This is a genomic window from Acinetobacter pittii ANC 4050 (genome assembly GCF_000399685.1).
In the GTDB taxonomy this organism is placed as follows: Bacteria; Pseudomonadota; Gammaproteobacteria; order Pseudomonadales; family Moraxellaceae; genus Acinetobacter; species Acinetobacter pittii_E.
Map to the genome: position 1 here is coordinate 115,343 of NZ_KB976987.1, position 56,175 is coordinate 171,517.

Below are 56,175 nucleotides of genomic sequence, written 5' to 3' on the forward strand. Positions count from 1 at the left end.
TGGCGAAATTGCCAAATTTAATATTGCCGATGTGGTAAGTGATGGAGAATTAGTTTCTCCACAAACATGCGAAAAAATGTTTGGAAAAAGAACAGATGGTCAAGCTTGGCAGTCAGGCTGTATGAAGATTATTCAAACAAGTACCCCATCTAAAGGAACTTTGTCTATCGATGCTCAGGGAAATTTAACTTATGTTCCAAATGGAAACTGGCATGGAGCAGATGTATTTAACCTTTTAGTCGTTACTACTACCACACGTTTCAATAATGCTGCTGACGTTTACTTAACAATTCCAGTTCAAATTGTACAAGATCCACCCTCAGGTATTGAGGATAAGTCTGTAAGTGCGGGTGGTGGCGGAAGTGTAGGTGGTGGTTTAGTTTTTGGTCTATTTGGCTTAATTGCTCTAAGACGTTTAAAGTCATAATCAAGGATGATAAAGGCTATGAAAAATTATAAAAAAGCTTTTTTAGCATTAGCTGTGATTGCTGCAATGCCGTTATTTGCAGATACCACGACTGGAAGAATTGATGTTACAACTTTTGACGATGAAGATGGTGAAAATACGAATGCCTGCTCGTTGCGTGAAGCAATAAAGACAGCTGAGCTACGTAAGTCATATGGTGGGTGTACCGTTATTGATACACGTGAAACTACACAAAAATCGATTCAACTTAAAGCAGGAATTTATAATTTAACTAAAGAATTGGTTCCAAATGCCAATATTGCTATTTTTGGTGCTGATCCTGTAGATTGGCAGAAAAAAAGTGTATTAACCAATGATTATCCTGCACAACTTGAATTACAAACACGTATTAATGCTCAAGGTAAGTCACGCATTTTTAATACGACTACTTATAAACAGCCGTTAAGCATAAATAATGTAATTCTTGAAAATGGTGTCACAACTGGTCAGGGTGGGGCAATTTATGCAGGTGCTGACATTGCTTTACAAAATAGCCAAATTTTATCATCTCGGGCAACAAGCGGAGGGGCAATTTATTTAGCTTCACCGAATATTACTTTATCAGTGAATCATTCATTACTGAAAGGCAATAACGCAACACAAGAAGGTAGTGTTTTATCAATGGGGTGTTTTAGTGACACCGTCTATGCGCCACGTACTATTACTCTTACATCAAATAGTATTGTGAATAATGGTAATACAGCTACAACTAGTGTATTTGAATTTTGCGGTAAACCTACTGCGACATTATCGGTTAATACTATTGCACAAAATATAGCCAATAGTACTAACGGCAGTATTATCAAGTTTACTGGTGATACCAATAATCCAGCCAATACATCAAGTATTTTAAGTTCAAGCAGTAGTTTAGTTCTCTTAAATAATACAATTGTTGAAAACAACGCGAATAGCACTTTCCTCTACGACAAACTGGGTACAAAAAAACTAAGTTTTAATGTATTGGCTTATAATAGCGGAAGTTATGCGTGTAAATATCTTCTAGGGGCGGCGGCAGAGCAAAAGAGTGTAGGTTTAACGCTGAGTTTTAATGCGCTTGACTGGACATCTACGACAGCAAAATGTGATGTGCCAAAAGAATCTTTACCTGATGGTCAGACGAATATTAATATTAGTGGACAACCATTTAGTAGTGTACTAAGTCCACAGACTGTATCGGCCTATACAGGTTGGTTACCTATTTATTATCCAAAAGAGATTATTGATACTAAACAAGTAGATTTGGTTAATGTTGATCAAGATAGTAAAGGAAGTTGTGCCACAATTGACCAACGTGGTTTAAATCGTTTGGCAGACATTATCTCATATTATCAGCCAGAAAGTCGTAATAGTTGCGATATTGGTTCTGTCGAGTTAATGAAGCTGACTTCAGGTGATTTAGAGGATGTTAGTAATATTTCATTAACGACTTTAATTGATACTTATCAACAAAATTATGATTTATTTGATAATTATATTAAAGACCCTAAGACACCTTCTAACTTTATTACTTACTATAAAGTACGTTTAGCGGAGTTTAAGAATCTAATTGATGCTACTAAGGCAAATCTTAAATATCGCGCAATTTATCTTGATTTAAAGAACTATGATTTACCATTGCCGACAGAAGATGCTAATCATGTGCTGAAGTTCTTCAACCCAACTGATTATCGTATTACAACCGAGCCATTAGGTATTGGGCAGATTGATAAAGGTGTTTATAACGTTACTAAAGAACCAAATTTGATGTGTGAATGGAATGCGACCTTACAACAAATTATTTTCTATCGTAAGGATGATTCAGTAACTCAAGCTGGTAGTTATGTATATTGTAAATATACAATTACTACAGCCGATAATAAACTAAGCTCAAGCGGTTTGATTAAGGCTCGTTTTAATAATATTGAACCAGTTTCTGGCGATGGAACAATTACATTTAAATATCTTGCAAATGAAACTATTCCATTGAATTTACTTAAATATGCTAACGATGATGGTGATGGGCCTGTAAATACGCTTTTAAAGCCTAAACCTCAATTTTGGGTAAATGAAAAGGGTGTAGAGTTACCAATTTATTTACCAAGCAAAACATCGAAAGATGGTATTTTTAAAGTAGTTAAAGCTGATCGAGAAGGGCCTTGTCCGGGTGATGATAAGGATAACACTTGTTATGGTGGAAATATCTATATTCAAGCAAATAACGTATTTAACACTTTTAATGACTCGTTAAGTTATAACGTTTATGATGCTGATGGGAAAATTTCACCTAAAGCTGGCGTAATAAACCTTGTAAGCACTGCCACCACTACAGACGATACACGGGGTGGGGGCGGAGGTGGTAGCCTTGGAATTTTATCTTTGGCGTCCTTACTCGGTTTAGTAGCTTATAGACGCTATCGTAAATAAACCCAAAGAATAAAAAGGCCTCCAATCGGAGGCTTTTTTATAAGAAATGAAATCAAAATAATTGAGTGATTAGATTTCACTTTTTTAATAACTCAACAATATTTAGTGTTCTAAATACTTGTTCATATATTCTTCACGAATCGCCGTTCTTTCTTCACCATTTGCTTTGAGCATACGTTCACGTAAATCTTTACGTTCTTGAGTACTCATTTTTTGCCATGCTTCACGCATTTTTTGTTTTTCAGCTTCAGGAAGTTGAGTAAACCAGTCCATGCGTTGCTGTAAGTTGTTGCTCTGATTTGCTGGTAACTCTTTTAAACTCTGGTAACGTTTAATGACTGCACGTTGCTCTTCTTCAGAAAGAGCATCCCATGTGTCATCGACTTGTGCATTGGCATCTTTAGAAAAAATCCAAAAGCGTTCAAAACCTGCAAAACTTGTCTGCAAGAAACTTAATGAACACAGGATAAGTGCTAATTTTTTAGCTGCCATGTTGTACTTTATCCTCACCCAATACCATTAACATCTCTAAATCTTCTACCATTTGTGGAGATAATTTAGGATTTACGATGACTTGATTTTGTGGCTTATCTACAATTTCGACTGAGTTTGGCAGGATTACAAAACCTGTAATTGCTGCAGCAAGTGCAAAACCAGTCATTTTCCAGACACTATAATAAGAGGCTGGTTTTTGTTGAATATGGTCAAGCACATGATTCATGACCACTGTTTTGTTTTTGTGGTGATCTGCCAAACTATCAAGTTTGGAGGTCACCTTTTTAGTGAAATCATCATGATTCATCAGAACCTCCCAAGGGATTTAAATGTGCCAAGTATTCTCTAAGTCCCTGAATTGCTCGGTGATAATGGGTTTTCACACTACCTTCGGTACAGTTCATGATCTGAGCTGTTGTATGGGTGTCAAACCCTTCCCACGCACGTAACATAAATGCCTGCTGTTGACGAACAGGTAGTTTTTCAATCGCTTCCCGAATTTCCTCTATCGTTACCGCTTGATCGAGAAAATCTGCAGGATTAATAGCTTTTTCATCAACTACATCGATAATTTCGTCGTCGTCATTATCCAAACTAACTTTTTTGAAGAATGAAAATGGGTTCGCTCTACGTGCTTCTTTGCGTCGCCAATCCTGAAGTTTGTTATTCAAAATAGTGTAAAACAGGGGATACCATTCTTCAGTACTTTTATCGGCGTAAGATTTGTGTAAAGCAATAAATGCTTCTTGAACCAAATCCATTGCAATACCTTGTTGACCTTGGGTAGCACTCTCCATCATCACCAAAGCACGACCAGTGACATCTTGCATGAAAAATTTCAGGCGTTGCTCAGCCGTGCTGGCATGAGCACTAGATGTTTCCGATCGAGACTTTTTCGGTGCTAAATCCATGGAGATGGAAAATCCTGTCATTGGACATACCCACCTTATCTTCAATATATCTCTTATATAACGTTGAAAAGAGGTGGGAGGTTGACAACAATCGGTTATTTTTTACTAGTGTAATTGATTTTTTTCACAAATATGTGCGATGTAAAATAAATTAACGTTTTATTGGCGTTGGCGGACCATCTCAAAAAAGCAAATAGATCCTGCAATTGCCACGTTTAATGACTCTTGTCCACCTGGTTGGGGAATAGTTACTGATTGTGCGTGATCTAATGCGTAATCACTAGCGCCTTGACCTTCATTTCCTAATATCCAGACACACGGTTTTGAAAGATCTTTTGAATAAAGACTCGTTGAGCGATGAGAGCTTGTAACAAAAACTGGAATTTGGAACTTTGGAAGAATATCTGTCAACTGAAAGTTTTCAAAACAATGTAAGCTAAAATGAGCACCCATACCCGCTCTTAAAACTCGTGGTGACCAAAGTGATGCAGAGCCTTGTGTGCAAATGATTTGTTTAATATTTGCTGCTGCTGCTGAACGTAGTAAAGTACCTACGTTACCTGGATCCTGAATATTTTCAAGAATTAAGGTATCTACCTTATAATCGATGGTTGATGCAGTTTTAGGTAGGTCAATAATAGCTAAACAAGGTAAGCTCGTACCTAATGTACTTAAATCTCTATATAAAACTTCGCTAATAACAAAGATATGACCTTGATGCAGTTCAATTATTTTTTTTAAATCTTCGTGTTCTAAGGCCTGTTCTGTCGTAAATAAAGAAAAAATCTTTTTTTGCTGTTGTAACCAAGCTAAACAAAGATGAGTGCCTTCAAGAACAGTTTGTTGGTGCTTTTTTCGGGCGTTACTGAGTTCGATTAATCCACGCAAATGTTTAATTTTTGCATTGTCTTTTGATTCTAAAAAAATAACCGCCATAAGAAAATATCCAACAAAAGGGCACCATCATACTATGATGCCCTAAGTAATTAAAATTATTAGTGGTAGCTTGTTACGCGTTCAACTTCATTTTTAGAACCAATGATTACAGGAACACGTTGGTGAAGCTCGGTTGGTTCAATATCTAAAATACGAACACGGCCTGTAGTTGATGCACCACCAGCTTGTTCAATGAGCATACTCATTGGATTTGCTTCATACATTAAACGTAAGCGCCCCGCTTTTGTTGGATCCTTTAAGTCATATGGATAAAGGAAAATACCACTACGACATAAGATACGGTGAATATCGCCAACCATACATGCGACCCAGCGCATATTAAAATCTTTTTCGCGAACAGAAGTTTTACCTGCAAGTAATTCATCAATGTATTGTTTTACAGGATTTTCCCAATGACGTTGGTTAGAGGCATTAATTGCAAACTCTTGAGTATCTGCTGCAACCTGAACATTGTCAGTTGTGAGTAAGAAAGTTTGAGTTTCTGGGTCTAAAGTAAAGAATGCTACGCCATTTCCAACTGTTAAAGCCATCATGGTTGATGGGCCATAAAGTACATAACCCGCTGCAACTTGTTGTGTACCAGCTTGCATGAAATCTTCTGCTTGTGTTACTGCATTTTTTGCAGGAAGAATAGAGAAAATTGTGCCTACACACATATTGATATCAATATTGCTTGAGCCGTCTAATGGATCAAATAAAACAAGATATTCACCATTTTCTTGTGCAGGGGTGAAATCATCAAGCTCTTCAGAAGCGAGACCACCTACATGTGGATGCACTTTTAAAGCATCAATTAAGTAGTCATTAGAAATCACATCAAGTTTTTTCTGTGTTTCACCTTGAACATTTTCATTACCAGCACTACCTAAAATACCAGCGAGAGCACCTTTTTGTAGTGCTTGGTCGATCGTTTTACAGGTCGTGGCAATAGTATCGATGACTTGAGCCAACTCAGGTGTTAGATTCCCTTTTTGTTGTTGTAAAAATTGGGACAAAGTGAGGTTGGACATATAAAATAGCTCCTGTGCTTCAAGCATCAAAATGAGTCAGATAAATACGTGGCATATTCTAGATGAGAATGTCACAAAATAAAAATTATCTTACTTTATTTGTGTTGGATTTATGCTTACAAGCCCCCAATTAAAATGGTATGTTGATTGCATCACAAAGGACTGTATATTTTTAGGAGAATCGAAATGACAACAAAGAAGTTTGATGCGACCCCCACGGCAGGTGAACCAATCAATCTAGATGAAATTTCGAAAGAAAATGTTCAGGAAGCTTGGAAAGACTACGAGGCAAAACCTGAATATAAAGATTTTAATAAGCATGATTTGATTGAGTCTATGCAACATGCTGAAGAAGAAAAGAAATCTTCTTAAGTAATAAAAAAACGCTCATATTTTTATGAGCGTTTTTTTATGCAGATCTCTTATTTTAATAAAGGAGGTACTGCTTCATAATTAATTTCAACACGGCGGTTTTCTTTCCACGCTGATTCATCATGTCCTGCATTAACAGGAGCTTCTTTACCATAACTTACAGCTTCAAGTTGCTGTGGGTTTACACCATTAGTAATTAAGTAGCTTTGTACAGCTTTAGCACGACGTTCGCCTAAAGCCATATTATATTCACGTGTACCACGTTCATCTGTATGACCAGTTAATGCAACTTTTGAATTAGCATTTGCTATAAGGAACTGAGCATGAGCTTGAAGCGTTTGGTAGTCTTCAGTAGATAAATCGCTGCTGTCATAATCAAAGTGAACAACACGTTTAGCTAAAGCCGCTTTATTTGCTTCAGTTACGCCTTTAGATGAAGCACCTGCCAAATTTTGAGCATTTAATGCAGCATCTTCACTTAAACCAGAAGTGTTTACTGTACTTGGGTTTGTGCCTGTCGTGGTCGTCGCTGCCGGTTTACGGCTAGCACAGCCTGTCATCACGAGTGCTACGCTAAGAAAGGGTAGAGCTAAATATTTGATTGATTTCATGATCATCTCCGTCAATGGAATTAAAAGTTATTTTGGTGCCCAGGCTGGTTCACGTACTTCACCTTGTTCGCTTGGTAAATTCATACGGAAACGTCCATCAGTAGACATAATAGACAACAAGCCACGGTTGCCTTCACGAGTTGCGTAAACCACCATTTGCCCATTTGGTGAGAAACTTGGTGATTCATCTAAACTAGTTGGGGTAAGAATATTGGTGATGCCAGTATTAATGTCTTGAATTGCAACTTTATAACTGCTGCCACTTGGGCGATGAACAAGTGCAATCTTTTTGCCATCTGCACTTAGAGTTCCGCGTGCATTAAATGAGCCTTTAAATGTCAAACGCTTTACTGAGCCATCAGCAAAGGTATAACGATAAATTTGGGCAGAGCCACCACGGTCAGAAGTGAAAATAAAGGATTTTCCATCTGGTGTATAACGTGCTTCGGTATCAATTGCCGAATCATTTGTCATGCGTTTGACTTGGCGAGTTGATAAATCCATTTGGTAGATTTCAGGGTTACCATTCATCGATGCTGTAAATAGCATTGATTGGCCATCCGGTGAAAAACTTGGCGCGCCGTTTAGGCCTCTAAAACTGGTAAGCACTTCACGTGTTCCAGTTGATAAATCTTGTAAATAAATTGCTGGACGTTTAGTTTCAAAAGAAACATAAGCAATTTTTTTAGCATCCGGTGTCCATGCCGGAGAAAGAATTGGATCACGGGATGATAAAACGGTCTTTGGTTGTTCACCATCCGTATCTGCAATTTGTAGGGTATAACGCTCGGCAGGTGTTGCAGGGTTTCTTAATACATAAGCAATACGGCCGCTAAAGTCACCTGGAATACCAGTAAGCGCTTGATAAATAGCATCACTTACCATATGACCAGCTTGACGTATGCGTGAAGCAGGTACATTTAAAAGTTCATTTAAAATGTATTGTTGCTTTTGTACATCATAAAGTTGGTAGTGAACTTCAAAACCTGTCGCTGTTTGTTTAATTTGTCCAGTAACTACATATGGAATACCAGCAGTTTGCCAGTCAGAAGCTTGAATCTGATTGATTGCAGCATTGGCAGGCAAATTTTTAGATGAGCTTGTAAAGCGCCCAGAACGGTTTAAGTCTGTTTCAACAATAGGATAGAGCCCATTGTCATTGGTAAACGGGACAATAGCAATTTTGGGTGCCTGATCTGGAGCTTTGGCAATTTCCAGATATAACTGGGCAAAAGCAGTTGTAGAAGCAATAGGGCTTAAGGCTGTGATCAGTGCTAAAGATAGCAGGTGTTTGCGGCTCGTATTCATAAGTTTAAAGTCATAGCAGGTATTTTTGTGACTGTTGATTTTGTAGCATAGTTACATGCCTTAAACTATTTAAAGCATGTAACTCTTTCAAAATTATTGCGCTCTAAATGTAGAGCTAACACTTCTTGCTTCACGTCTTGCATCTGGATCTGATGGCATAGGATATGGCGCTGCGGCTTGAATTGCAGCTTTAATACTTGCGTCTAAGGCATCATCACCACTTGAACGCGTGATCACAATAGAGTTAACGCTTCCCGAATCGGAAAGGGTAAAACGAACACCAACTGTTTTACCGCTACTACCAGTTGGAACATCCCAAGAGCGTCGAATTTTTTGTTCAAAATCGCGTCTAGCTGAAGAAGCAACTTTTTTAGCTTCAGCTTTCTTTTGAGCTGCTTCTTCTTGTGCTTTTTGAGCTGATGCAGCTTTGGCCTCGGCCTCCGCTTCAGCTTTACGCTTAGCATCGTCAGCAGCTTTTTGCTTGGCTTTAGCATCAGCCTCAGCTTTGCGTTTAGCATCGTCAGCAGCTTTTTGCTGTTTGGCTTTCGCATCGGCCTCAGCTTTACGTTTAGCATCATCAGCTTTTTGCTGTTTGGCTTTCGCATCGGCCTCAGCTTTGCGTTTAACGTCTTCAGTTGCTTTTTGCTTGGCTTTCGCATCAGCCTCAGCTTTGCGTTTAGCATCGTCAGCAGCTTTTTGCTGTTTGGCTTTCGCATCGGCCTCAGCTTTACGTTTAGCATCGTCAGCAGATTTTTGCTGCTTAGCTCTAGCATCGGCCTCAGCTTTACGTTTAGCGTCTTCAGTTGCTTTTTGCTGTTTCGCTTTTGCATCTGCTTCAGCTTTACGTTTAGCGTCGTCAGCAGCTTTTTGTTGCTTAGCCTTAGCATCAGCTTCGGCCTTTCGCTTAGCTTCTTGTTGTGCTTGAAGTTTAGCGTTTTCAGCCTTTTGAGCTTCACGTTTTAATTTTGCATCAGCCTCAGCTTTACGTTTAGCGTCTTCAGCAGCTTTTTGGCTGGCCTTAGCTTCAGCATCAGCTTTTGCACTTTGTTCAGCCTTACGTTTTTGTTCTGCTTCTAATTTTGCTTTAGCCTCAGCTTGGCGTTTAGCTTCAGCCTGCTGTTTTTGAGCTTCCTCTATGCGTTGCTGTTCTGCTGCTTGTTTCGCTTTCGCAGCTTCTTCAGCTTTACGCTTTTGCTCAGCTAACTTGGCTTGCTGGGCCTGTTCGGCCTTTTGCTTTTGAGCAGCAAGTTGTTGAGCCGTTGGAGGAGGAGGTACAACTGGAAGATTTTGAGGTAGCGTTTCATCCACAATAGGGGCTAATACCTCTTTTGCTTCATTCGTAGCTGTAGTCTCTTGTTCAATTTCTTTGGCTAAAGGAGGGGTTAAATCTTCTGGCTTAACTAAAATAGTCGTTAGCTTTTTTGGCTGTTCAGGTGGTTTACTCAAGCCTAAAAAAAGCAAGCCAACAATGGCAATTGCATGAACTCCGAGTGTAAAGCTCAATGCAATCGCATTTTGTTTAAAGGGCGGCTTTTGATCTTTGTTCATAGCTTATTTTAAAGGCTCTGTCAGAAGGCCAACTTGAGTTAAACCTGCTTCTTGTAAACTCGCCATTAATGATACGACTTCTCCATAAGGACGAGACTTATCACCATTGATTAAAACTGTAAGTTGTTTGTTTTCTTGTTCAGCTTGTTTTTGAGCATCGCTTAAAACTGCTTCGAGCTTTTCACGAGATAATGGTTCATTATCTTTGTAATCTTCATATTGAAGATAAATATTGCCATCTTTGCCAATTGTTACCATGGCAGGCATATCTTTTGATTCGATTGGGTGGTTGTTTGCTTGAGGTAAATCGACCTTGATACCACTGGTAATCATAGGAGCAGTTACCATAAAAATAACCAAAAGCACGAGCATAACGTCAATATAAGGTACGACGTTCATATCACTTTTTAATGGTTTTTTTATGCGCTCAAAGCGCCCTGAACGCTGAATTGCCATTATGCATCTTCCTGTGATGAACCCACAGATTGACGTTGCAATAAAGCAATCATCTCTTCAGCAAATAAAGCACGATCAGAGTAAACACTTTCACTTTTAGCAGTAAAGTGGTTAAAAGCTAATACAGCAGGAATAGCAGCAAATAGACCAATTGCAGTTGCAATAAGTGCTTCAGCAATACCCGGTGCAACAGTTGCCAGAGTTACTTGATCAACGGCAGCTAAACCGATAAAGGCATTCATAATACCCCATACGGTACCAAATAGACCGATGTAAGGCGCTACAGAACCGATACTTGCTAAAGTCCCTAAACCATATTCTAAATGGCTCTGATCACGACTCAAACCTACACGCAAAATACGCTCAGTGCCTTCAATCGTTTGAGAAACAGGAGCTTGACGTTTTTTGAGTTTAAAAAATTCGCTCAACCCTTGATAAAAAATATCTTCAAGACCTGAGCGTTTTGAGTTGAGCTGAGCATTGTTATAAAGCGTATTGAGTTCAGCACCAGACCAGAACATTTTTTGAAAATGTTCATCGTCTTGATGTGCTTTTTTATAACTCATATGTAACTTGGCAATCAGATACCAACTAAAGATCGATGCTAACAATAGAATTAGCATGACCAACTGAACGACTGGACTTGCTTGTAAAATAAGGTCAGAAATATGCAGGGTTGATTCAATGTTTGTTGCCATAGGTTACATATGCCGGTTGTTTTTTTAGTCTTGTTCCAATTCTTTACGAATAAGATCACGTATTTCTTCTGGAAGACGACGAGGCATTAAGTCTTTACTTAAACATGCCAACTCAACCTCACCAGAAGCAAGCAAGATTTCACCACGATAAATATTTTGTTGCAACACAAATGACGCAGCTTTACATGAAACTACACGTGCTGTAACAGTAATTAAATCATCCATTAAAATAGGACGCATATATTTTACGTCAATTTTATATACGACAAAGTTGTAGTCTTTTTGGTGCCAGTAATGATCAACGCCAGCAGCGCGGAGCCATTCGGTACGGGTACGTTCCATATAGCGAATATGGTTGGCATGGTAAACAATACCACCTGCGTCCGTATCTTCAATATAAACACGAATGTTGAATTCAAAATGATTCGCCATGAGAGTATTCCGTTTTTAGTTCACTATAGAGCTTTGCATTTCAATTATGGCTACTGAATAAAATATTCATTTTATTTGAAGCCACGCATATGCTTTAAATACGGGGCAGTTTAGCAGATTGCATACTAAGTCCTATGGCACAACCTTTCAATTGCGATTGCTGTACTTCTAGTCTAAAAACGGTGAACTCTATGACCAGCTTACTTTTAAGTTAAGAAGGTTTCCATTCAGTTTGAACTTGTTTTGATATGTTCGGGTAATCTAATACGAACCTTACATGTAGTTCAGTTCCTGTTTTTAAGGCTTTATTATCTACAATAAAGTAAGGACTATGATTGGGTGCAGCTTGGCTTAAGTCTTGATTTTCTGGTGTTGCACCTAAGAAAACAAAGAATGAGGGCATTAATTTTCCATAATAAGCAAAATCTTCACTTGCACTCTCATTGTGATCCAAAACATGTAGTTTTGAAGCTTCAACAACTTTGGCTAATGTTGGCTGAATAAATTGAGTAAGCGCTTTGTCATTCATAGTTACTGGTGCATAAGGCGCAATTTCAACTTTAGCAGTCACGTCATTGGCTTGAGCATTATGCTCTATCATGGTCGGTAAACTTTTTAAAATATTCGCCCGTATTTGTTCGTTATTAGAACGAATAGTCCCGATCATATTGACCTGTTCAGGAATCACATTACCTGCCGTGCCGCCTTGAATATTGCCAATACTGACTACACCCATACCTTTGGTTAGATCAGTTCTTCGGCTAATAAGACTCTGTAAATTATTAATCATTTGTGCCGATGCATAAATTGGATCTCTGCCTAGCCACGGCGTCGAACCATGCACCTGCTTGCCGTTGACCTGAATACGTAAGTGGTCTGCACTATTTAAAATAGCTCCATCCTTGTAATAAAGATGTCCACTTTTCATGCCAGCTATGACATGTATTCCAAAAATAGCTTCGGGTTTATAGTCTTTAAAGGCACCATCCGCGATCATTTTCCGTGAGCCGATTTGATCACCCTGTGTGAAGTTATCTATATCTGCTCCACCTTCTTCAGCAGGTTGAAAAACAAAGACGACTGTGCCCGATATTTTATCCTTATTGGCTGCGAGAATTTTTGCTGCCCCTAATAGCATCGCAGTGTGTGCATCATGTCCACAAGCATGCATCACATAAGTTTCTTTACCTTGATAAATTGCTTTTTGTTTACTCGCAAAGGGAACACCACTTTTTTCTTCCATCGGTAGTGCATCCATATCGGCTCTAAGCGCAATGATAGGGCCAGGTTTATTGCCTTTTAAAATACCTATTACGCCTGTTTTTGCATAACCTGTTTTGACTTGAATGCCATAAGACGTCAATTCTTTTTGAACCAGTGCAGATGTTTTAAATTCCATATTGCCTAGTTCAGGGTGTTCATGAATATGTTGTCTTAATTGAATGACCTGATTTTCATTTTGTTGTGCAGCATCTTTTACCCAATCTGCTAGGCTTAGCTGGCTCATTAGAACGAGTGGCAAAAATAAAGCGGTTTTTTTATACATATCCTTATCCTAAAAATATTATTGTTCATAAGATTTACTATCTAGATTTCTTATAATTCAGTTTTGAAAAATATTAAAAAATCAATAAGGTATAAAGAAAGACTTAAAAGGTATAGAGTCGCTAATTTATTGATAAGATAATTGTTATTTTTAATTAGATAGCTTGATTGCATTAAAAAAGGAAGAGAAAATTCTCTTCCTTTGGTTAGTTTTTAGGCTCAGGTGGCGTCATTCCAAACTGTAAATAAGATTGGTTGGTTGCGATGCGACCTCGTGCAGTACGCATGACATAACCTTGTTGAATTAAATAAGGTTCAATCACATCTTCAAGCGTACCGCTGTCTTCAGCCATAGCTGCTGCAAGAGCTTCAACTCCGGCAGGGCCACCATCAAAACGCTCTAGTAACATACTCAAATAACGTCGGTCTAGGGTATCTAAGCCAGCTTTATCAACATTGAGCATATCAAGCGCACGCTGTGCCATTTCATGAGTCACTTCGCCTGTACCTTTTACTTGTGCATAGTCACGTACACGGCGTAATAAACGGTTGGCGATACGAGGTGTTCCGCGTGATCGGCGTGCTACTTCTTCTGCGCCTTCAACTGTAATGGGTACATCCATGAGGTTTGCAGAGCGTGACACAATGTGAGTTAAGTCTTCTACAGAGTAAAACTCAAGGCGTTGCACAATACCGAAGCGGTCACGTAGTGGTGAGGTCAACAAGCCCGCACGTGTGGTCGCAGCAACGAGTGTAAAAGGGGGTAAATCTAGTTTAATTGAACGAGCAGCAGGGCCTTCACCAATCATGATATCGAGTTGGTAATCTTCCATTGCTGGATAGAGGATTTCTTCAATCACTGGTGAAAGACGATGAATTTCATCGATAAATAAAACATCGCCTTCTTCAAGGTTGGTGAGCATTGCCGCTAAATCACCTGCACGCTCTAATACTGGTCCTGAAGTCGATTTAAGATTGCCACCCATTTCACGTGCAATAATATTGGCAAGTGTGGTTTTACCTAAGCCGGGCGGACCAAAAATCAGTGTGTGGTCTAGAGCTTCACCACGACCACGAGCAGCACCAATGAAAATTTCCATTTGCTCGCGTACGACTGGTTGCCCAATATAGTCGGCAAGAGAAGTTGGTCGAATAGCCCGATCAAAATGATCTTCAGGTTTTTCTGTTCCACTGATTAGACGGTCTTGCATAAGTGTTTTACTTCATCATGGATTTAAGAGCAGCACGAATAATATCGGCTGATTCTGTGTAATCGGCTTTAACCGCCGCAACAGCTTTTTGTGCTTCAAGTGGTTTATAACCTAAAGATTGCAACGCAGCTTCTGCTTCTGCGACAGGAGAGTTTGCAGCAAATTGAATTTGAGGCATGGTTGCCGTAGTTGAAGTGCCTTGAGCTAATGTTTTGAAACGGTCACGAAGTTCGATCATTAAACGTTCAGCTGTTTTTTTACCAACACCAGGAACTTTGACCAAAGTATTGATATCGTCATGTTCAATCGTGTGAACCAATAGCTCAACGCTTAGTGTCGATAAAATGCCTAATGCCATTTTTGGACCGACACCATTTACTTTTAATAAGGTGCGGAAAATTGTTTTCTCTTGGGCATCACTAAAACCGTAGAGCTGCTGCGCATCTTCACGGACAACCAAATGCGTCCATAGCGTAACTTTTTGGCCTTTTTGTAATTGGCAAAATGTTGAAAGTGGCGTATCAATTTCATAACCCACACCATTTACATTCAGTAAGACAGTAGGGGCTTCTAGGGCAAACACTTCGCCAATTAAACATCCGATCATAGCGTAATTTCACTTATTCATAACTGTAAATCTGGTCGTTCTAAAATGAATTGAAAACGACAATGGTTTTATTTCTTTCTATATCAAGCCAGCTTAAAACAAGCCAATTTTATTACCTTGCAACTCTTGCGCCAAGCTATAAGCCTGATGATCTGAGAACTTACTAATAATATCGAGTACTTGCATAATGTTGCTGTAGTGATTATTGCTAAAGTTAGCACCATATAGGCTAAGGATAGACATTAAACGTTGTTCTTTAAAGCTTAAAGATTTATGTGGTGTTGTGAGTGGTACAAATGCATCCAAAATCGTTTGTAAACTTTGATGCGCAATAATTTCTAAACCAGATTTTTGTGGGTGCTCAAAAATTTTGTCACGTGCCAGATTCTTGGCAGTTTCGATACCTTTTGCAATATCGGGTGAACAATACTGCAAAAGGTTGCCTTTAAGCTGACCTGTAATAATCTCATAATGATTTTTGGCAAATGCTGTGGTCACTTCATCAACAAGACGTTTCATGACTCGTCCACGTAATGCTGAGATCTTTTGTTGCCATGTACTGTTTGGATGAGATAACTCTTCAGGTTGGCCATAGTCAGCAATAAGATTTAAGAAAATGGGTTCAACTTCTTGGTAACTCAGCATATTTAAGACAATACCATCTTCTAAATCAATGAGGGCATAACAAATGTCATCAGCGGCTTCTAACAAATAGGTGAGTGGATGGCGGCAATAATGATATTCACCGAGTTGAATCAGCCCAAGCTGTTCAGCGATCTGTTTTAAAATTTCTTTTTCAGATTGATAACAACCAAACTTTGCTCGTTGATGTGAAGGTCGATCACCTTGTGAAGCAATTGTTTTTGAAAGCCACGGATACTTTAAATAAGCGCCTAAGGTTGCATACGTTAAACGCATACCTCCATCATCTGGATGATAATCAATGCGGCTTAATAAACGTAAGCCTTGAGCGTTACCTTCAAATTGGCGAACATCGGCTTCTTCTTCTGGGCTTAGTTTTTTTAAAAAATCGTCATGTGATGCATCATCGAACCATTCACGAATCGCATATTCGCCTGCATGGCCAAAAGGCGGGTTACCAATGTCGTGGGCAAGGCAAGCTGCTTGAATAATTGCACCGACATCGGCAGGGGAAATCCAGACAGGCAATTCATTTTTAATTTTTTCTGCGGCAAGCATACCCATTGAGCGGCCAATGCAGGAAACTTCAAGGGAGTGAGTTAAACGAGTGTGAATGCCATCATGTTGTGCTAGAGGGTGAACTTGGGTCTTACGGTTTAACTGACGAAAACTTTGAGAAAATATAATGCGGTCATAATCTTTATGGAATGGGCTACGAGCCAGTTCTGTACTACTTTTTTTGCTACCTAAGCGAACTGCGGAAAGCAGCTCTAACCAACGCATTTGTTCCATTTATCATTATTCAAAACTATAAAGCTTGATCATGCCAAAAAAAAGTTAAAAGCACTAGCTTGGTGCGACATAGTTTGTCTTAGTTCAGGTTTTATTATGTTATTGAATAAACATGAAACAATTTATTTTTAACGAGAATGACTAAAAAAATGATTTTGAACAAAAAAGAAATCACTTCTTGCAGAATTAGGTTACAGAATACTGATTCTACATCTAGCTGATTTTAGCAAGACGCAGTAGAATATGCGCTCTCTCTAAAGTCACATTGCGGTAAGGTTCACAAGACCTGCCCGTGGAGCCAAAATCAACATGTTTATCGTGGCCGGTGCAGCAGCACATTCTTCTTTTAAGAAAGCTCAACTATTAACACGTTTATCGTCAATTAGTTCTGTTCAATCTTTTGACAGCCAATGGGTCTATTTGTTTGATCAAGCGCTCAACGAGCAGCAACATCAATCTGCTTTGCAATTATTAAATGACGGTGAGTCTTTTGAACTTCGTCAACCTGCAAGTGATGAGATTCAGATTTTAGTAACACCACGTGTGGGTACTATTTCACCTTGGTCTTCTAAAGCAACTGATATTTTCAAAAACTGTAATACACCAGTTCACCGCTTAGAACGCGGTCTTTTATTTACATTAAAAGGTGTTTCAGAAATTACTAATGAAGTTAAACAAGTACTTCATGACCGTATGACAGAAACAGTTTTTGCTCAAATTGATGATGCAAAAGCATTATTTTCAGAAACAGCTCCAAAACCATTAAATTCTATTGATATCTTAGGGCAAGGCAAAGAAGCTTTGGTTAAAGCGAACAATGAGTTCGGTTTTGCGTTATCTGAACAAGAAATTGATTACTTAACTGAAGCATTCGGTAAGCTTGGTCGTAATCCAAATGACATCGAATTGATGATGTTTGCGCAGGCCAACTCTGAGCACTGTCGTCATAAAATCTTTGGTTCTGAATGGACAATTGATGGTGAAAAACAACCATTATCATTGTTCCAGATGATTAAAAATACTTATAAAGAATCACCAACTGATGTTTTATCTGCATATAAAGATAACGCATCTGTAATCGTTGGTTATGACACGATGCGTTTTTATCCAAAAGCAGATGAAAACGGTCACTTTGTTTATAAATATAAGAGTCAAGCTGCTCATATTTTAATGAAGGTTGAAACTCACAACCATCCAACAGCAATTTCTCCATTTGCTGGTGCTGCAACTGGTTCAGGCGGTGAAATCCGTGATGAAGGTGCTACTGGTCGTGGTGGTAAACCAAAAGCTGGCTTAACAGGCTTTACAGTTTCTAACTTAAACATTCCTGGTTTTGAACAACCTTGGGAAGAGAACTACGGCAAACCTTCACGTATGGCATCGCCATTACAAATCATGATTGAAGGTCCATTAGGTGGCGCGGCATTTAATAATGAATTTGGTCGCCCAGCGTTAAATGGTTATTTCCGTTCTTTTGAACAGAATGTAAATGGTGAAGTGAAGGGCTTCCATAAGCCAATCATGATCGCTGGTGGTTACGGTAACATTCGTCCTGACCATGTAGAAAAAGATGCGATCCAACCGGGTGATTTACTCATTGTATTGGGTGGCCCTGCAATGTTAATCGGTCTTGGTGGCGGTGCAGCATCTTCTGTAGACAGCGGTACAATGGGTGAAAGCCTTGATTTCGCTTCTGTACAACGTGAAAACCCAGAAATGGAACGCCGTTGCCAAGAAGTAATTGATACATGCTGGCGCTTAGAAGACTTTAACCCAATCGTTTCTGTACACGACGTTGGTGCTGGTGGTCTATCAAATGCTATGCCTGAACTTGTGAATGATCATGAGTTAGGTGCAGTTCTTAACCTTCGTAAGATTCCTTCATTAGAACCGGGCATGAGCCCAATGGAAATCTGGTCAAATGAAGCACAAGAGCGTTATGTTCTTGCAATTCGTCCAGAGTCTTTAGAACAGTTCGAATCAATCTGTGCTCGTGAACGTTGTCCATTTGCCGTGTTGGGTGAAGCAACTGAAGCACGTCATCTAACAGTTGAAGATCCATTGTTCCAAAACAACGCAGTTGATATCCCAATGCAAGTGATGCTTGGTGGTACACCGCGTATGCAACGTTCTTATGAAACAATTGAGCGTAAAGGTAACGAATTTGACGCTTCAAAAGTTGATTTGAAAGATGCGATTTTCCGCGTATTGAAAAATCCAACAGTTGCATCTAAGTCATTCTTAATCACCATTGGTGACCGTTCAATTACTGGTATGGTTGCGCGTGACCAAATGGTTGGTCGTTGGCAGATTCCTGTTGCAGATGCAGCAGTGACAACTACAAGCTTACAAGGCTTCACTGGTGAAGCAATGGCGATGGGTGAACGTCCACCAGTTGCATTGTTAAATCCAGCAGCATCTGCTCGTTTGGCAGTTGCGGAAGCAATTACCAATATTGCATGTGCAAACATTGAACAAATTAGCGATATCAAACTTTCTGCAAACTGGATGGCTGCTGCTGGTCAAAAAGGTGAAGACCAAGCGCTGTTTGAAGGTGTAAAAGCGATTGGTATGGAAATGTGTCCAGCTTTAGGAATTGCGATTCCTGTAGGTAAAGACTCACTTTCAATGCGTACCACTTGGAATGAAAACGGTGAAGATAAAGCTGTAACGTCTCCAATGACTGGTGTAATTACCGCATTTGCTCCAGTAATGGATGTTCGTAAAACTTTAACACCTGAACTTAAGAATTTAGAAGATTCAGTACTTGTACGCATTGATTTATCTAAAGGTCAGTTCCGTTTAGGTGGTTCGATTCTTGCGCAAGTATATAAAGCGATCGGTTCAATCACTCCTGATGTTGATAGTTTTGATGATTTCAAAGCGTTCTTTGCTTTAATTCAAGACTGGAATAACCGTGGCTTGATTCAAGCTTACCATGACATCGGTGATGGCGGTTTACTCGCAACTGTTGCTGAAATGATGTTTGCTGCACGTTTAGGTGTTGCATTAGAAGACCAAACTCCAGCAAGTTTATTTGCTGAAGAAATTGGTGCAGTTCTTCAAATCAAAGCAGCTGATTGGGACGCTTTACAAGCAGAAGTTGCTGCATCTAGTTTGAAAGATGCAATTGCTGTAGTTGGTCGTGTAAATAACACAGATCAGTTATCTGTAAACGGTTTGACTTTAGATCGTGCTGAATTACAACAAGCTTGGTCTGAGGTATCTCATCAGATCCAACGTCTACGTGATAACGTAGAAACTGCTGACCAAGAATTCGCTTTAATCACGGATAAATCACATCAAGGTTTAATTGCTAAACCAACATTTGATTTGAATGAACCTATCGAAGCACCGTTCATTAACACACGCCGTCCTAATATGGCGATCTTGCGTGAGCAAGGTGTAAATGGTCATATTGAAATGGCAGCAGCCTTTGATAAGGTTGGTTTTAATACTGTTGACGTGCACATGAGTGATTTACTTGCTGGTCGCGTTAGCCTAAGTGATTTTGAAGGTCTAGTGACTTGTGGTGGTTTCTCTTACGGTGACGTAATGGGTGCTGGCGGTGGCTGGGCAAAATCAGTATTGTTCAATGCGAAATTACGTGATCAGTTTGAACAGTTCTTCCACCGTGAAGACACGTTCAGCTTAGGTATCTGTAATGGTTGCCAAATGTTGTCACAATTAGCACCGCTTATTCCGGGTGCTGACCACTGGCCACGTTTCCACCGCAATATGTCAGAAGTTTTTGAAGCTCGTAGCGTAAACGTTCGTGTTGAAAAATCTGTTTCTGTATTGCTTAATGGAATGGAAGGTTCGATTTTACCGATTGCTGTAGCACACGGTGAAGGTCGTGCGGTTGCAAGTGAAGCTGACATTGCAAGCTTAAATGCAGCGAATCAAGTTGCATTGCGTTATGTTGATAGCCACGGTAACCCGACTCAACATTATCCATTGAACCCGAACGGTTCGCCGGAAGCGATTACAGGTGTAACGTCTAAAGATGGTCGTGCAACGATTATGATGCCGCACCCAGAGCGTACTTTCCGTGCAATTCAGCACTCTTGGAGTCCAGAAGAGTGGACTGAAGATGGTGCATGGTTACGTATGTTCCGTAACGCTCGTAAGTTTATTGGTTAATATAAACACTGAAATAAGCCACCGACAGGTGGCTTATTTGTATGTAGTACAATCTAAATAGAATAAATAGTAGAGAAGAAAAATGAAATCAAAAATCCACTTCCGTGAGTTTGCACTACTGATGGCATTACTCATGTCTATTGTATCTTTTTCAATAGATGCAGTTTTACCAGCTTTAGGTGAGATTGGACGAGTTTTTGACTTAAAGAATAATAATCAGACGCAATGGGTCATCATTGGTATTTTTTCTGGCATGACGATAGGGCAACTCATTGCAGGGCCTCTATCTGATGCGATCGGACGTAAACGCATTTTATTTGCAGGAATTATTATTTATTTTTTGGGAAGTTTATTGTGCTTTACCACACAAAGTTTTGAATGGTTTTTAGTTGGCCGCTTTATTCAAGGAATTGGAGTATCTGGTCCTTACGTAGCTTCTATTTCAATTGTGCGCGATAAATACAGTGGCGCACAAATGGCACGTATTATGTCCTTAATTATGATGGTGTTTATGGTTGCTCCAGCAATTGCACCAAGTTTGGGGCAGCTCATTATTCATTTCTTTGGCTGGCGTGAAATTTTTGTTTTATACATGGTCTATGCCACAGTCGTTGGAGCATGGGTAGCATTACGACTAGAAGAGACGCTACTTCCTGAAAATCGTTTACCTATGCGCTTGCAAGCTTTTCAAGAGGGATTTAAAGAGGTCGTAAGTAATAAAACCACCATGAGTTATTTGCTATGTGCAGGTTTTTGTTTTGGTGGATTTATTGGTTATTTGGGAACTTCTCAACAAATTTTTATGCAGCAGTTTGGTAAAACGGGGCAAGAGTTTAGTGCTTATTTTGCTGTGCTTGCAGGTGTAATGGGAGTCGCTTCATTTACCAACTCTAAAATTGTGATGAAGTTCGGTATGCGTCCAATCTGTATTTATGGCTTTTTGGGTTTATGCTTAATTTCTTTGGTTTTCTTAGGAATTCAACTTTTAGGCGTGGCTGTTTCATTCTGGATGTTTATGCTTTATGCCTGTATTTTGTTCTTATTATTTGGAACTCTATTTGGTAATTTAAACGCGATTGCAATGGAACCTATGGGACATGTTGCTGGTATGGCTTCGGCTATTATTGGTGCAGCTTCTTCTGTTTTGTCACTTATTCTAGCCTCTATTATTGGACAATTATATAACGGTACATTAATTCCAATGACTGCTGGCTTCGTTATTTTATGTGGTTTGGCTTTTGCTATGACCATATATGAGAATAGATATTTAAAGAAATCGAATGCTTAAAATTCTAAAGATGCACCTAGCACACTGAATTTTAAAATTTTGTTGAAAATAAAAGCTATCTATAAATGAGGATAGCTCTTTTAAGCATTTTAGAAAAATTATAAGCCTATAGACATTCGACTATTTAACACTTTATAGTTTGTTTAAAATTGGATCAGTTTTTGCTTTCTCTGTAACAACGATAAAAATCGGAGATCAAAATGATGAAAAATAAGTATCACATAAGAACAATGTATACCAAAGATAAGGGCTGGCGTTTATTTGGCTTGGCACTTGCCATTCAAATCCTTTTTATTGGAGCAAATTATCTAGTAATGATGAGCTGACTTTGATTCTAAAGCTTTTTTAAAGGTATGATTTAAGCTAGTTCAATAGTCAGGAGTCATTCTACTCATGTTAAAGCTGATTTATTACGTGCCTGATTCACATCTTGAGTCGACTAAACAAGCCATCTTTTCTGCTGGTGCGGGTGGAATCGGTAATTATGAACACTGTGCATGGCAAGTAAAAGGAATCGGGCAGTTTAAACCAGTCAACGGTGCAGATCCTTACATCGGAGAAGTGGGTGAGCTTGAACAAGTGGATGAGTGGCGGGTTGAAACTATTGTAATTGAAGAAAATGCAAAGGCTGTAGCGAAAGCATTAAAAGCAAGCCATCCTTACGAAGAGCCTGCCTTTGAGTTTATTCAAATCATAGAAATTGATTTTAATTAAACTGTGAGAAATCTGGTTTACGTTTTTGCATAAATGCCTGTACAGCCTCTAGCATTTCTGGGGACTGAACTCGCTGCATAAAGATTTCAGCTTCATGATCAATACATTCGATAATTTGGTCTAGATTATGCTTCATCAATGCTTTTGTTTGCTTTAACGATGCAAGCGGTAAAGCTGCTAAATGTTGAGCAGTTGCCTGAGTGGTCGCATAAACATCTTCAACGACTTCATTCACTAAACCTGCTTGTACTGCGGTTTCTGCATTAAATTTTTTCGCAGTAAATAGAAGTTCAGCTGCTTTATGATAGCCAGCTTGTTGAATAAGTAATTGACTAGCACCACCTTCTGGAGAAAGGCCAAGGCTAACAAATGGAATTTGGAAAAGGGCAGTGTTGTCAGCAAAGACTAAATCTGCATGTAATAAAATCGTAACACCAATACCAATAGCCACACCTTTTACTGCGATAATGAGCGGCTTCGATAATCTGGCAGCAGATTTAAGAAGTACAAACGGAGGAACTTGACCTGCTGGGCCTGCATTAGGATTTTGTACAAAACCCATAAAATCTTTCATGTCATTACCAGCGGTAAAGTCATGTTCGGCACCACGTAGAACAACTACTCGTACATCTTTGTCTTGGTCAGCTTCATCAAGTGCTTGAGCAATCCATAAGTAAAGTTCGCCATATAATGCATTTTTTGCTTCTGGACGATTTATGGCTAAGGTGAGTACGCCACCTTCTAAATTTGCGTGTAAATGTTGATGAGGTTGTTGAATACAGCTAAGTGTCATCGTACTATCCTTGCTTTAAACCAAGTTGTTAATTTTTAGGTTCTCATTATGGCGCATATTTTCTGTAATGCGGGTAACTGGTGAGTTCATAAAAAGTGAAAATCTAATTATGTATAAATTTGACTATCTCGTTTTTATAGGGCGTTTTCAACCATTTCATTTGGCTCATATGCAGACAATTGAAATTGCCTTACAACAAAGTCGTTATGTGATTTTGGCATTAGGTTCTGCTCAAATGGAACGTAATATTAAAAATCCGTTTCTTGCAGTTGAACGAGAGCAAATGATTTTATCTAATTTTTCACCAGATGAGCAAAAACGTATTCGATTTGTGCATGTGGTCGATGTCTATAATGATGAAAAGTGGGTAAAACAGGTCAAATCTTTAGTCAATGGCGTGATTGAACCAAACTCAAAAATTGGTCTAATAGGGCACTTTAAGGATGAGTCATCTTATTATTTAAGATTATTTCCAGAATGGACGATGGTCGAACTCGATAGCCTAAAAGACTCAATTTCAGCGACGCCAATGCGTGAAGCTTATTATCGTGGTGAAATCCAAACGGAATTTTTCCCTATAGGTACTATTCAATTTTTAGATGAGTTTAAAAAAACACGTATTTATCAACAACTGCAACAACGATTTAAAGAAGATGATCGCTCTAATTTAGATGATTTTGAGTAAGTGAATAGTGAATATAGATTAAGCATCTGCCCAAAAAATAATTCGGTTTGAAAAAGGATCGGCGATGCTGAGTTCGAGAGTCTCCCAATCTGTTTTTTCAACCTGAGGCTTAGAGAATTTATAATCTTTTTGGCTTAGTTCACTGTGTAACTCATAGATATGTTCCCAATAAATACGGATTGCACTATGGGGACTCGCATCACCAAAATGCTCAGATAGATGGATGACGCAATCGTCTTTAGAAATCTGTAAATATAGGGGGAAATTTTCTTCAAATTGGTGTTGCCAATCAAGCTGAAAGCCTAAGAAATCAAGATAGAATGATTGAGCTAATTCAACATCAAAAATTCTTAAAATAGGTGTGATCGAACCTGATTGCATCTTTTTTCCTTTTAACGTGTACCAAATTGTTGCGTCCAATAGCTCTTTTGTTTTGCTGATTGATCAGAAGCACAAGCAATTGCGTAAGTTGTAAATTTAGGATTCATGAGGTTACTACAATGTAAGGGACTCGATAGCCATCTAGACATCACTTCATCTAATGTTTTCTGTCCACTAGCGACATTTTCACCATTGGCTTTACCGAGTGTATTGTAAAGTTTTAAGCGTGATTTTAAGTCTAGGCCAGTGGAGCCAACATGGCCAAGAAAATTATGTGTAGCCATATCTTCACTATGAGAAAGTGCACCTTTATATAAATTATTGCTCCAACTTAGTGGTCTGGTTGCAGAAAAATATTGTCGACCACATTGGCGTGATTGCTGACGGATTTGATTAATTTTTTTGAGTACAGCTTGTTGGTAGGCTGGGTTTTGTAAATCTTGGCAGCTTATTTCTTTTGAATTTTTCTGAATTTGAGCAAGTGATGTGCTGGTGTCAGTTGGTATGGCTAATGTATTTGCACTACATGCACCAATAAAGAGAATGGCAGGCAGTAAAGAGCAAGTTTTGAGTGAACTCATATCAATGCCTTAAACTAATTATTCTAATATCTTTATCATACGCCAAACTAAAATTATTCGGTAATGCTTTGCACTAAAAAAGCGAGTATTAAACTCGCTTTTTGTTGGTTGAATTTATTAAGCTGTTTGCAGAGATTTTAGGTCTTCTAAAACTTGTTCTGCGTGTCCAGCAGCCTTAACTTTACGGTAGCTTTTAACCAATTCTTTGTTATGGAAAATAAAAGTAGAACGTTCAATACCCATTACTTTTTTTCCATACATATTCTTTTCTTTAATCACATCAAAATGATGACAAAGAACTTCTTCCTTATCACTAATCAGATCAATAGTAAGTGCTTGCTTATCTGTAAAATTTTGATGGGCTTTCACTGAATCACGTGAAACACCGATAATGCGGGCACCTAAAGCTTCAAATTGATCTTTCAAACAAGAAAAACCAACTGCTTGTGTTGTACACCCTGGTGTTGAGTCTTTAGGATAGAAGTAGATGATTAACCATTCATTTTCGACTTCGGTCAAGTTCACTTCACCGTGTGTGGTAGGGAACACCTGATTTGGCAGTTGAATATTCTCAGACATTTCTTATCCTTTAAAAGTTAAATTTGAGCTAATTCAAGTGGTAAAAAAGCATATTCCTCATGATAAACAATATTGAGTTTTCTTACAGGAATTGCTTTGTTAAAAATTGGCCCATCAACTACAGTCGTATGAAATTCACCGCCCTCACCACATGCATCAATGCCACGGTTTTCAAGTTCTTGAATATATTCTAAAGTTAAGATTTTACCTAAATCCTCGACCTTCATCCCTAGTTTTAGATTCACAGTAACAATGACACTTTTGAATCCAAGTGTAATGAATTCTTCAACAACTTCACGATGTGGGCGTAGCCAAAGAGGCATACCTAATTGAAGCCCCACTTGTTGCGTTACTCGATCATGCCAACAGCCATGTTCAGGCATATCAAGATCACCTGTAACCAGTACTTCAGCTTCTTGTTGCTTTGCCTGAATGAGTAATTCAATAAACTTCACTTCATAATCATTCCAACTTGATGAAGCCATAAACACTGGCAAGCCGATTGCTTGAGCTTGTGCTTGAATAATATCAAGTGGCATAGCATGAGAACGAGAACGTTGACCTTGTTCTTCTAGCATTACAATCAATCCCAGCACTTCGCCAGTCTGCATGGCATGGTAGAGCGCTAGCGAACTGTCTTTGCCCCCACTAAATGAAACAATAGACCTTTTATGGTTAGCATTCGTTTTCCACTGTTCTTGCATGGCTTACTTCAAAAGAATTGTTCAAAAGTGGTGTCATTTTAACAGAGCTACAAAAAAGCCTGCATAAATGCAGGCTTAATTTGGAACATTAAACTCTTATTTTTTAGGAGCTTGTTGTTGAGCTGCTTTCATAGCTTCTTCAGTTAATTTTTCAAGTTTAGTTGTTAACTGAGGACCGAAACATGCTTTAAGATCACGGTTTTGTTGTTGTACAAATCCTAGAGAACTTGGGCTCTTCTTCGCATTGATTGCACTTTGGATTTCCCATTTTTGTGCTTCAGTCACTTTACCTTGTGCTTCAACTTGGCAGCTACAGAATTTGCTAACTTCAGATGAACTTAACTTGCCGCCTTTAGCTGTTTGTTCTTTACAAACATTAACTAATGCGCCTTTAACGTTAGTACTTTTATATGCTGCTTGAACTGGGTTTTCAGCAGCGTGAGCTGCACCAGCCATAAGAGCTACAGTTGAGAACAAAGATGAAAGAATAAGATTTGATTTTAACAACTTCATAAATTTTACCTACTTATTACGGTATATAGCGTGTTGGGTCGGCAACACCAGCCTCTTTAAAGCCTTCTTTACGCAAACGGCAACTGTCACATTTGCCACACGCACGTCCTTGAGCATCTGCTTGGTAGCAAGATACCGTTTGACTATAGTCTACGCCATGTTCAATACCTAAACGTATGATATTCGCTTTGGATAAATGTAACAGGGGTGTTTCAAACTTAAGTGGTTTTCCTTCTACGCCAGCTTTAGTTGCTAAACGAGCCATATTGGCAAAAGCATCAATAAATTCAGGACGACAGTCAGGATATCCTGAATAATCAACAGCATTGATGCCAATAACAATTGCTTCAGCATTAAATACTTCGGCCGCTGCTAAAGCATATGAGAGGAAAATAGTGTTACGCGCTGGTACATAAGTTACAGGAATACCTTCTTGTAACTGTTCTGGTACGGCAATGTTGTGATCTGTAAGTGCAGATCCACCTAAATTAGCCAGATCAATATTAATTACACGATGTTCAACACCCGAATGCTGAGCTAAAGCTTTTGCAGCATCAAGTTCCGTGGTTGAGCGTTGACCATACATAAAACTAATAGCAATACATTCATAGCGCGCTTGTGCCCAAGCTAGGCAAGTGGTTGAGTCTAAGCCGCCTGAAAGTAAAACAATGGCACGAGAGCGCATATTTTTCTCCATATTCGGAATAATTTATTTTATTGAGTGATTAACGACCTGATTCATCATTCCAAAGCAGTTTATGTAACTGAAGTTGGAAACGAACCGATAATTTATCATCAAGTATCCACTGTGCCAGATCACGTGCTAAACGTGGCAGGCCTACAGCACCTTTTTCAACTGCAAAGGCAGGGGAGAACCAAACGGTACTGACTTTTTTATGCAGTTGATATTTTTCAACTTGTTGCTTTGACCATTCATAGTCTTCACGGTTGCAAATGACGAATTTAATTTGGTCATGCAACGTTAAATGATCAAGATTGCTGATGAGATTACGATGTTCCTCACCAGAAGTTGGAGTTTTTAAATCAAGAACTTTAGAAACACGAGAGTCTACTTTCGATACATCAAGTGCACCACTGGTTTCTAAGGAAACGTCAAAACCTGCTTCACATAAACGTTGTAATAAAATCAAACAGTTTGGCTGTGCGAGAGGTTCACCACCCGTCACACAAATATAAGGTGTTTGATACTGCTTGGCTGTTTCAATGATATGTTCAAGTGAAAAACGTTCGCCACCTTCAAAAGAATAAGTGGTATCGCAATAGCTACAACGTAATGGACAGCCCGTTAGACGAATGAATACAGTCGGTAGGCCAGAGGCGTTTGCTTCACCCTGCAACGAGTAAAAAATCTCGGTAATGCGTAAACCGGACGCAGGGTCTGAGACAGGAATTGCAGAGGAACGTAAGGAAGCCATTCTAGAAATACCACACTATATAAAAAATAAAATCTCTACGATCAGTGGGATCGTAGAGATGGGGAGCGATTAAAGCTCCGCAAGAGAGTTATAACAAATTAGTCAGCACGTAACAAATCGTTTAAGCTTGTTTTGGCACGCGTTTGCGCATCAACTTTTTTCACGATGATCGCAGCATATAGGCTGTAAGTACCACATTTAGATGGCAAGCTGCCTGAAACTACAACTGAACCTGCTGGTACACGACCATAATGGATTTCACCAGTTTCGCGGTCATAAATTTTAGTTGATTGACCAATGAAAACGCCCATTGAAATGACTGAGCCTTCTTCAACAATAACACCTTCAACGATTTCTGAACGTGCACCGATAAAGCAGTTGTCTTCAATAATAGTTGGGTTTGCTTGTAATGGCTCTAAAACACCGCCAATACCTACACCACCAGATAAGTGAACATTTTTACCGATTTGAGCACATGAACCTACAGTTGCCCATGTATCAACCATTGTGCCTTCATCTACATAAGCACCAATGTTTACATAAGATGGCATTAACACCACGTTTTTAGCTTGGAAGCTACCACGGCGTGCTACAGCTGGAGGAACAACACGAACGCCTGCTGCTTTAAATTGCTCTTCAGTCCAACCAGAGAATTTAGTTTCAACTTTGTCGTAGAAACGAAGATCACATGACTCGATTGGTTTATTGTCATTTAGTTTAAATGATAATAAAACAGCTTTTTTTAACCATTGATGAACAACCCATTCACCATTGATTTTTTCAGCAACTCGAAGTGTACCGTTATCTAAACCAGCAATTGCTTCTTCAACAGCTTGGCGAATTTCGCTTGAACAATCTGCTGCAGTAAAATTTGCGCGGTCTTCAAATGCTTGCTCAATGATCGTAGAAAGCTGAGACATGATCTTCCTTCCATAAAAAATTTTAAAGATTTTACACTAATTTGTGACAAGAATCTTTCAAAAAACGTGTTAGGTTTAATTGGTGATATAAATGAGGTAAATCGGAATAAGCTTATTAGATAATCAAGTGTTTTTTACACAAAAATGATTTGAAAATAAAAATTTAACTCAATTTGTATCAAAAAATAACAGAAATCTAGCATTTTTTGTATAAAAAAGAATCTAAGCTGTCTTTATTATGATTTCAGTCACAAGATGAATAAATTAAAAACAGAGCCTTTTTAAGGAGAAAACTATGAAAGCATTACGTGTTTTAGTAACAACAACAGCTTTATTTGCTGCCGGCGCTGCAATGGCAGATGAAGCCGTTGTTCATGACAGCTACGCATTTGATCAAAAACAATTACTTCCTGTGGGGGTGCGTGCTGAGGTAGGTACAACTGGTTACGGTGGTGCTTTATTATGGCAAGCAAATCCATATGTGGGCTTAGCTTTAGGTTATAACGGTGGTGACATTTCGTGGACAGATGATGTTTCTGTAAATGGTACTAAATATGACCTAGATATGGACAACAACAATATCTATTTAAATGCTGAGATTCGTCCATGGGGTGCTAGCTCTAATCCATGGGCTCAAGGCTTATATGTTGCTGCAGGTGCTGCTTATCTAGATAATGATTATGACTTAGCTAAACGCATTGGTAACGGTGAAACATTATCAATTGATGGTAAAAACTATCAACAAGCAGTTGCAGGTCAAGAGGGTGGCGTAAAGGGTAAGATGAATTATGAAAATAATATTGCTCCTTACGTAGGCTTTGGTTTTGCTCCAAAATTTAACAAGAATTGGGGCGTATTTGGTGAGGTAGGTGCCTACTACACTGGTAATCCAAAAGTTCAGTTAACTCAATATAACCTTGCTCCTGTAAATGGGAATCCAACGTCTGCTCAGGATGCAGTAGATAAGGAAGAAAATGAAATCCGTAATGATGATAAATACAAGTGGTTACCAGTTGGTAAAGTTGGTGTGAACTTCTACTGGTAAGATCACAAAAGAAAAAACGAGCTACGGCTCGTTTTTTTGTACTTAATAAAACAAACAAAAGAGCTAAAAAGCTCTTTTGTTTGTTTTTAATTTTTATTCGTCTGGGTAAGCAATTTTCTTAAGCGCTTTAATATCCGCATCAGGTGAGCATAAAGAAATAAATTCGTAACCATAACCGCGTAATAAGTGGCCTTTGCGAACCGCAATCCATGTCGTATTGACACCAAAAATATCAGTCTTGGTTTGCTTTAAGCGATAATCACGTTCTGTATCATAAGCCACATCATTGACAATACCCACACCCATGCCAAGTTCCACATAGGTTTTAATAACATCGGCATCAAGAGCTGACATTACGATATCGGCATCGAGTTGGGCTTCTTCAAAGGCTTTATCGATTTTAGATCGACCTGTAAAACCACCATGATAAGTAATGAGTGGGTATTCAGCTAAAAGTTCTAAAGTGATCTTGTCTGCCTGCACTAAAGGATGATTTTGCGGCGTAATAATACTGTGTTGCCATTGGTAGTAAGGAATGCTAGCCAGATTTTCTTCAGTCGTTAAAGACTCGGTTGCAATTCCAATATCCGCTTCGCCTTGTAAAAGCATTTCTGAAATTTCGACGGGGCTAGCTTGTTGTAAAATCAAATGAACTTTTGGAAATAATTTTTTAAATTGATTGACGATCGGAGGCAAGACATAACGCGCTTGAGTATGCGTAGTTGCGATCGTTAATGTTCCTTCGTCAACCTTATTAAAATCTTCAGCAAGTCGTTTAATATTTTCAGCATCCACTAACATGCGTTCAACAATGCTAAGAAGTGATTGTCCTGGTTCAGTTAAACCTAAAAGGCGTTTACCTTTACGAACGAAAAGTTGAACACCTAATTCATCTTCTAAGTCTTTGATGTGTTTACTTACACCTGATTGAGATGTGTAGAGTGCAGCCGATGCTTCCGTCAAGTTAAAGTTTTGGCGTACTGTTTCTCGGATAATTCTTAATTGTTGAAAGTTCATTTACACTTTTCCTCAAAAGAGGTGAGGAGCGTCTAAAAATCCGCAAGATATTTCCTCACCAAATATATTTCTTAAGCAACTTGGTCTGCAAATAAGTGCAATTGAGATGCACTCACCCAAACAGTTTGATTAGGTTTAAATGCATGTAATTTTGCAGCTTCACTGCTCAGAGCAATTTCAATTAAACGTCCATTACGGTCTTGTAATTCGGCCACTACTTTTCCAGCAATCCAGATTTCACGCACAAACGTCGCTTCAATGGTATTCGCTTGCGGTTGCGAGTGAATATGTAACTCATCTGGACGGGCAAAAGCAATTACTTTTCCTTGAGGTGCCTCAACTGTTGTCGGTAATTGAATACGGTCATTGCCGATACGGATAATACCTTCCGTATGTTCACCTTCAAATCGATTTGCCTGACCCAAGAAATCAAATACAAACGGCGTTGCAGGTTTTTCGTAGACTTCACGAGGTGAGCCGATCTGTTCGACATTGCCTTTATTCATGACAATAATCTGGTCTGCCACCTCAAGCGCTTCTTCCTGATCATGAGTTACGAAAATTGAAGTGATATGCAATTCATCATGTAAGTTACGTAACCAGCGGCGTAATTCCTTACGAACTTTGGCATCTAAAGCACCAAATGGTTCATCAAGCAATAATACGCGTGGCTCTACCGCCAAAGCACGGGCTAAAGCAATACGCTGACGTTGTCCGCCAGAAAGCTGGGCAGGGTAGCGGTCTGCTAAAAAGCCCAGTTGAACTAGATCAAGTAAACGAGTAACACGTTTTTTAATTTCAGCTTCCGAAGGGCGTGTTGCACGAGGGCGAACACGTAAACCAAAGGCAATATTGTCAAATACGGTCATGTGACGGAATAGAGCATAGTGCTGAAATACAAAGCCAACCTGACGCTCACGCACATGTACATTAGTCGCGTCTTCGCCTTCAAGTAGCACTTGACCACCATCGGCTGACTCTAGACCGGCAATAATACGAAGTAGCGTTGTTTTACCGCATCCAGATGGACCAAGTAATGCGACTAGTTCACCTTCCGGAAAGTCTAGGGAAATATTTTTAAGCGCATGGAATGCACCAAAGTGTTTTTCAATATTTTTAACTTGAATACTCATGATCTCATTCCTTACGAATCAGTTGAATGCGGTTGTGGTTTGTCTTGATGTAGTTCTAACCACGTTTTCAATACCAGCGTTAATATGGCTAAAAAAGCAAGTAATGAGGACACGGCAAAGGCTGCGCTAAAGGTGTACTCGTTATATAAAATTTCGACATGAAGTGGCAGGGTATTAGTTTCACCACGGATGTGGCCAGAAACCACAGATACTGCGCCAAACTCACCCATTGCGCGGGCATTACACAGAATCACGCCGTAAATTAGCCCCCATTTAATGTTAGGGAGTGTGACCTTCCAAAAGGTTTGCCATCCAGATGCACCAAGTACAATCGCTGCTTCTTCCTCTTCAGTTCCTTGAGCTTCCATGAGTGGAATTAACTCACGTGCTACAAATGGAACGGTAATAAAGATAGTCGCTAAAACAATTGCAGGTACGGCATATAGAATTTTGATGTCATTATCCATTAACCAGCCGCCGAACCAGCCTTGAGCACCAAAAATCAGTACAATCATTAAACCTGCAATAACAGGTGAAACCGAAAAAGGCATATCAATAATGGTCGTTAAAATAGCTTTGCCTCTAAACTGGAATTTAGAAACGGCCCAAGCTGCGGCAACGCCAAATATCACGTTAATTGGCACAGCAATCGCTGCGGTTAATAATGTTAGTTTCACTGCTGATAATGTATCTGGATCAATCAAAGCCTGAACATAGACTTCAAGTCCCTGTTTAAATGCTTCCACGAAAACCAAAATAAGTGGCAACATCAGGCAGCTGAGAAAGAAAATCAGTGCAATGGTAATTAAGGTATAACGTACCCAAGTCGGCTCACGTGTCGCGTCACGAGATTGCAACTTCAAGGCAAGCGCATTGCTGTCAGTATGTAGATTCATGTGATATTTCTCCCCGTACGACGGTTTGCCCAGACTTGAAGTAAATTAATGGCAAATAAAATAATGAAAGAGAGAACTAACATCACCGCAGCAATTGTGGTTGCACCTGCATAGTCATATTCCTCAAGACGAGAAATAATCATGAGTGGTGCAATCTCTGTTTTAAAAGGTTGATTGCCAGCAATAAAAATAACAGAACCATATTCACCCACGCCGCGAGCAAATGCTAAAGCAAAGCCTGTAAATAGGGCAGGTAGTAAGATCGGTAAAGTAATTTTAGTGATGGTTTGCCAACGATTTGCGCCGAGTGCGGAAGCCGCTTCCTCAAGTTCAGTTTCGATATCACTGAGTACTGGCTGAACTGTTCTTACAATAAATGGGATACCAATAAACACCAATGCCAGCGTAATCCCGATAGGTGTATAGGCAACCTGAATACCAAGTGGTTCCAGATATTGACCTATCCAGCCAGTAGGTGCATAGAGTGAGGTCAGCGCAATACCTGCAACCGCTGTTGGAAGTGCAAAAGGTAAATCGACCAAAGCATCAACCAGACGTTTTCCAGGAAAGTTATAACGAACAAGGCACCAAGCTAAAAGCAAACCAAACACAACATTAATAAATGCTGCGATTAAAGCTGAGCTAAAGCTGAGTTGAAGCGATTTTAAAATACGCTCAGACGTTAAAATTTCCCATAATCCGTCCCATCCAATTCCAAATGATTTGATGAAGACCGCGGCTAATGGAATAAGCACAATAAAAGACACATAGGCGAGGGTGAAGCCCAAAGATAGACCAAACCCTGGCAGCACTCGGGATCGCTGCGACATGATATTTCCTCAAAGAGAAAAGCCTGCTGAAACCAGTAAGCGAATAAATAAAGATAAACGGTGTGGTATAAGGATTGGTATTAAGCAAATTTCAAAGAGAAATGTGTTTTTACCGGGTCGATAGATGAGTGACTACACATCGAATCTTCTGGAATCAAATAATTCAGTAAATCTGGAAATGGCCCAAAACCTGAGGCAACATTAATATGACCAACTTCACCAAGATTCACTGGATTTAACTTCCATGATTTTGCAAGTTGTAAAGCATCAAAAAGACCAAGCCAAGGATCGTTCTCACTAATGAGTAGCGTTGCAGGCACATCAATGTTTAATTGATGAAAATACGCTTTGTAGTCGGTCAAGCTATGACGAGCAAATCCTGCTTCCCCAAAGCGTGCTGGATTTGCTGGCGCGACTAAAATAAGTTTCTTCACTTGGCTTCTTAATTCTGGATACTCTGCTAAAGCAGCAACACTTGTTAAACATCCAAAACTATGGGCAACAATCTGAACAGGAGCTGGTGCTGCTTGAACTGTTTTAACAAATTGTTCAACCCATTCGCTTAGTACGGGTCTATCCCAGTTTTTTTGCTCAACACGAGAACTAGACACGAGTTGACGCTGCAACCAAGATTGCCAATGTTGATGTTCACTACCACCTACACCCGGAACAATTACAGTGTGAATCATGTCTGTTCTCCTTATCTTTAGTACAAAGAATTACTTCTCTGCACTATTGATTTTCACGATTTGATCGAAAACACCACCATTATCAAAGTGTTGTTTTTGCACTTTTGTCCAACCACCAAATTCTTTGTCGATGGTTACAAGCTTCAATGGCTTAAATACATTGCTGTATTTCTTAAGAACAGCTGCGTTACGCGGACGGTAGAAGTTACGAGCTGCAATTTCTTGACCAGCAGGTGAGTACAAGTAGTTGAGATAACCTTTAGCAATCGTTAAGTTGCCTTTTTTAGCTGCATTCTTCTCTACAATTGCAACTGGAGGCTCTGCTAAGATCGAAAGAGACGGGGTAATAATTTCAAATTTGCCTGGTTGTTCGCGAAGAGCTAAATGAGCTTCGTTTTCCCAAGCTAGCAATACATCACCAATACCACGCTCAGCAAAAGTAGTCGTTGCACCACGTGCACCCGAATCTAGAACTTTAGTGTGTTTATAAATTTGACGAACGTACTCTTGTGCTTTTGCATCATTGCCACCCGGTTGATGTTTTGCCCAAGCCCAAGCTGCAAGATAATTCCAACGAGCACCACCAGAAGTTTTCGGGTTTGGTGTAATAATTTCTACACCAGGTTTGATTAAATCAGCCCAGTCTTTGATTTGTTTTGGATTGCCTTTACGCACTAAAAACACAATCGTTGATGTATATGGCGTTGAGTTTTGTGGCAGTTTTTTCTGCCAGTCTGTTGGAAGTAGTTTTGCTTTTTCAGCAATTTCATCGATATCAGCCGCAAGTGCCAATGTCACTACATCTGCATTTAAGCCATCAATAACCGCACGCGCCTGTTTACCAGAACCACCGTGTGATTGCTTAAACTCAATATCTTGACCCGTACGTTGTTTCCAATAAGTACCGAACTGTTTGTTGAAATCTGTATATAACTCACGAGTTGGATCGTAAGAAACGTTTAAAAACTCTTGAGCTGCATATGATGAAACAGAAAGAAGTGCAGCGATAACCCCGACTTTTAATTGAGAAAAACGCATGAGATAAGTCCTCAAAAAATATGAAATGTTCAAAACATGAACGCAGAATAGCGCTAGTCTTTATTCTAAAAAAATAATAAAAAACGAATTTAATATGAAAAAAATAGAAATACTAAAAAGAGATAAACTATTCTTAAATCTTGATATATAACAAGTTTCAAAAGTTAATACGAAATCGGTATAATTTTTTAAAATCAATCATTTATTATTTAAATGAAAGGTGTCGTTTTTGTTGTTCGGTTTTTAAGAAAGGGTGATCAAACATGTGGTGTTTTAAAAATGGGCAACCTGTTGAGACCATTCCTTTATTGGATCGAGCATTTCATTATGGTGATGGGTGCTTTACCACAATTCGTGTTTTTCAAAACCAGATTGAGCTTAAAGAAAGACACTGGGAGCGTCTAAAACTTGCATGTCAAAGACTGTCTTTAACTGCAAATTTTGAACTCATAGAACAAAGCTTACAGCAATTACAAAAGCAAAATCTTGTGCTCAACGGCACTTTAAAAATTGTGATTAGTCGTGGTGAAGGTGACCGTGGTTATAGTTTGCCAAATCATGAAGCAGATATTTATATCTGGTTTTATCCAAAAGCTTTAGAGCCATTTTTGCCAGACTCTATCCAGTGTGGTGTCTTAAATCAGGCTCTAGGTTTAACCATGCCGAGCTTGGTCGGACTCAAATCTTTAAACCGTCTTGAACAAGTATTGCTAAAAAAAGAAGCAGATCAACTCGGGTGGGCTGAAGCATTAGTGACTGATGTACAAGGTTATATTGTTGAAGGGATCAGCAGTAATTGTTTTATTCGTTTAAATGATAGATGGATTACTCCTGAACTTCGTTATAATGGCGTCCACGGTGTAATGCGGGCAGAAATTCTGGCGCGTATGCAGCACCATGGTATTGCCTGTGAAGTACGTGTGATTGAATTAGATGAAGTATCTGAAATACAAAGTCTATTCTTTTGTAATGCTTTAAACCCTATGCGAGTGGTCACTCATTTAGGCGAAAAAACGCTAGATACACAGGCATGCATAGATTTATTTCATATCCTTAACTTAAATCAGATTCATTAATATGCCGAAGCCACCTGTGAATGCGAAAGCAAAAAACGCCAAGAAAAATAACAAAAAACAAGCTCCAAAATTTTCTAAGCGATTGGTTCTAATTGGCCTTTTTATTGTTTTAATCTCTACTTTTGCCATTTTATGGTCAAGCTTGTTTAAGGCTTATCCTGTTGAAGGAAAAAAACAGATGTTATCGATTACATCTGGAGAAACTTATTCTGGTTTTATTGATCGTTTGGCCAAAGAAGGCAAAATTAGCTTTCCTATCGTATTAAAGCTTTATCAAAAGTTTATGATTCATGACAGCATGAAAGCTGGCGTGTATGAAATTGAACAAGGGATGAGTGTAAGACAAGTATTAGAGATGTTATCTGATGCTGATAATGCTCAGATGAACCGTGTTTTGGTCATTGAAGGTACAACTTTTAAGCAGCTTATTACTGCACTTAAAAATGATAAAAATGTAAAAAATACAATATTGGATTTACCTAACGATCAGCTTATGAAGGCGCTTGGGATTCCTTACGATCATCCAGAAGGCTTGTTCGCGCCGAATACTTATTTCTTTGCTAAAGGCGAGACTGACAAGAAAATTCTTACCGATTTATATCATCGTCAAATAAAAGCTCTAGATGCAGCTTGGGCAAAACGCGCGCCGAATTTACCTTATAAAGACAAATATGAAGCATTAATTATGGCTTCTATTGTTGAGAAAGAAACAAGTTTAGATAGTGAACTTACACAAGTTTCTGGCGTTTTTGTCCGTCGTTTAAAACTCGGTATGCGTTTACAAACGGATCCTACTGTTATTTACGGTATGGGTAATAACTATAAAGGTAATATTACCCGAGAAGACCTGCGTACCCCAACGCCATATAATACTTATACCATTAATGGTTTGCCTCCAACTCCAATTGCTTTACCAAGCCAAAAAGCGATTGAAGCAGCGTTACATCCAGATAACTCAAACAACATCTATTTTGTAGCGACTGGTAATGGTGGGCATAAATTTACGGCAAGTTTGCAAGCGCATAATCAAGCGGTGCAGGACTATTTATCCGTGTTGAGATCGAAGAAATAAGGAAAAGAGATGTTTATTAGCTTTGAAGGCACGGAAGGGGTAGGTAAAACCACACTCATTCGAAAAATTCATCAGTATTTTGAAGAACAAGGCAAACAAGTTGTTTTAACTCGAGAGCCGGGTGGGACGCCGCTAGCTGAACAAATTCGTTCAATGCTTTTAGCAGTGAATCATGATGAAAACATGAGTCATGATACTGAACTATTGCTTATTTATGCGGCACGTGCTCAACATTTACAGCAGGTTATTTTGCCGGCTCTAGACGCTAACAAAATTGTATTAAGTGATCGTTTTACTGATGCAAGTTTTGCTTATCAATGTTCTGGTCGTGGTTTAAGCCAAGATAAATTACAGCTTTTAAATCAGAACTTTGTTTCGCGCATGCCTGAGGTGACTTTCTGGTTAGATGCACCGATTGAACTTGGTATGAACCGTGCCCGTGAGCGTGGAGCATTAGACCGTTTTGAACAAGAAAAGTTAAGCTTCTTTACTAAGGTTCGTGAAGGCTATGAAACCTTGTGGAAAGCTGAACCAGAACGCATTAAGCGAATAGATGCAACCCAAAGTCCTGATCAGGTGTTCGAACAGGCATTGCAATATTTAGGATAAGCAATTGAATGAGCCACTCTTATAAAAATGGGAGTGGTTAAAAATGACGTTAATTCTGATTTAAAACGTCATAGAAAAGATCTGTTATTTTCTTATGCTATCTTACATATGATTTTATAGATTGAAGAATAACAAGGATGAAAAGTTCAAAAGAAGAAATCGTGGCATTTCTTGAAAAGGAATTTCCACCCAGTCTTGAACATTGCACGATTGAATCAGTCACCCCAAAAGCTGCAGTTGTTTACTATCATGTTGATCAAAGACACCAACGTCCCGGTGGCACCATATCTGGCCCAACCATGATGACTTTGGCAGATTTTGCTTTATATATTGCGATATTAGGTGAGATCGGCCTTGTTGGTTTAGCCGTAACCACTAACTTTAATATTAATTTTTTAAGAAAGCCCGCGGGCGATCAAGACTTACGTAGTGAGTGTAAACTCATGAAAGTAGGAAAGAGTTTAGTAGTGGGTGAGGTTTGGATTTATTCGGTCGGTTTGGATGAACCCGTTGCGCATGTGACCGCGACTTATTCAATCCCACCTAAATCATAAAGATCAAAGCAAATAAAAAGCACAGTCTGAACTGTGCTTTTTGTAGAAGAACAACTTAAATATCAGTATTAACTAAGGGCTGTTCTACTGCAAAATTTGGAGGAGTTAAAACCGTTTTACGAATCTCACTCGAAGTTTCCGGATAATCGAGTGTGTAATGCAGACCACGTGATTCTTTGCGTTGCATAGCACAGCGCACAATCATTTCAGATACTAAAACAAGGTTACGCAGCTCGATCAGGTTTTTACTGACACGGTAATCTTGATAATATTCAGTGATTTCGCGCTTTAACATTTCAATACGGTGTAAAGCACGTTCTAAACGTTTCGTAGTCCTTACAATACCAACGTAGTTCCACATGGTCGAACGTAACTCATCCCAGTTTTGTAAAATCACCACATCTTCATCTGGATTAGTTACTTGTGAGTCATCCCAAATGGGTACTTCCGGTAATTTGAAGTTTTCATCAAATTTATTTTCGATATCTTTTGCTGCACTCATACCGTAAACGAAGCACTCAAGTAAAGAGTTACTTGCCATACGGTTTGCACCATGTAAGCCCGTATATGACGTTTCACCAATCGCATATAGACCTTCAATATCGGTTTGGCTATTTGAGTCAACCACCACACCGCCACAAGTGTAATGAGCTGCCGGCACCACTGGAATCATGTCTTTGGTAATGTCGATACCTAACTCAAGCAATCTTGCATAAAGTGTAGGGAAGTGCTCTTTAATGAACTCAGGTGATTTATGGGTAATGTCTAACCAGACATGACGAATACCGAGACGCTTGATTTCATGGTCAATGGTACGTGCCACAATATCGCGGGGAGCTAATTCTGCACGATCATCGAAACGTAGCATAAAACGTTCGCCATCCGGCAAGCGCAAGTAAGCGCCTTCACCACGCATAGCTTCAGTAATTAAAAAAGAGCGGGCTTGAGGATGGTAGAGACAAGTTGGATGGAACTGATTAAATTCCATATTCGCTACACGACAACCTGCACGGTAAGCCATCGCAATACCGTCACCTGTAGCAATATCTGGATTAGATGTGTACAGGTAAGCTTTCATTGCACCGCCGCAAGCCAGTGCGGTAAATGGGGCAAGGAAAGTATGAACCTTTTCAGTGTTTTCATCTAATGCATATAAACCAATAGCACGATTCGCTTGGTCGGTATGGCCTAATTTATGTGAAGTGATTAAATCAATCGCAATATAGTTTTCAAAAATAGTAATATTTTTACGTTCTTTGGCACGTTCAACCAAAGTGGTTGAAATAGCTTTACCTGTTGCATCCGCAGAATGGATAATGCGGCGCTGAGAGTGACCACCTTCGCGAGTTAAGTGAAGCTGCTCATCCTCATCTAGAGTAAATTGCACGCCTTGTTTTAAAAGAAAATCAACAGAAGGGCGGCCGCCTTCTACGGTATGTTGCACTGCATCCATTTCACATAAATGAGCGCCTGCAATCATAGTGTCATTAATGTGCTGTTGAATAGAGTCAGTCTCGTCAAGAACAGCAGCAACGCCACCTTGAGCATAGAAAGTACTTGCTTCGGTTAGAGCAGCTTTGGCTAAAACTGCAATATTAAAATGATTTGGTAACGATAAAGCCAGACTTAAACCAGCGCCGCCGCTGCCCACAATAATCACGTCAAAGTGGTGAATTGTCTGTAAATTAGGCATATCCATTCGCTTCAATTTAAAACGTCCGCTAATGACACCCCTTTTTACCTAAAAAGGCAAGAGCCTAAGCGCTCTAACTCAGAGAAAAATTGCAATTGGCTTAAAAAGTTGCAATGCGTAAAATAATCCTTGTGATGATGTATTACAAATAAACATATTGTTACGCACAATCCCAAAGCGTTGTGATACAACAGTTTTATTCTTATTCTCGTAGACCAATTGTGGGTGAGCACCGAATGAAATCTCGCTATTTACAACAAGGAATGTATGCAGCGGTATTTACAGTTGCTGCTGTTCAAGCAAATGCTGCTGTTGATTTTTCAAATCTTGTTGAACAAGTTAGTCCGGCAGTCGTAAGTGTGAACGTCGTAAAAAAAATGACTCAGGATGAACTTTTGCAGCAGCAAGTTCCTGAAATTTTAAAACGTTTCTTTGGCAATCAGGTCATCATTCCGCAGCAACAAGGTCCACAAGAAAAGACAGCTTATGGAAGTGCATTCTTTATTAGTAAAGATGGTTACCTACTTACTAACCACCATGTGATTGAAAATGCCTCACGCATTAGTATTACTTTAAATGACCGACGTGAAATTGATGCTACCGTGGTGGGTAGTGATGAGCGTACAGATGTTGCCTTGTTAAAGGTCAATGGAACTAACTATCCAGCTTTACGAGTAGGAAATGTTGATCGTTTACGTGTCGGAGAACCTGTTTTAGCTATTGGTTCGCCGTTTGGCTTTGACTACTCAGCTTCGGCAGGTATTGTTAGTGCAAAATCACGAAACATGAGCGGTGAAACTTCGGTGCCGTTTATTCAAACTGATGTAGCTTTAAACCCGGGTAACTCTGGTGGTCCATTATTTAATCAAAATGGTGAAGTGGTCGGGGTAAATTCTCGAATATTTAGTGGTACTGGCGGCTATATGGGCTTGTCTTTCTCTATTCCGATTGATGTAGCCATGGATGTTGCAGACCAGCTTAAAACAAAAGGTAAAGTAACACGCTCTTACCTTGGTGTAATGATGCAAGATATTGACCGAAACCTTGCCGATGCCTACAAATTACCAAAACCTGAAGGTGCTTTAATTACTCAAATTTCTCCGAACTCACCTGCACAAAAAGCAGGGCTGAGAGCGGGTGACGTGATTTTAAAATTAAATGGTGCATCTGTACTTCGTACGAGTGATTTACTCTACGCATTAAATAAAGTACAGCCAAACCAAACTGTTCAGTTTGAAGTATTACGTGATGATAAAACACGCAATATTTCAGCGACCTTAACAACTGCACCAGATGAAACGCCTGCCACTGGTACAAAAGGTGCTACATCTAAAGGGCCAGTTCTAGGCATGAGTATTCGTGATTTAGCTGAACCGGAAAAAAATGCGTTGAGCGTGAAAGGCGGTATTTATGTACAAGATGTTCGCCGTGGTGGTTTAGCATCACTGTCAAATATCATTCCGGGTGATGTGATTACTCAAGTCAATAATAACCAGATTTTAAATAGTCAGGATTTTGCAAAAGTTGTTTCTAACTTGCCGAAAAATACAGTAGCACGTGTTGCTATTATTCGTCAGGGACAGCGTGCGATGCTTGGTTTGCGTATTCAATAATCTTCAACCAGATTACTAAGCCACCCTAAAATGGGTGGTTTTTGTTATTTAACTTGAGCGTTTAGCGATATCTACCTACACTTAATTTCAGTTTTAAGGTTAATAAGTAAGAGTGTTCATTTGTGAGTAGTATTTTTGATTTACATATTGAGGTGCAGCCACATCACATTGATGCGTTAGGACACGTAAATAACGTAATGTATGTTCAATGGATGCAAGATGTAGCTGCTGCCCATGTTGAAACTTTGGGAGTAGGGGTAACTAAATATCTTGAGTTAAAACATGCCATGGTCGCGGTTGAGCATCATGTGCAATATCGTAAAGCTGCATTTGAAGGCGAAAAAATTGTATTACGCACATGGTTAGATGACATTAACGCACTTTATTCGTTCCGCCAGTATGTGTTTTTCCGCCCATCAGATCAGGCCGTATTATTCGTTGGAAATACCAAATGGGCATGTATTGAAATTGCTTCAGGTCGTCCTAAACGAATGTCGCCAACTTTTACTCATGCATATACGCCGCTTGATTCAAGCATAAATCCTTATGATTTTACCGTTTCATATGCTCAATAGTTGGACGTAATACACTTCCTTTGACTGTCCTTTTTTAAAACATAAGTACAAAGCTCATGATTATTTTGGATACTTTAAAATATGCATCTGTTATAATCTCACGCAATTTATTTAACCGCTTTGGCTGTGTATTAAAACAAGCTACATAGCACTCTATATTTTCTCAAGGTAACCCATGGCGCAAGCTAAAAAATCCGTCGATATCAAAAATATACGAAATTTCTCGATTATTGCCCACATTGACCATGGTAAGTCTACATTGGCTGACCGTTTTATTCAGATGTGTGGTGGTCTACAAGATCGTGAAATGCAAGCTCAAGTCTTAGACTCAATGGAGCTTGAGCGTGAACGTGGGATTACCATTAAAGCCGCTTCCGTCACGCTGTATTACACCCATCCAAATGGTCAGGAATATCAACTAAACTTTATTGATACACCTGGGCACGTTGACTTTTCTTATGAAGTTTCTCGTTCATTAGCTGCATGTGAAGGTGCGCTATTAGTTGTAGATGCTGCACAAGGTGTTGAAGCGCAATCAGTTGCAAACTGCTATACAGCAATTGAACAAGGTCTCGAAGTTCTTCCTATTCTAAATAAAATTGATTTACCACAGGCTGAACCTGAGCGCGTAATTCATGAAATTGAAGAAATTATCGGGATTGAAGCGACAGATGCACCAACTTGTTCAGCAAAAACTGGTTTAGGTGTTGAAGGCGTACTCGAGCGTTTGGTTGATGTTATTCCAGCACCAGAAGGTGATCGTGAAGCACCATTACAAGCATTAATTATCGACTCATGGTTTGATAACTACTTAGGGGTAGTTTCTCTTGTTCGTATTAAACAAGGTCGTATCCGTAAGGGCGACAAAATGTTGGTTAAATCGACAGGGCAAACTCATCCAGTAACTTCTGTAGGTGTGTTTAATCCTAAGCATACTGAAACAGATATCCTTGAAGCTGGTGAAGTAGGTTTTGTTATCGCGGGTATTAAAGATATTTTTGGTGCGCCAGTAGGTGACACCATTACACTTGCGTCTACACCGGAAGTCACAACATTACCTGGTTTCAAAAAGGTTAAACCACAGGTATATGCTGGTCTTTTCCCGATTGATGCGAGTGACTTCGAACCATTCCGCGAAGCATTACAAAAATTACAGATCAATGACTCGGCTTTATTCTTTGAACCAGAAAGTTCAGATGCTTTAGGCTTTGGTTTCCGTTGTGGCTTCTTAGGTATGCTACATATGGAAATTGTACAAGAGCGTTTAGAACGTGAGTATGATCTTGATCTCATCAGTTCTGCACCTACTGTAATTTATGAAGCATTAACCAAGAAAGGCGAAACGATTTACATCGATAGTCCATCAAAAATGCCAGATGGATCGACTGTAGAAGATTTACGTGAACCAATAGCGGAGTGTCATATACTTGTTCCTCAAGAATATTTAGGGAACGTAATGACGCTATGTATCGAACGTCGTGGTGTACAAAAAGATATGAAATTCTTGGGTAACCAAGTTTCTATTACTTTTGAAATCCCGATGGCTGAAGTCGTTATGGACTTCTTTGACAGATTGAAGTCATGCTCTCGTGGCTTTGCATCGCTAGACTATAACTTTGTACGTTTTGAAAGTTCAGCTTTAGTTAAGGTTGATGTGTTAATTAATAGCGAAAAGGTTGATGCCTTGGCTATGATTTGCCACCGTAATGATGCACGCCATCGTGGTATTGCATTGGTTGAGAAAATGAAAGATTTAATTCCTCGCCAAATGTTCGATGTTGCTATTCAGGCAGCAATCGGTGCGCAAATTATTGCCCGTTCTACCGTAAAAGCGATGCGTAAAAACGTATTGGCAAAATGTTATGGTGGTGACGTTTCGCGTAAGAAAAAACTACTTTCTAAACAAAAAGAAGGTAAGAAACGTATGAAACAAGTGGGAAGTGTTGAAATTCCACAAGAAGCGTTCTTGGCTGTATTGAAAGTAGAAAGATAAGAAATGAGGGTGGGGGAAAGGAGTTATTTCTTTTCCCCACTGTAATACAAGCAGCGAGGCTGCGAGTGAGGTCATGTGGATTTTGATTTTAATTTAATTCTTGTTCCAGTTACGCTGATTCTATTTGCAGTGTGGTTGTTAGATAAACTTGTATTAAAACAGCGTGCAAATAAAGGGCGCGGGAACGAAAATTTTGTCATTACATGGGCCTATGACTTTTGGCCGGTTTTAGCTGTAGTCCTTGTACTTCGTTCATTTCTTTATGAACCATTTAATATTCCGTCGGATTCTATGGTGCCAACTCTAGAAACTGGTGATTTTATTCTCGTTAATAAATTTGATTATGGTGTGCGTTTACCTATTGTTAATAAGAAAATTATTGATGTTGGTGAACCAAAGCGTGGTGATGTAATTGTATTCCGTTATCCACCTCAACCAACAATTAGCTATATTAAACGTGTAATTGGTTTACCTGGTGATCATATTGTTTACGACCATGGGCAATTGATTATTAATGGGCAAAAAGTACCGAAAGTATTAACACAGTTCAGTCGTGAAAAAGATGTAATGGATACGCCAACGTCTATTTATCATAAAGAGACGATTGGTGAGCATACCTTTACAATGCGTGAGCTTGAAGGCGTAAATGTGGCGCGTCAAGCACCGTTTATCAACTATGTTGAAAATGGTAAATATGCAAACCAAGACGGTTTATATTGGGAAGTGACTGTTCCAAAAGGACATTACTTTGCGATGGGGGATAACCGCGATCAAAGTGCAGACAGTCGTTTCTGGGGCTTTGTTCCTGAAGAAAACTTAACAGGACGAGCATTCTATGTGTGGATGCATAAAGAACCGGGCTTACACCTTCCTAACTTTGGCCGAAATGGAAAAATAGATTAAAAACAACCATTAGGAAAAAAAGAAATGCGTAAGGCACAACAGGGTACTTCGTATTTAGCAATTTTATTTGGGGTGGTTATATTTGCAGTTACAGTGAAAGCTGTACTTGCAGTTTGGCCAGCATATTGGGATGATCGGCTGATTAATAATCAGATAGAAGAGCTTTTACAAGAAAGCTCTTCTGAGATCACACCACAAAAGTTTGTAACACAAATGGATCAGCGACTCGAAATGAACAATGTTCGTGATCTCCAATTTAAAGAGATCGCTCAAGTGTTTAATCAGTCAGGTCTAACGGTCAAAAAGAAATATGAAGTAAGAAAACCTTTCTTATTTAATATTGATTTAGTTTTAACATTTGAGAAGAGTTTTGATAAAACATCAGTTCAAACTAAGTGATCCTCGCTTACTGAGTCGAATCGGATATCAATTTAAGCAGCTTGAATTGTTACAGTTAGCATTGACTCATCGTTCGGTGAGTCATAAATACAATTACGAGCGTTTAGAGTTTCTAGGTGATTCATTATTAGGCATGATAATCGCTAATTATCTATATCATGCCTATCCAAATGAAAATGAAGGCCGCCTCACGCGTATGCGAGCGACTTTAGTTCGTCAGGAAGCTTTAGGTAAGATTGCAACAGATTTGCAACTTAGTCGGTGTTTAATATTAAGTACAGGCGAGTTGAAGTCTGGCGGTCATCATCGCGAGTCAATATTAGCAGATACGGTAGAAGCAATTATTGGTGCAATCTATCTTGACAGTGGTGATCTCAACTTACTTAAAGATATTGTGCTAAAATGGTACATACCCTATTTAGACCATATAGAACCTACGGATCAACTCAAAGATCCGAAATCACGTTTACAAGAGTATCTACAAGCACGTAAAAAACCTCTCCCTGTTTACGAGGTTGTAGATATTCAGGGTGATGCACCTCATCAGCACTTTAAAGTTGAATGTGTAGTAGATGGTTTACCGAAGATTTATGGTGAGGGTTCAAGTCGTCGTTTTGCCGAGCAGGCAGCAGCGGCGGAAATTTTAAAGTTATTGGAGCAATAACCTGCATGTCGATGCATTCTGATCAAATCAATCCAGATTCAAATGAAAACCAAGATCCTAATAATCTGATTGATCAATTTTTTAGTTCCAAAGGCGTTACAATCCCTTCGGATTTTAAGAGCGGATTTGTGGCGATTGTAGGACGTCCAAATGTGGGTAAATCTACCCTCATGAACCATTTGTTAGGTCAAAAACTCTCTATTACTTCGCGTAAGCCTCAAACTACACGTCATAAAATTATTGGTATTGATTCACGTGAAAAAATGCAGGCGGTATACGTAGATACTCCGGGTATGCATAAAAAAGAAGTGCGTGCTATTAATAAAATGATGAACCGTGCTGCCCACTCTGCATTACGTGACGTTAATTTAGTTTTATTTGTTATTGATGCTTATAAGTGGACTCAAAACGACGATTTAGTGCTTGAGAAACTCAAGAATGCTGAAATGCCGGTTATTTTAGTCATTAATAAGGCGGATACGTTTGAAGATAAAAGAGAGATTCTTCCACTTATTCAAGAACGTGCCAAACTTATGAATTTTGCTGAGATTGTTCCTGTTTCTGCATTACGTGGAGCAAACTTAGAACATTTAAGTGAAACGATTGAGAAGTATCTTCCTTATCAACCACCTTTGTATTCATTTGATCAGATTACTGATCGCTCTGAGCGTTTCTTGGCGAGTGAAATTATTCGCGAAAAAATCATGCGTCAGTTAGGTGAAGAGCTTCCTTATGATTTAACAGTACAAATTGAATCTTTCAAAACGGAAGAGGCAACTGTTAATGAAAAAACTGGTCGTCTAAAACCAGCTTGTACTTATATCGATGCAACAATTTTTGTAGACCGTGCTGGTCAAAAAGCCATTGTAATTGGTGAGAAAGGAACCAAGCTTAAAACGATTGGTATGGATGCTCGAAAAGACATGGAAAAAATGTTTGAGCAAAAAATTATGCTTACACTTTGGGTAAAAGTGAAGGGTGGCTGGTCTGATGATGAGCGTGCTCTAAAAAGCTTGGGATATAGTGATATCTAAAGGATAAGGATACTGGTATGAAAACAATTACATCATTAATCGCTATACTTGGATGTACATTGCTGTTACAGGGTTGTGTATATAAGCTTGTAACCGTACCAGTAGGTATTGCCTATAAAACTACCAAAGGTGTAGTTAAAGGTACAGCGGCCGTCGTAGGTGCTGTGATTCCTGATGGTGATGATAAAAAAGAAAAAGAATCTGAGGAATAGATTCTTTTTATGATGCGCAATGAAGTCCTCCATGGATATATGATTCATCATCGTAAGTACCGTGAAAAAAGTCATATTGTGCATCTTTTTACTCAGGAATATGGGCGAGTCGATGGTATTTTAAGACAGACTCCGCCTCCTCAATATCAACCTATTCGCCTGCAAGCGACGGGTAAAAGTGAACTCAAGAATTTTACAAAGCTAGAAATATTAAATCAGCCAGTTTTCTTTTTTGGTGATGCTTTTTTTGCCGGATTCTATTTAAATGAAATTGTTCTTAGACTTTGCCCACTAGAAGAGGCAATGCCGCAAACTTTTGAGCAATATCAATTAACTCTGCTTCAATTACAGCAATTATCTTCGCACGAAAATCCTGATCTTTTTTTGAGACAGATTTTGCGTCAGTTCGAACATGTTTTACTTCCTGAGCTTGGTTACGCGATTGATTTCTCAATTGATACTCAACAACAGCCAATACAGGCTCATCAGTTTTATCAATTCCAAGTGACCGAGGGTTTTGCCCCCGTTGTTCAAGCGAGCCGTTCTTCATTGTCAGGTAAAGCAATTTTATCTATGTTGGATTATGAGCAAGGTCAGGATTTTTCTCACGAACAATTGCAATTATTAGGTAAACTATACCGCCAAATGATTACATCGCTTTTAGGTGATCGTCCCCTAAAAAGTCGACAATTATGGATTCAAAACACTCAAACTCAATCGTAATTAGGATTTATTTATGGCTGCATTGCTTGGTGTAAACATAGACCATGTTGCTACTTTGAGACAGGCGCGCGGTACTACTTACCCAGATCCTGTAGAAGCTGCTCTTATTTGTGAACAAGCTGGTGCAGAGGGTATTACTTTGCATTTACGTGAAGATCGTCGTCATATTCAAGATGATGATGTACGTCGCATGCGTCCATTATTAAAAACACGTATGAATCTAGAGTTGGCTGTTACTGATGAAATGGTCGAGTTTGCGAAAGAAATTCAACCACAGCACGTATGTTTTGTTCCTGAGAGACGTCAAGAAGTAACGACTGAAGGTGGTTTGGATGTCGTTGGTAACTTTGAAAAAGTTAAAGCGGCAACTCAAGCCTTAGCGGCTCTTGGTTGTGACGTATCGTTATTTATTGATGCTGATTTAGCTCAAATTGATGCAGCAGTTGCATGTGGTGCACCTACGATTGAGTTGCACACGGGTGCATATGCAGATGCGGAAACAGAGCAAGATCAACAAGTTGAATTGGCACGTATTATCAAAGGTGTTGAATACGCAGCTTCAAAAGGTTTAGTTGTAAATGCTGGTCATGGCCTTAACCTAAAAAATATTGCGCCAATTGCAGCTATTCCCCAAATTCATGAATTAAATATTGGGCATTCAATTATTGCTGAAAGTGTTTTTGTAGGTCTGGTTCAAGCTGTTAAAGATATGAAAACAGCGATTCAGGCAGCAGGATAATTACTTATGTCGAGTATCAATTACGATGAACTAATGCAACCTGTGGTGGCCTTTTTAGGGTGCCAAACACCAAATACATGGTTGGATGAAGCAGTCAATAATTTAGATATCTTGATGCAAGATCATGCGAATTGCGAAAAGAAAGCAGCTAGTACAGCAATGAACTTAATGTTTCGTTATAGCTTCTTTCCTGACTTACAAGTAAAACTTGCTCAACTTGTACGAGAAGAAATGCTCCACTATGAACAAGTGCTTGAGCTCATGGCTAAGCGTGGTCAAGAATGGACCGGTTTAAGTGCCGGACGCTATGCAGGCGGGTTGCGCAAAGAGATTCGTACTTATGAACCTGAAGCTTTAATTGATGTACTCGTCATTGGTGCTTTTGTTGAGGCTCGTTCATGTGAACGTTTTTATGCACTTGCTCCGCGTGTAGATGATGAGTTAGGACGTTATTATCGATACTTGCTTAAGTCAGAATCTCGTCATTTTGAAGACTATCTAGCTCTTGCGCTTGATGTGGCAACCACTGCAAAAATGAAAGATCCTAAAGAGGATATTCAGCAGCGAATTGATCATATTCGTGAGGTTGAAAAGAATCTGATTTTAACACCAGATGATACTTTCCGTTTTCATAGTGGCGTACCCGTCTAATCTTAGATGATTGAAATAAAAAAGTTTATCTCTCTAGATAAACTTTTTTATTATAACTATATAATTCTTTAAAATTAATTTTTCAAAAAAATCTTTTATTTTTTAAAGTAATAAAGAATATTATGTAAATATAAAGATAAATCTGTTCAAGATCGGTTTAGCTAAAATAGTTGATTATTTCTAAGGATATAAGAATGTTAGCATTAGTTACAGGTGCCTCAGCGGGCTTTGGTTATAGTATTTCAAAAAAACTGATTGAGTTAGGCTATAACGTTATTGGATGTGGAAGACGAGCAGAAAAGCTAGAAGAATTACAACAAGAACTCGGTGAAAAATTCTATCCCTTAGTATTTGATATGACAGATACCGCAGAAAATATAAATAAAGTATTAGTTGATTTACCAGCCGAATTTCAAATCAATCAAATTGATTTATTGGTGAATAATGCTGGATTGGCATTAGGATTGGAACCTGCAGATAAAGCAGAATTAGATGATTGGTACACGATGATTGATACCAATGTGAAGGGGTTAGTTACGATTACCCGATTAATTTTGCCAAGTATGGTAACGAAAAAATCAGGTTTGATTATTAATATGGGTTCGATTGCAGGTACATATCCATATCCTGGGGGCAATGTGTATGGAGCAACTAAAGCATTTGTGGAACAATTTAGTTTAAATCTTCGTGCAGATTTAGCTGGTATTGGGGTGCGAGTAACAAATATTGAACCAGGACTTTGCGGTGGTACAGAGTTTTCTTTAGTACGTTTTAAAGGTGATGAGGATAAAGTGAATAGCTTGTATGATAAAAAGAATCCACTCTTGCCTGAAGATATTGCAAATACGGTAGCTTGGATTGCTTCACAACCGCCACACATTAATATTAATCGTATTGAAATGATGCCGACCACTCAATCTTTTAATCCCTTAAAAGTCATTGAAATGGATTAATGACTTAAGAAGGTAAGATATTCTTTAGAGTTAGATTGGATCATTAACCCCAACAAAGGTTCTAAGAATAAAAATTAAATCCTCTATGTGTTGATAGGGGATTTTTTATAGCCATTGATAAATTTTTGGCAAAAAAAAGCCCGCTTTAATGCTGCGGGCTTTTTAGTATTTGGCTCTCCCACCTGGGCTCGAACCAGGGACCTGCGGATTAACAGTCCGTCGCTCTACCGACTGAGCTATGGGAGAATCTGCATGCGATTATAAGGAGATTTTGAGAAGGGTCAAGTGTAAATTGTCATGTTTACTTCATTTTTGTGTTGTATGCTTTTTATTTGATCAGTTGGGTGGTGAGTTAAAAAATTACTTGCGCTTTAAAAAATCAATTGCTAGATTCAAAAAAGAACAAGCGTTTGGAGAAATCCAAACAGTGTGGATTTAAACCAACTTGCCAGCACTAAAATGGCTAAATCGGAGAAAAGTATGAAAACGCTTACGATCGCTTCTATTTTTTCAAATTTTGATTTTTATCAAAGCAACTATCTTAATATTTTAAGTCAATCAGAATCTTATTACACACTTGTAGAAGATGCATGGATTAATGCTTACCCCTTCAAAAAACAAAAATTGTATTTAGGCGACTTATTGCAACTTTGGTTTAGCACTAAATGGAATGTGCATCATTCACTTAAAGTTTTAAAAAGCTCAAAACCATTAAACTCTTCTAAAGATTTATATATTTTTCAATTGGAAGGGGAATTACTGCTGGGTAAAAATAAAGTTTTAGCTTGGTCAGACGAGCATCAAGAAATTATAGAGCTTCAACTTAAAAATATTTGGGCATCCTATGTGGTTGCACAAACTTGTGAACGTCCAAATAATCAAGACTACTCAATAAAAAAGGCAGCGTTTTAAGGCTGCCTTTAATCATTATGAACGAATAATCATGCAGGTTGCAGTTGCATAGGCATATAGTTTACCGTCCTCATCAATAAGCTTGCCTTCGGAAATCCCTAAGTTTTTGCTGAGGTTGATCAGTTGTCCAATCGCAATAAGTTGCTTATTTTGAGGGATTGGGCGGCACATTTTTACATTGAGGTCGATAGTTCCATAACCTTCACCTGCTTCAAGTGCACTATGTATAGCGCAACCAGTTACCGAGTCGAGTACTGTTGCTGCAAATCCGCCGTGTACACCGCCCATTGGGTTGAGGTGATTTTGATCTGCCTGAGCATGAAATTTGGCAAAGCCTTTTGCCACTTCAGTTGGATACATTGGAATTGTTTTTCCCATACTCGGTGGCGGGAAGTGACCATCAAGCAGTGCCTGTAAAACTTCAAGTCCAGTCATGTCTTTTGGGTGTTTCATTTTTTAATTCCTTTAAATATTTAAGTTCTAAAATGGAACTTATGGTTAGCGTATTATTCGGTCCGAGTTGTGTCAATTCTCTAGTTAAAAATTGAACTCATAAGTCGAAGCTTGGGAACTTATTTATTTAGTACAAAATTTCTTTATTATAAAAATTGAATTAAATGAGTTGCATAATGAATTAGATAGATAAGAGGGTCTTCTTATACACTATAAAAAATAACAGGGGCATAAGGACAATGCTTTTTAAAATTGCACTAGCAATGATGGCTTTCGCAGCGAATTCTGTATTATGCCGTTTGGCTTTGGCAGGCCAACATATTGACCCAATGACTTTTAGCTTGATACGAGTAGGAAGTGGTGCAGTTGTTTTATTAGGACTGTTTTTATATTCAAAATCAGCTCAAGCCAAAGTTCAGTGGAACCTAAAAAATGCACTTTTTCTAGCGGTTTATATTTTGGCATTTTCGTATGCTTACCTTCAAATCGATGCAGGTATTGGTGCTTTACTATTGTTTGGGGTTGTACAGCTGACCATGGTGCTTTACGGCTATTGGCAGGGTGAACAGATTGGCATATATCGTGGTATAGGCTTATGTATTGCGTTAGCTGGAATCATTGTTTTGCTATTACCGGGTGCTCACGCGCCTGATTGGGGATATGCTCTAATTATGGCGATATCTGGTTTGGCATGGGCGGGATACAGTATTGCGGGTCGTAATATGACACAGCCTATTGGTAGTACTTTGGCAAATTTTACATTAGCTGTACCAATAGTTTTGTTGGCAAATATATTACTTGCTCAAGATCGCTACATTGACTTGCAAGGATGGATTTTAGCGGTTTTGTCGGGTGGTGTTACTTCAAGTGGGGCTTATGTCCTCTGGTATGCAATTCTGAAGCATATTGATCGGGTGACTGCCAGCACAGTACAGTTAAGTGTGCCATGTTTAGCGATTATAGGGGGGAGCCTATTCGTAAATGAGACTGTAACCGAGCGAGTGATTTTATCTAGTGTTATGGTTTTATTTGGAATTCTATTGGTTATTTATATAAAGCCTTCTAAAACTAACAAAGCATAGAATTAAAAAAGGGTTCTCTTAAGAGAACCCTTTTTATGCAAAATGCAGATTATTTCGCAGCTTTTTCAGCTTCAATTGAAGCGATAGCAGCGTCTACACCTTCAATTGAGTCTGCAGCTTTTTTGATACGTGCTAATGCATCAACAAGTACTTCGTCAGCTGTTGCATATGAAATACGCATAAAACCGCCCAAACCAAATGCATCACCAGGAACTACTGCTACGCCAGTTTCTTCAAGTAACCATTCAGAAAACTCTGTGCAAGACTTTAAACCTTTTGCACGAATAAGAGGGCGGATGTTTGCATAGGCATAGAAAGCGCCATCAGCAGGTAAGCAAGAGATCCCTTTAATGTCATTCAAGCCATTTACAACTAGGTCATGACGGCGTTTGAATGCTTCAATCATTGGCTGTAAAACGTCTTGTGGACCATTCAATGCAGCTTCAGCAGCAACTTGTGAAATAGAAGTTGGATTTGAAGTTGATTGAGATTGGATTTTTTTCATTGCCCCAATGATTTTTGCTGGACCGGCTGCATAGCCAATACGCCAGCCTGTCATTGCATATGCTTTAGACACACCATTTAAAACAATCGTGCGGTCATATAAATCTGGAGCAACAGTTGCGATGTTGTAGAACTCATCTTCCCAACGAATTGGTTCATACATATCGTCAGATGCAACAAATACTTGTGGATGACGACGTAAAACTTCAGCTAAAGCTTCTAATTCAGCTTTGCTATAAATCATACCTGTCGGGTTAGATGGGCTGTTTAATACCACTAAACGAGTGTTCGGTGTAATCGCAGCTTCTAATTGCTCAGGAGTGATTTTGAAACGTTGGTCTTCGCCACATTTCACAATGACTGGAGTACCTTCAGCAATAATAACCATATCTGGATAACTTACCCAGAAAGGTGCTGGAATGATCACTTCATCGCCTTTGTTTAATAGAGCAAGGGCCAAGTTAAAGAAGCTTTGCTTACCACCACATGAAACCAAAATCTGATTTGCTTGATAATCAAGATTATTATCACGTTTAAATTTAGCAATAATTGCTTTTTTTAACCCAGGAGTACCATCTACAGCCGTATATTTGGTGAAACCATTATTAATCGCTTCAATTGCAGCATCTTTGATATGTTGAGGGGTATCAAAATCTGGCTCGCCAGCACCTAAACCAATCACGTTCTTGCCAGCAGCTTTAAGCTCAGCAGCTTTGTTCGTTACAGCAAGTGTAGGGGACGGTTTGATAGCATTGACACGATCAGAAAGACGTACGTCCACGGCAATATTCCTCTTATGGGATTAAAAATAAAAAGCATCCTATCTTATCGCAAAAATTAAGCAATTTGCGGAAGTGATTCCTCTTAGATGTAAAAAAGTTTAGTTTGGTAATAAACTTAAGCAAGATTTATACAATTGAAGCTTTTTTGAAAAGAAATGAGAAAAATCATTTATAATAAGTCGCAATCGAAATTTCGAGAATGAAACATGACTGAGCAACAGCCAAAACAGAAAAAGGCTTTGGTGAAATTGCCATTCCCAATGCCGAATGAAAGCAATCAAGCCGAAGATGCGGTACACAACCAAGTGCGACCTAAGCCAGAGCAATACGCAGATAGAACGTGGATGCCTCCACGTGGTACGCGCCGTTCTATGGGAAAACGCTAATTTTGAAAAACAGGCAATATGCCTGTTTTTTATTATTTGAGTAAAATTTCCTGATAATAGCTTTTTTTCTTTTGGTACATGTGATGATCTGCTCGCTTTAACATGTCCTCAATTTGTTCATTTGTTTGAGTGGTGGCATGCCCAATTGCGATGCTAATAGGATGGCTTGAATAATATTGATTGTCGATATTAAAAAGTTCCTGAATGGTTTGAAGCATAATTTGAACAATCGCTTCATCAGCCCCCGGCATTAAAATCACGAACTCATCGCCACCTATTCTAGATGCCGTATATGCGGTGTTTAAAATAGCCTGACTTAAAATATTCCCCCCACGACGTAATAAGCCATCCCCAATATCATGGCCAAACTGATCATTTGTTTCTTTTAAGCCATTCATATCTAAAAAAATTGAAGAAACTGGTCGAATAATACTTCGGTTTAAACGATTAAGTTCCTCGGTAAAAAAAGCACGGTTATATAGTTTGGTAAGGACATCATGTTGTCCTAAATATTCAAGATAGTTTTCTGCTTTTTTCCGCGCAGTAATATCTGTCAGTGCAACTTGTACCAGTCCCCACGTCTCTTCATATCCCGGAAAGACGGTAAATTGCAGCAAGACATTTCTGATTTGGCCATCTAAAGCGTAGTTAATCGCTTCACGTTTATGATGAATATTCCCTTGCCACAATTCGATGAGTTGCTCTCGAAAGGTTTCAATCATTTCTTCAGCAAAAATCTTATGT

Annotated in this window: 63 protein-coding genes and 1 tRNA gene (2 of these 64 only partly in view); 29 read left to right on the forward strand and 35 right to left on the reverse strand. The window is 39.0% G+C overall.

From position 1 onward, the window contains the following. Positions 1-427, forward strand: the 3' end of a protein-coding gene (gene rbtA / locus F931_RS04480) for a rhombotarget A (RefSeq protein WP_080649426.1). It extends 1,433 nt beyond the left edge of the window; 427 of the gene's 1,860 nt are visible here — the last part of the coding sequence; its start codon lies off the left edge, out of view; it ends in the stop codon at positions 425-427. 18 nt (positions 428-445) lie between these two features. Continuing rightward, entirely contained in the window at positions 446-2,869 is a 2,424-nt protein-coding gene (locus F931_RS04485; protein ID WP_016140250.1) for a CSLREA domain-containing protein, read from the forward strand. A 102-nt stretch (positions 2,870-2,971) separates the two neighbouring features. On the opposite strand, the gene F931_RS04490 is transcribed toward F931_RS04485, so the two are convergent. The 5 genes from F931_RS04490 to F931_RS04510 form a co-directional block, all read right to left on the reverse strand. Beyond that, positions 2,972-3,361: a DUF3106 domain-containing protein gene (locus F931_RS04490; protein WP_016140251.1), complete on the reverse strand. Its 390-nt coding sequence runs from the start codon at positions 3,359-3,361 to the stop codon at positions 2,972-2,974. Beyond that, a complete protein-coding gene (locus F931_RS04495) occupies positions 3,351-3,671 on the reverse strand; it encodes a hypothetical protein (RefSeq protein WP_002118556.1) in 321 nt (106 codons plus the stop codon). The genes F931_RS04490 and F931_RS04495 overlap by 11 nt, the downstream gene beginning before the upstream one ends. After that, positions 3,661-4,275 carry an RNA polymerase sigma factor gene (locus F931_RS04500; protein ID WP_016140252.1) on the reverse strand — a complete coding sequence of 205 codons (615 nt, stop codon included), beginning with the start codon at positions 4,273-4,275 and terminating at the stop codon, positions 3,661-3,663. The genes F931_RS04495 and F931_RS04500 overlap by 11 nt, the downstream gene beginning before the upstream one ends. Before the next feature lie 159 nt (positions 4,276-4,434). Further along, entirely contained in the window at positions 4,435-5,211 is a 777-nt protein-coding gene (locus F931_RS04505) for a TrmH family RNA methyltransferase (RefSeq protein WP_016140253.1), read from the reverse strand. 59 nt (positions 5,212-5,270) lie between these two features. Beyond that, positions 5,271-6,242 carry a class 1 fructose-bisphosphatase gene (locus F931_RS04510; RefSeq protein ID WP_016140254.1) on the reverse strand — a complete coding sequence of 324 codons (972 nt, stop codon included), beginning with the start codon at positions 6,240-6,242 and terminating at the stop codon, positions 5,271-5,273. A gap of 186 nt (positions 6,243-6,428) precedes the next feature. On the opposite strand from F931_RS04510, the gene F931_RS04515 reads away from it, so the two are divergent. Further along, the gene (locus tag F931_RS04515) at positions 6,429-6,614 is read left to right on the forward strand and encodes an NF038105 family protein (RefSeq protein WP_016140255.1); all 186 of its coding nucleotides are present in this window, start codon (positions 6,429-6,431) and stop codon (positions 6,612-6,614) included. 50 nt (positions 6,615-6,664) lie between these two features. Here F931_RS04515 and pal read toward each other — a convergent pair whose 3' ends face one another. The 10 genes from pal to dgt form a co-directional block, all read right to left on the reverse strand. Next, positions 6,665-7,225, reverse strand: a complete 561-nt coding sequence (gene pal, locus F931_RS04520) for a peptidoglycan-associated lipoprotein Pal (RefSeq protein WP_002118513.1) — start codon at positions 7,223-7,225, stop codon at positions 6,665-6,667. Positions 7,226-7,252: 27 nt separating this feature from the next. Continuing rightward, on the reverse strand, positions 7,253-8,533 hold the full coding sequence (gene tolB / locus F931_RS04525) for a Tol-Pal system beta propeller repeat protein TolB (RefSeq protein ID WP_016140256.1): 1,281 nt from the start codon (positions 8,531-8,533) through the stop codon (positions 7,253-7,255). 93 nt (positions 8,534-8,626) lie between these two features. Next, entirely contained in the window at positions 8,627-10,081 is a 1,455-nt protein-coding gene (gene tolA / locus F931_RS04530; protein ID WP_016140257.1) for a cell envelope integrity protein TolA, read from the reverse strand. A gap of 3 nt (positions 10,082-10,084) precedes the next feature. After that, entirely contained in the window at positions 10,085-10,537 is a 453-nt protein-coding gene (gene tolR / locus F931_RS04535) for a protein TolR (protein WP_016140258.1), read from the reverse strand. Beyond that, positions 10,537-11,235, reverse strand: a complete 699-nt coding sequence (gene tolQ / locus F931_RS04540) for a protein TolQ (RefSeq protein WP_016140259.1) — start codon at positions 11,233-11,235, stop codon at positions 10,537-10,539. The genes tolR and tolQ overlap by 1 nt, the downstream gene beginning before the upstream one ends. Positions 11,236-11,259: 24 nt before the next feature. Further along, positions 11,260-11,667, reverse strand: a complete 408-nt coding sequence (gene ybgC / locus F931_RS04545) for a tol-pal system-associated acyl-CoA thioesterase (protein WP_001273591.1) — start codon at positions 11,665-11,667, stop codon at positions 11,260-11,262. Positions 11,668-11,878: 211 nt separating this feature from the next. After that, a complete protein-coding gene (locus F931_RS04550; RefSeq protein ID WP_016140260.1) occupies positions 11,879-13,213 on the reverse strand; it encodes a M20 family metallopeptidase in 1,335 nt (444 codons plus the stop codon). A 205-nt stretch (positions 13,214-13,418) separates the two neighbouring features. After that, positions 13,419-14,423: a Holliday junction branch migration DNA helicase RuvB gene (gene ruvB / locus F931_RS04555; protein ID WP_002052424.1), complete on the reverse strand. Its 1,005-nt coding sequence runs from the start codon at positions 14,421-14,423 to the stop codon at positions 13,419-13,421. Positions 14,424-14,430: 7 nt separating this feature from the next. Beyond that, entirely contained in the window at positions 14,431-15,030 is a 600-nt protein-coding gene (gene ruvA, locus F931_RS04560) for a Holliday junction branch migration protein RuvA (RefSeq protein WP_016140261.1), read from the reverse strand. Between the two features lie 93 nt (positions 15,031-15,123). Continuing rightward, on the reverse strand, positions 15,124-16,464 hold the full coding sequence (dgt, locus tag F931_RS04565) for a deoxyguanosinetriphosphate triphosphohydrolase (protein WP_016140262.1): 1,341 nt from the start codon (positions 16,462-16,464) through the stop codon (positions 15,124-15,126). 309 nt (positions 16,465-16,773) lie between these two features. Between dgt and purL the strand changes: the two genes are divergently transcribed. From purL to F931_RS04585, 4 genes are all read left to right on the forward strand, one after another. Next, positions 16,774-20,607: a phosphoribosylformylglycinamidine synthase gene (gene purL / locus F931_RS04570; protein ID WP_016140263.1), complete on the forward strand. Its 3,834-nt coding sequence runs from the start codon at positions 16,774-16,776 to the stop codon at positions 20,605-20,607. A gap of 82 nt (positions 20,608-20,689) precedes the next feature. Next, the gene (locus tag F931_RS04575; RefSeq protein ID WP_016140264.1) at positions 20,690-21,895 is read left to right on the forward strand and encodes a multidrug effflux MFS transporter; all 1,206 of its coding nucleotides are present in this window, start codon (positions 20,690-20,692) and stop codon (positions 21,893-21,895) included. A 200-nt stretch (positions 21,896-22,095) separates the two neighbouring features. Beyond that, positions 22,096-22,221 (forward strand): KGW motif small protein, encoded by a 126-nt coding sequence (locus F931_RS22645; RefSeq protein WP_002118600.1) that lies wholly within the window; start codon positions 22,096-22,098, stop codon positions 22,219-22,221. A 67-nt stretch (positions 22,222-22,288) separates the two neighbouring features. Beyond that, entirely contained in the window at positions 22,289-22,609 is a 321-nt protein-coding gene (locus tag F931_RS04585) for a YqfO family protein (protein ID WP_016140265.1), read from the forward strand. On the opposite strand, the gene F931_RS04590 is transcribed toward F931_RS04585, so the two are convergent. Next, positions 22,602-23,402 (reverse strand): enoyl-CoA hydratase, encoded by an 801-nt coding sequence (locus F931_RS04590; RefSeq protein ID WP_016140266.1) that lies wholly within the window; start codon positions 23,400-23,402, stop codon positions 22,602-22,604. The genes F931_RS04585 and F931_RS04590 overlap by 8 nt on opposite strands. Before the next feature lie 109 nt (positions 23,403-23,511). Here F931_RS04590 and F931_RS04595 point away from each other — a divergent pair, with 109 nt between their 5' ends. After that, entirely contained in the window at positions 23,512-24,087 is a 576-nt protein-coding gene (locus tag F931_RS04595; protein WP_080649570.1) for a nicotinate-nicotinamide nucleotide adenylyltransferase, read from the forward strand. A gap of 18 nt (positions 24,088-24,105) precedes the next feature. On the opposite strand, the gene F931_RS04600 is transcribed toward F931_RS04595, so the two are convergent. From F931_RS04600 to dapD, 8 genes are all read right to left on the reverse strand, one after another. Beyond that, complete coding sequence (locus tag F931_RS04600) at positions 24,106-24,468, reverse strand: glyoxalase superfamily protein (RefSeq protein ID WP_016140268.1); 363 nt, start codon at positions 24,466-24,468, stop codon at positions 24,106-24,108. Between the two features lie 11 nt (positions 24,469-24,479). Further along, positions 24,480-25,049 (reverse strand): CAP domain-containing protein, encoded by a 570-nt coding sequence (locus F931_RS04605; RefSeq protein WP_016140269.1) that lies wholly within the window; start codon positions 25,047-25,049, stop codon positions 24,480-24,482. Between the two features lie 117 nt (positions 25,050-25,166). After that, positions 25,167-25,628: a peroxiredoxin gene (gene bcp, locus F931_RS04610; RefSeq protein WP_016140270.1), complete on the reverse strand. Its 462-nt coding sequence runs from the start codon at positions 25,626-25,628 to the stop codon at positions 25,167-25,169. Positions 25,629-25,645: 17 nt separating this feature from the next. Next, positions 25,646-26,332, reverse strand: coding sequence for a Dph6-related ATP pyrophosphatase (locus F931_RS04615; RefSeq protein ID WP_016140271.1), 687 nt, complete (start codon positions 26,330-26,332; stop codon positions 25,646-25,648). A gap of 96 nt (positions 26,333-26,428) precedes the next feature. Next, positions 26,429-26,845 carry a hypothetical protein gene (locus F931_RS04620; RefSeq protein WP_016140272.1) on the reverse strand — a complete coding sequence of 139 codons (417 nt, stop codon included), beginning with the start codon at positions 26,843-26,845 and terminating at the stop codon, positions 26,429-26,431. Between the two features lie 16 nt (positions 26,846-26,861). Then, positions 26,862-27,530, reverse strand: coding sequence for a 7-cyano-7-deazaguanine synthase QueC (gene queC, locus F931_RS04625; protein WP_016140273.1), 669 nt, complete (start codon positions 27,528-27,530; stop codon positions 26,862-26,864). A gap of 40 nt (positions 27,531-27,570) precedes the next feature. Continuing rightward, positions 27,571-28,281: a 7-carboxy-7-deazaguanine synthase QueE gene (gene queE / locus F931_RS04630; protein WP_016140274.1), complete on the reverse strand. Its 711-nt coding sequence runs from the start codon at positions 28,279-28,281 to the stop codon at positions 27,571-27,573. A gap of 98 nt (positions 28,282-28,379) precedes the next feature. Further along, positions 28,380-29,201 carry a 2,3,4,5-tetrahydropyridine-2,6-dicarboxylate N-succinyltransferase gene (gene dapD, locus F931_RS04635; protein ID WP_016140275.1) on the reverse strand — a complete coding sequence of 274 codons (822 nt, stop codon included), beginning with the start codon at positions 29,199-29,201 and terminating at the stop codon, positions 28,380-28,382. Positions 29,202-29,496: 295 nt separating this feature from the next. On the opposite strand from dapD, the gene carO reads away from it, so the two are divergent. Beyond that, positions 29,497-30,246, forward strand: a complete 750-nt coding sequence (gene carO / locus F931_RS04640; RefSeq protein WP_016140276.1) for an ornithine uptake porin CarO type 1 — start codon at positions 29,497-29,499, stop codon at positions 30,244-30,246. 93 nt (positions 30,247-30,339) lie between these two features. Here the strand turns inward: carO and gltC are convergent, their stop codons facing one another. The 6 genes from gltC to cysP form a co-directional block, all read right to left on the reverse strand. After that, the gene (gene gltC, locus F931_RS04645) at positions 30,340-31,263 is read right to left on the reverse strand and encodes a CysB family HTH-type transcriptional regulator (RefSeq protein ID WP_016140277.1); all 924 of its coding nucleotides are present in this window, start codon (positions 31,261-31,263) and stop codon (positions 30,340-30,342) included. Positions 31,264-31,334: 71 nt separating this feature from the next. Beyond that, entirely contained in the window at positions 31,335-32,396 is a 1,062-nt protein-coding gene (gene cysA, locus F931_RS04650; RefSeq protein WP_016140278.1) for a sulfate/molybdate ABC transporter ATP-binding protein, read from the reverse strand. Positions 32,397-32,407: 11 nt separating this feature from the next. Next, on the reverse strand, positions 32,408-33,292 hold the full coding sequence (cysW, locus tag F931_RS04655) for a sulfate ABC transporter permease subunit CysW (protein ID WP_016140279.1): 885 nt from the start codon (positions 33,290-33,292) through the stop codon (positions 32,408-32,410). Then, positions 33,289-34,122: a sulfate ABC transporter permease subunit CysT gene (gene cysT / locus F931_RS04660; RefSeq protein WP_016140280.1), complete on the reverse strand. Its 834-nt coding sequence runs from the start codon at positions 34,120-34,122 to the stop codon at positions 33,289-33,291. Before cysT ends, cysW begins: the two co-directional genes overlap by 4 nt. An 80-nt stretch (positions 34,123-34,202) precedes the next feature. After that, complete coding sequence (locus F931_RS04665) at positions 34,203-34,811, reverse strand: RBBP9/YdeN family alpha/beta hydrolase (RefSeq protein WP_016140281.1); 609 nt, start codon at positions 34,809-34,811, stop codon at positions 34,203-34,205. A gap of 30 nt (positions 34,812-34,841) precedes the next feature. After that, complete coding sequence (gene cysP / locus F931_RS04670; protein ID WP_016140282.1) at positions 34,842-35,849, reverse strand: sulfate ABC transporter substrate-binding protein; 1,008 nt, start codon at positions 35,847-35,849, stop codon at positions 34,842-34,844. Between the two features lie 263 nt (positions 35,850-36,112). Here cysP and pabC point away from each other — a divergent pair, with 263 nt between their 5' ends. The 4 genes from pabC (at position 36,113) to F931_RS04690 (ending at position 39,160) form a co-directional block, all read left to right on the forward strand. Then, positions 36,113-36,925 carry an aminodeoxychorismate lyase gene (gene pabC / locus F931_RS04675; RefSeq protein ID WP_016140283.1) on the forward strand — a complete coding sequence of 271 codons (813 nt, stop codon included), beginning with the start codon at positions 36,113-36,115 and terminating at the stop codon, positions 36,923-36,925. A 1-nt stretch (position 36,926) separates the two neighbouring features. Beyond that, complete coding sequence (mltG, locus tag F931_RS04680; RefSeq protein WP_016140284.1) at positions 36,927-37,997, forward strand: endolytic transglycosylase MltG; 1,071 nt, start codon at positions 36,927-36,929, stop codon at positions 37,995-37,997. Positions 37,998-38,006: 9 nt separating this feature from the next. Further along, entirely contained in the window at positions 38,007-38,606 is a 600-nt protein-coding gene (gene tmk / locus F931_RS04685) for a dTMP kinase (protein WP_016140285.1), read from the forward strand. Between the two features lie 137 nt (positions 38,607-38,743). After that, on the forward strand, positions 38,744-39,160 hold the full coding sequence (locus tag F931_RS04690; RefSeq protein ID WP_016140286.1) for a PaaI family thioesterase: 417 nt from the start codon (positions 38,744-38,746) through the stop codon (positions 39,158-39,160). 55 nt (positions 39,161-39,215) lie between these two features. On the opposite strand, the gene nadB is transcribed toward F931_RS04690, so the two are convergent. Next, on the reverse strand, positions 39,216-40,859 hold the full coding sequence (gene nadB, locus F931_RS04695) for an L-aspartate oxidase (protein ID WP_025470253.1): 1,644 nt from the start codon (positions 40,857-40,859) through the stop codon (positions 39,216-39,218). 230 nt (positions 40,860-41,089) lie between these two features. On the opposite strand from nadB, the gene degP reads away from it, so the two are divergent. The 12 genes from degP (at position 41,090) to F931_RS04755 (ending at position 51,312) form a co-directional block, all read left to right on the forward strand. After that, entirely contained in the window at positions 41,090-42,466 is a 1,377-nt protein-coding gene (gene degP / locus F931_RS04700) for a Do family serine endopeptidase (protein WP_016140288.1), read from the forward strand. 122 nt (positions 42,467-42,588) lie between these two features. Further along, positions 42,589-43,041: an acyl-CoA thioesterase gene (locus tag F931_RS04705; protein WP_016140289.1), complete on the forward strand. Its 453-nt coding sequence runs from the start codon at positions 42,589-42,591 to the stop codon at positions 43,039-43,041. 175 nt (positions 43,042-43,216) lie between these two features. Beyond that, complete coding sequence (lepA, locus tag F931_RS04710) at positions 43,217-45,034, forward strand: translation elongation factor 4 (RefSeq protein WP_016140290.1); 1,818 nt, start codon at positions 43,217-43,219, stop codon at positions 45,032-45,034. A gap of 75 nt (positions 45,035-45,109) precedes the next feature. Further along, entirely contained in the window at positions 45,110-45,937 is an 828-nt protein-coding gene (lepB, locus tag F931_RS04715) for a signal peptidase I (protein WP_016140291.1), read from the forward strand. Positions 45,938-45,961: 24 nt separating this feature from the next. Beyond that, positions 45,962-46,336 (forward strand): DUF4845 domain-containing protein, encoded by a 375-nt coding sequence (locus F931_RS04720; protein ID WP_016140292.1) that lies wholly within the window; start codon positions 45,962-45,964, stop codon positions 46,334-46,336. Next, positions 46,308-47,000 carry a ribonuclease III gene (rnc, locus tag F931_RS04725; protein WP_005067830.1) on the forward strand — a complete coding sequence of 231 codons (693 nt, stop codon included), beginning with the start codon at positions 46,308-46,310 and terminating at the stop codon, positions 46,998-47,000. Before F931_RS04720 ends, rnc begins: the two co-directional genes overlap by 29 nt. A gap of 11 nt (positions 47,001-47,011) precedes the next feature. Next, complete coding sequence (era, locus tag F931_RS04730) at positions 47,012-48,034, forward strand: GTPase Era (protein ID WP_014207367.1); 1,023 nt, start codon at positions 47,012-47,014, stop codon at positions 48,032-48,034. A gap of 17 nt (positions 48,035-48,051) precedes the next feature. After that, positions 48,052-48,246 (forward strand): NF038104 family lipoprotein, encoded by a 195-nt coding sequence (locus tag F931_RS04735; RefSeq protein WP_016140293.1) that lies wholly within the window; start codon positions 48,052-48,054, stop codon positions 48,244-48,246. A gap of 9 nt (positions 48,247-48,255) precedes the next feature. Beyond that, a complete protein-coding gene (gene recO, locus F931_RS04740; RefSeq protein WP_016140294.1) occupies positions 48,256-48,969 on the forward strand; it encodes a DNA repair protein RecO in 714 nt (237 codons plus the stop codon). Positions 48,970-48,982: 13 nt separating this feature from the next. After that, positions 48,983-49,708 (forward strand): pyridoxine 5'-phosphate synthase, encoded by a 726-nt coding sequence (gene pdxJ / locus F931_RS04745; RefSeq protein WP_016140295.1) that lies wholly within the window; start codon positions 48,983-48,985, stop codon positions 49,706-49,708. 6 nt (positions 49,709-49,714) lie between these two features. Continuing rightward, the gene (gene miaE, locus F931_RS04750) at positions 49,715-50,359 is read left to right on the forward strand and encodes a MiaE family protein (RefSeq protein WP_016140296.1); all 645 of its coding nucleotides are present in this window, start codon (positions 49,715-49,717) and stop codon (positions 50,357-50,359) included. A gap of 194 nt (positions 50,360-50,553) precedes the next feature. Further along, the gene (locus tag F931_RS04755) at positions 50,554-51,312 is read left to right on the forward strand and encodes an SDR family NAD(P)-dependent oxidoreductase (protein ID WP_016140297.1); all 759 of its coding nucleotides are present in this window, start codon (positions 50,554-50,556) and stop codon (positions 51,310-51,312) included. Between the two features lie 170 nt (positions 51,313-51,482). On the opposite strand, the gene F931_RS04760 is transcribed toward F931_RS04755, so the two are convergent. Then, positions 51,483-51,558, reverse strand: a tRNA-Asn gene (locus F931_RS04760). A gap of 46 nt (positions 51,559-51,604) precedes the next feature. Between F931_RS04760 and F931_RS21845 the strand changes: the two genes are divergently transcribed. Together F931_RS21845 and F931_RS04765 are read left to right on the forward strand one after the other, a co-directional pair. After that, complete coding sequence (locus F931_RS21845; RefSeq protein ID WP_080649428.1) at positions 51,605-51,751, forward strand: hypothetical protein; 147 nt, start codon at positions 51,605-51,607, stop codon at positions 51,749-51,751. A gap of 41 nt (positions 51,752-51,792) precedes the next feature. Next, positions 51,793-52,224 (forward strand): hypothetical protein, encoded by a 432-nt coding sequence (locus F931_RS04765; protein WP_016140298.1) that lies wholly within the window; start codon positions 51,793-51,795, stop codon positions 52,222-52,224. Positions 52,225-52,239: 15 nt separating this feature from the next. Here F931_RS04765 and F931_RS04770 read toward each other — a convergent pair whose 3' ends face one another. Then, positions 52,240-52,677 carry a PaaI family thioesterase gene (locus F931_RS04770; RefSeq protein WP_016140299.1) on the reverse strand — a complete coding sequence of 146 codons (438 nt, stop codon included), beginning with the start codon at positions 52,675-52,677 and terminating at the stop codon, positions 52,240-52,242. Between the two features lie 239 nt (positions 52,678-52,916). Between F931_RS04770 and F931_RS04775 the strand changes: the two genes are divergently transcribed. Then, positions 52,917-53,759: a DMT family transporter gene (locus F931_RS04775; protein WP_016140300.1), complete on the forward strand. Its 843-nt coding sequence runs from the start codon at positions 52,917-52,919 to the stop codon at positions 53,757-53,759. A 49-nt stretch (positions 53,760-53,808) separates the two neighbouring features. Here F931_RS04775 and aspC read toward each other — a convergent pair whose 3' ends face one another. Next, positions 53,809-55,044, reverse strand: a complete 1,236-nt coding sequence (gene aspC / locus F931_RS04780; protein ID WP_002118408.1) for a pyridoxal phosphate-dependent aminotransferase — start codon at positions 55,042-55,044, stop codon at positions 53,809-53,811. 207 nt (positions 55,045-55,251) lie between these two features. On the opposite strand from aspC, the gene F931_RS04785 reads away from it, so the two are divergent. After that, positions 55,252-55,431: a hypothetical protein gene (locus F931_RS04785; protein ID WP_016140301.1), complete on the forward strand. Its 180-nt coding sequence runs from the start codon at positions 55,252-55,254 to the stop codon at positions 55,429-55,431. A gap of 32 nt (positions 55,432-55,463) precedes the next feature. On the opposite strand, the gene yedQ is transcribed toward F931_RS04785, so the two are convergent. Next, positions 55,464-56,175: the final stretch of a sensor domain-containing diguanylate cyclase gene (gene yedQ / locus F931_RS04790; protein WP_016140302.1), read on the reverse strand. The gene runs 725 nt beyond the window's last position; only the last 712 of its 1,437 coding nucleotides appear in the window; its start codon lies beyond the right edge, outside the window; it ends in the stop codon at positions 55,464-55,466.

What these genes read in the sequence shown, in the direction of transcription:
- F931_RS04485 (WP_016140250.1), top strand. Translation starts at nt 446, where the DNA reads ATGAAAAATTATAAAAAAGCTTTTTTAGCATTAGCTGTGATTGCTGCA.
- F931_RS04490 (WP_016140251.1), bottom strand. Translation starts at nt 3,361, where the DNA reads ATGGCAGCTAAAAAATTAGCACTTATCCTGTGTTCATTAAGTTTCTTG.
- F931_RS04495 (WP_002118556.1), bottom strand. Translation starts at nt 3,671, where the DNA reads ATGAATCATGATGATTTCACTAAAAAGGTGACCTCCAAACTTGATAGT.
- F931_RS04500 (WP_016140252.1), bottom strand. Translation starts at nt 4,275, where the DNA reads ATGGATTTAGCACCGAAAAAGTCTCGATCGGAAACATCTAGTGCTCAT.
- F931_RS04505 (WP_016140253.1), bottom strand. Translation starts at nt 5,211, where the DNA reads ATGGCGGTTATTTTTTTAGAATCAAAAGACAATGCAAAAATTAAACAT.
- F931_RS04510 (WP_016140254.1), bottom strand. Translation starts at nt 6,242, where the DNA reads ATGTCCAACCTCACTTTGTCCCAATTTTTACAACAACAAAAAGGGAAT.
- F931_RS04515 (WP_016140255.1), top strand. Translation starts at nt 6,429, where the DNA reads ATGACAACAAAGAAGTTTGATGCGACCCCCACGGCAGGTGAACCAATC.
- pal (WP_002118513.1), bottom strand. Translation starts at nt 7,225, where the DNA reads ATGAAATCAATCAAATATTTAGCTCTACCCTTTCTTAGCGTAGCACTC.
- tolB (WP_016140256.1), bottom strand. Translation starts at nt 8,533, where the DNA reads ATGAATACGAGCCGCAAACACCTGCTATCTTTAGCACTGATCACAGCC.
- tolA (WP_016140257.1), bottom strand. Translation starts at nt 10,081, where the DNA reads ATGAACAAAGATCAAAAGCCGCCCTTTAAACAAAATGCGATTGCATTG.
- tolR (WP_016140258.1), bottom strand. Translation starts at nt 10,537, where the DNA reads ATGGCAATTCAGCGTTCAGGGCGCTTTGAGCGCATAAAAAAACCATTA.
- tolQ (WP_016140259.1), bottom strand. Translation starts at nt 11,235, where the DNA reads ATGGCAACAAACATTGAATCAACCCTGCATATTTCTGACCTTATTTTA.
- ybgC (WP_001273591.1), bottom strand. Translation starts at nt 11,667, where the DNA reads ATGGCGAATCATTTTGAATTCAACATTCGTGTTTATATTGAAGATACG.
- F931_RS04550 (WP_016140260.1), bottom strand. Translation starts at nt 13,213, where the DNA reads ATGTATAAAAAAACCGCTTTATTTTTGCCACTCGTTCTAATGAGCCAG.
- ruvB (WP_002052424.1), bottom strand. Translation starts at nt 14,423, where the DNA reads ATGCAAGACCGTCTAATCAGTGGAACAGAAAAACCTGAAGATCATTTT.
- ruvA (WP_016140261.1), bottom strand. Translation starts at nt 15,030, where the DNA reads ATGATCGGATGTTTAATTGGCGAAGTGTTTGCCCTAGAAGCCCCTACT.
- dgt (WP_016140262.1), bottom strand. Translation starts at nt 16,464, where the DNA reads ATGGAACAAATGCGTTGGTTAGAGCTGCTTTCCGCAGTTCGCTTAGGT.
- purL (WP_016140263.1), top strand. Translation starts at nt 16,774, where the DNA reads ATGTTTATCGTGGCCGGTGCAGCAGCACATTCTTCTTTTAAGAAAGCT.
- F931_RS04575 (WP_016140264.1), top strand. Translation starts at nt 20,690, where the DNA reads ATGAAATCAAAAATCCACTTCCGTGAGTTTGCACTACTGATGGCATTA.
- F931_RS22645 (WP_002118600.1), top strand. Translation starts at nt 22,096, where the DNA reads ATGATGAAAAATAAGTATCACATAAGAACAATGTATACCAAAGATAAG.
- F931_RS04585 (WP_016140265.1), top strand. Translation starts at nt 22,289, where the DNA reads ATGTTAAAGCTGATTTATTACGTGCCTGATTCACATCTTGAGTCGACT.
- F931_RS04590 (WP_016140266.1), bottom strand. Translation starts at nt 23,402, where the DNA reads ATGACACTTAGCTGTATTCAACAACCTCATCAACATTTACACGCAAAT.
- F931_RS04595 (WP_080649570.1), top strand. Translation starts at nt 23,512, where the DNA reads ATGTATAAATTTGACTATCTCGTTTTTATAGGGCGTTTTCAACCATTT.
- F931_RS04600 (WP_016140268.1), bottom strand. Translation starts at nt 24,468, where the DNA reads ATGCAATCAGGTTCGATCACACCTATTTTAAGAATTTTTGATGTTGAA.
- F931_RS04605 (WP_016140269.1), bottom strand. Translation starts at nt 25,049, where the DNA reads ATGAGTTCACTCAAAACTTGCTCTTTACTGCCTGCCATTCTCTTTATT.
- bcp (WP_016140270.1), bottom strand. Translation starts at nt 25,628, where the DNA reads ATGTCTGAGAATATTCAACTGCCAAATCAGGTGTTCCCTACCACACAC.
- F931_RS04615 (WP_016140271.1), bottom strand. Translation starts at nt 26,332, where the DNA reads ATGCAAGAACAGTGGAAAACGAATGCTAACCATAAAAGGTCTATTGTT.
- F931_RS04620 (WP_016140272.1), bottom strand. Translation starts at nt 26,845, where the DNA reads ATGAAGTTGTTAAAATCAAATCTTATTCTTTCATCTTTGTTCTCAACT.
- queC (WP_016140273.1), bottom strand. Translation starts at nt 27,530, where the DNA reads ATGCGCTCTCGTGCCATTGTTTTACTTTCAGGCGGCTTAGACTCAACC.
- queE (WP_016140274.1), bottom strand. Translation starts at nt 28,281, where the DNA reads ATGGCTTCCTTACGTTCCTCTGCAATTCCTGTCTCAGACCCTGCGTCC.
- dapD (WP_016140275.1), bottom strand. Translation starts at nt 29,201, where the DNA reads ATGTCTCAGCTTTCTACGATCATTGAGCAAGCATTTGAAGACCGCGCA.
- carO (WP_016140276.1), top strand. Translation starts at nt 29,497, where the DNA reads ATGAAAGCATTACGTGTTTTAGTAACAACAACAGCTTTATTTGCTGCC.
- gltC (WP_016140277.1), bottom strand. Translation starts at nt 31,263, where the DNA reads ATGAACTTTCAACAATTAAGAATTATCCGAGAAACAGTACGCCAAAAC.
- cysA (WP_016140278.1), bottom strand. Translation starts at nt 32,396, where the DNA reads ATGAGTATTCAAGTTAAAAATATTGAAAAACACTTTGGTGCATTCCAT.
- cysW (WP_016140279.1), bottom strand. Translation starts at nt 33,292, where the DNA reads ATGAATCTACATACTGACAGCAATGCGCTTGCCTTGAAGTTGCAATCT.
- cysT (WP_016140280.1), bottom strand. Translation starts at nt 34,122, where the DNA reads ATGTCGCAGCGATCCCGAGTGCTGCCAGGGTTTGGTCTATCTTTGGGC.
- F931_RS04665 (WP_016140281.1), bottom strand. Translation starts at nt 34,811, where the DNA reads ATGATTCACACTGTAATTGTTCCGGGTGTAGGTGGTAGTGAACATCAA.
- cysP (WP_016140282.1), bottom strand. Translation starts at nt 35,849, where the DNA reads ATGCGTTTTTCTCAATTAAAAGTCGGGGTTATCGCTGCACTTCTTTCT.
- pabC (WP_016140283.1), top strand. Translation starts at nt 36,113, where the DNA reads ATGTGGTGTTTTAAAAATGGGCAACCTGTTGAGACCATTCCTTTATTG.
- mltG (WP_016140284.1), top strand. Translation starts at nt 36,927, where the DNA reads ATGCCGAAGCCACCTGTGAATGCGAAAGCAAAAAACGCCAAGAAAAAT.
- tmk (WP_016140285.1), top strand. Translation starts at nt 38,007, where the DNA reads ATGTTTATTAGCTTTGAAGGCACGGAAGGGGTAGGTAAAACCACACTC.
- F931_RS04690 (WP_016140286.1), top strand. Translation starts at nt 38,744, where the DNA reads ATGAAAAGTTCAAAAGAAGAAATCGTGGCATTTCTTGAAAAGGAATTT.
- nadB (WP_025470253.1), bottom strand. Translation starts at nt 40,859, where the DNA reads ATGGATATGCCTAATTTACAGACAATTCACCACTTTGACGTGATTATT.
- degP (WP_016140288.1), top strand. Translation starts at nt 41,090, where the DNA reads ATGAAATCTCGCTATTTACAACAAGGAATGTATGCAGCGGTATTTACA.
- lepA (WP_016140290.1), top strand. Translation starts at nt 43,217, where the DNA reads ATGGCGCAAGCTAAAAAATCCGTCGATATCAAAAATATACGAAATTTC.
- F931_RS04720 (WP_016140292.1), top strand. Translation starts at nt 45,962, where the DNA reads ATGCGTAAGGCACAACAGGGTACTTCGTATTTAGCAATTTTATTTGGG.
- era (WP_014207367.1), top strand. Translation starts at nt 47,012, where the DNA reads ATGCATTCTGATCAAATCAATCCAGATTCAAATGAAAACCAAGATCCT.
- F931_RS04735 (WP_016140293.1), top strand. Translation starts at nt 48,052, where the DNA reads ATGAAAACAATTACATCATTAATCGCTATACTTGGATGTACATTGCTG.
- recO (WP_016140294.1), top strand. Translation starts at nt 48,256, where the DNA reads ATGATGCGCAATGAAGTCCTCCATGGATATATGATTCATCATCGTAAG.
- pdxJ (WP_016140295.1), top strand. Translation starts at nt 48,983, where the DNA reads ATGGCTGCATTGCTTGGTGTAAACATAGACCATGTTGCTACTTTGAGA.
- miaE (WP_016140296.1), top strand. Translation starts at nt 49,715, where the DNA reads ATGTCGAGTATCAATTACGATGAACTAATGCAACCTGTGGTGGCCTTT.
- F931_RS04755 (WP_016140297.1), top strand. Translation starts at nt 50,554, where the DNA reads ATGTTAGCATTAGTTACAGGTGCCTCAGCGGGCTTTGGTTATAGTATT.
- F931_RS04765 (WP_016140298.1), top strand. Translation starts at nt 51,793, where the DNA reads ATGAAAACGCTTACGATCGCTTCTATTTTTTCAAATTTTGATTTTTAT.
- F931_RS04770 (WP_016140299.1), bottom strand. Translation starts at nt 52,677, where the DNA reads ATGAAACACCCAAAAGACATGACTGGACTTGAAGTTTTACAGGCACTG.
- F931_RS04775 (WP_016140300.1), top strand. Translation starts at nt 52,917, where the DNA reads ATGCTTTTTAAAATTGCACTAGCAATGATGGCTTTCGCAGCGAATTCT.
- F931_RS04785 (WP_016140301.1), top strand. Translation starts at nt 55,252, where the DNA reads ATGACTGAGCAACAGCCAAAACAGAAAAAGGCTTTGGTGAAATTGCCA.